The organism is Streptomyces sp. TOM-9, from assembly GCF_056858595.1.
Genome location: NZ_JBXEQB010000001.1, coordinates 3,169,346 through 3,225,480, shown reverse-complemented (window position 1 = coordinate 3,225,480; position 56,135 = coordinate 3,169,346). Strand labels below are relative to the sequence as shown.

Here is a 56,135-nt window from a genome sequence, read left to right as displayed (position 1 = left end):
GCTGAGTGTCCAACTGCGCTACAACGACCCCGCACAGGTGCACACAACCACGGACGCCCGCGAACAGTTCGCGCAGGTCACGGTTGGTCCGACCGCAGGTCACGCAGTCGCTCCCATTGCTTCGGGGCGATGATGCGCGTTCGAGTGGCTACGGCTATCTGCGCCGCCACCAGCGTCGACGCGAGCGAGCTATGGAAGCTCGAAGTAGCCGGATTGCCACATCGTGCCCATAGTGCTCAGCCAGTGCGAGTGGCGTGTCTCCGCCGGGGTCTTCCAACTCTGGGTCTGCTCCGAAGGCGAGGAGGATGGCCGTCGTGTGCACCCTCAGCGGCTTCCCGCTCTGCAGCGCGGAATCTCCCTCTACGTCGATTGCGTGGGTGAGGAGCGTCGTGTTGCCAACTACCTCGTTGGGATCGGCCCCCGCACCGAGGAGACGGGCCAGTGTCTCCGCGTCCTCCATCTCGACCGCCTGATGAGCCGGCGTGCTGGTGTTCTCAATCACGATCAGAGTGAATCGATGCCTGTCTGCCGCTGCAAGTCGGTACACCAGTCGCCGTGCCCGTTCCGTGCCCGAGAGGGCGGTAAACCACGGTCAACGGCGGGTCCTGGGGCGAGCTCATTGGTTCGAACCACACCGCCGTTGGCGCCGGTCAGAGCATGACCTGGACCGCAGGGAGCGGTGATTCCCAAGCTCAGAGCAGGCACTCAGGCGTCGGACAGCTTCTTCTCCACCGCGTCGAGGGGCACGTCGATGCGCGTGTCGTCTCCGAAGACCTGCACAACCAGCTGCACGCGAATGCGTTCCCGGTCAATGGCCAGGACCGGACCCGTCGACTGGGCGAAGGGGCCATCAGTCACCAGTACGGTGTCCCCTGCCTGTAGCTCCGGGATGCTCGGCACGGTCACTCCCTGGTGGCGGCGGCGGACCGGTATCGGCTCCCCCTCTTTCGCACGGATGTGGGAGCCGTCCACACACGCCCTGGACCAGTCGAGCTCACTCGCTGCATTCAGCTCGGCGAGCAGAATGCGGTGCAGCCGGTCGAAGACCCCGGCCTGCTGCCACCGCTGCAGACGCCGCCAACAGGTTTGTCCGGAGCCGAATCCCAGCTCCAGGAGCGGCAGTTCCCAGGCTATGTCGGGCTAATAGGATGAGCCATGGCACAAATACTCTGGTCGGGAGTCCGAGAACGTGTAATCGCGGTGGTGGAGAGTGAACGTCGAGCACAAGGCTGGGACTCTTCTCAGCACCCGGTCTTCGATCCTGTCCTGACGGCCGCCGAGATCGTTGAGGTCGAGGCGCAATATGGCGTCGAACTCCCCGACGAGTACCGCACGTTCTTGACGGAGGTCGGCGCCGGCGGACCCGGACCCGCACTCGAACTGGCGTCGTTGCGCCGGGTCGACGGGACATGGGGGTGGGTCTGGGCGGGGTGCGCTCCCATGGTGCTGGACCCGAGCGGGCCGTTCGTCGAGACCGAAGACTGGGCCGACCGCCAGATGGCCACTCTGCGTGCCGCCGGGTACGAGCCCGGCATCCGTGACGATGACGACGACTACCTGGACGATTACCGCAAGGCCTTCGGCGACGCCGGAGAATCGAACTGGTTTGAGGAACGTGTGCGGGGCGCGATCCTGATCAGCGACAACGGATGCGGGATGAGCGGCTGGCTCATCGTCGTCGGCCCGCACCGCGGGGAGCTCCGAGACCGGGACTGCGCGGGCAACCCGCCCTTCGAGCCGTACGTCGACGCGTGTGGAAACCGCCACACCTTCCGCACCTGGTATCTCGAATGGCTTGAGCAACGGGAGAGAGAAGCCCGATGATCTCGGGATGGTCATCCTGACCTATCCTCAGCTCCATCGACCACGACGTGGGTTGCCCACAGACATCGCCGGTGCGGCCGTGACGGATCGCTTGGCCGGGTAACAGCAACGAGCCCCGGCAGTCAGTCACCGGACAAGCCATCCGCCGTGCCCCTGGTGCGCCCGACCAGACGGGGAACCGGGGGCAAGCGGTGCCATCGCGCACGAAGAAGGAGCGCCCCGTGTCTCGGGGCACCCCTTCTGTCCAGCGCCTTCGCCGGCCTGTGCGCAGAGTGTGGGATGTGAACCCCCGGGGACGTCGCTGCCACGACGGTTTTCAAGATCCTGTATTAGCTCTGGACCGGAGCCCGACGTTCGTATCCGAGGATGCCGCGGACCCAACGATCGAAGCACTCGGCTTCGGCCCGTTGGTCACCATCGACGGTCAGCCACTCATGGGCCGCCATGGCCATGTGTGCCTCAGCTCGATCCGTTTCCGTGGGCCGGAGCTCGACCCAATCTGTCAGCGCGCCCCAGATGAGATGCAGCGAAATACGCGCTTCGTCTCCGTCAGGCCCAGGCCACTTTGCAGTCCCTCGAACACGAGCAAGGTGCCGTCCGGCTCGAACCGCAGCACGCGGGGCCCGGCAGCTTCCTGGGCTGAGTCCGGTTCAGGATGAAGCTCGCCATAGCGCTGATGGTAGAGATCGATCGCTTCACGGAGCGAGCATCCTCGTGACTCACGAATCGTCTTCACGGCGAGTATGGTGCGCCCCTCCAGAATGTCGCGGTCTACGCTCGCCGGCAGTCCGGTCATGGGTCCTCCCCAGAAGTCGCTGTACAGCGACGGAGTACAGCAACCGGGGAGACCTCAGTCAACCGAGTAAGACCCCTGTCGCGAGATTTGCGACGTGTGCCCGTATGGCTCGAGCGGAACCTCGCCCCGCTTGACCGAGTGCTCCTCGTTCACGGCGCCTCCTCATCTGCGGGTGAGCCGAGATGGTAACGGGCCGGCAGAGCAAGGCAGGAGGAGCCCGAGACAGCGTGTCGGAGAACGCGACTGTGCAGGCCAGCCGCCTACTGCGGGCGAACGAGCGGGGCTCCTTCTAAGCGCTTGGCAGCGATTTTGATCACGAACGATCAAGACCCAGCGCGTCTGGAAGCCCCCGGATCCATGTGGCTCGGTCCGGCTCGTCCCGGGCCGCGCGCTCCAGCGCCTCAAGGAACCGCCGGCGCTCACCGGAGCCCATCCCGCCCAGCTCCGAGGCGATCCCCTCCAGGGCACTCAACGCCATGTGCGAGTCGTGCCCTACCTGAGCAAGATCATCCAAGGTGGCCATCGCCGTCAAAAGAGCCTTGACCACTTCGTCTCCCTGAACCACGACTCACCCATCTTCGACACGGTTGATCAGGGAGGATGTTGTCACCCAAGGAGGTGGCCAGGGACCCGGCGATGCGATCCGGCCCGGCGTCGTCTCGCCGCCTGCTCGGTACAGTACGAGCGGCCGGCACCTGGGAGGGACTGTGAACGCCGAACAAAGTGACCGCATTTGGCGCATGGCCATCGACGCGGCGCGGCGTGGACACCTCGACAGCCTGCGCACGAGTGTTGAGACCAAGCTCTTCGATCGCAATCGCCCCGATCATCGGGGTATGACGCTCTTGCACCACGCCGTTGCAGCCGAGATTGAACGGGCCTGGTCCGAGCGCAGGGGCCGGGCGTACGTCGACTGCGTCGCTTACCTGCTCATCGCCGACGTGGATTTCACCGTTCGTGATGAGGAGGGCCGCACAGCCGAGGACATTGCTTCGATGAACGGCCACTGGCTGGCAGAGGGGCTGCTACGCGCGTGGGCGCGACTCCACGGCGCCGGACTGCCGTCCGAGACCTCGTAGAGGTGACCCGGGCCGTCACCGGCCCATCCGCAGGGACCCATCCGGGAAGCTCACTGCCGTCGATCCGTACGGGGGTCGCGCGGCCGGGCCGCGCACGGCACGGTGCGGCCATCGCGCTGTGTACGTCGGGGCAGCCGGGTGAGGAGGACACTGATCCCATGGCCCTACCCAAAACGCATCATTGCTCTTCCTGCTCGGACGGTGGCGCGCAGGAAGAGGTCATCCACGAAGACCTCGTCGTCGGAGCGCCGCTGTCCATGGAGGATCTCACCGAGGCGCAGCGCTTGGACCGGTTCGCCCGCAAGTACGCGCACGATGGTTGCCAGGTCAGAGAGGTCCGACGAGTCCCGCACGACTGCTTGAGCGGCTACGCGTGGTCCGTCCGCTTCGTCGAGAGTTCCTGACCACAGCCCGTTGGCGGGGCCCGCCGGGCTGCCGGCGGTCACTGATGACACAGGCGTGCCGCAAGCGCCGCAGCCGGGCAGGGGGCGAGACGCCTCACCCCCTGCCCGGCTTCCGTGCGGTCGTGCCTCAGCTCGCCCGGCCCTGGCCCGTGGTCATGACCAGCCGGCCGGTCAGGAGATCAAGAACTTCTCCCAATCTCCGACGGAGGTGGAGCGTGCCCGGAGCATGCCGTAGCCGGAGCCCGTGTAGGCCAGCTCGGAGGTCACGTACTTGCCGTTGGCGAGGGACTTGAGGGTGCAGTAGTCGGTGCAGCGGACGTCGAACTTCTCCCACGCTCCGACGCTGCCCGAACGCGCCCGGAGCATGCCGGCGTCGGCGCCCGTGTAGTTCTGCTCGGCGCTCACCCAGCCCTTGGCGCTGTAGGAATAGAGGGTGTAGAACCCGTTTCCCGGGCAGATGGAGAACTTCTCCCAGTCGCCGGCGGAGGTCGACCGAGCGCGGAGCATTCCGGAGACGTATCCGGTGTAGTCGACCTCGGCGGAGACGAAGCGATTGCTGGCCTTGGACTTGAGCTTGATGTCCGCACAGTGGTCGTCGCCGAGATCCCAGTCGGGGAGGGCCGCGGCCTTGGCGACCGCCTGAGCGGGGGTGGGGGTGTGGATCGTGTCGGCGATCGCGGACGGCGTCGCGGTCAGCACGACCGCCCCCACCGCCACGGCCATGCCGATCTTGCCGAAGATGCTCTTGAGGTTCACGTTCCTGCTTCCTGCGATCTTTCTCTGATCTTTGTGTGATGACCTGCCGCGGCCTGCCGAGAACCGGTGGCCGCGGACGGCCGAGCGCCGGACGCCTGGACTTCGGTGCGCACCGTACGGTCCGGCGTCCGGCGTATGGCTGGGACGTTGCTGATGTCGGCATAAGCCAACCTTGTGGGCATTGACGCCTCATCGACAGGCCGTTGAAGAACGATTGACGCGTCCGGGCGATCGGCGTCAGACCGGCGGTCCCGGCTTCGCGTCACCGGTCATGCCGATGCCGCCACGGGCGGAGCTCGGAACGCCCGAGCCAGGCGACCGGCTCAGGAGCGCGACTCTCCAGGCCGGGCATCGCCTTCCCGGATTTCTCTGACTACTATCAGAGAATGGAACGGGAGCAGGTCGATGCGGTGCGCAGGTTCAACCGCGCGGTCACGCAGCGCGTCGGTGCCCTGGATGACGAGTACCTGTCGCGGGACCGCTCACTCGGCCTGTCGCGGCTGCTCTGGGAGGTCGAGCCCGAGGGATCCGAGGTGCGCGTCCTGCGTTCACGGCTGGGTCTGGACTCCGGGTACCTGAGCCGGCAGCTGCGGCGGCTGGAGTCGGACGGCCTGGTGACCACGGACCCGGACCCGGATGACGGACGGGTGCGGAAGGTGCGTCTGACCGGGACCGGCGTTGCGGAGCGGGCGGTGCTGGACCGCGCGTCGGACGAACTCGCGGAGTCGATCCTCGATCCGCTGACCGACGGTCAGCGGGGGCGCTTGGTGGCGGCGATGACGGAGGTCGGGCGGCTGTTGCTGGCCTCCCAGGTGCGGATCGGGATCACGGACCCGCGCGAGCCCGACGCCCGTTACTGCCTGCGCTCCTACTTCGAGGAGTTGGGACGGCGGTTCGACACCGGCTTCGACCCCGCCCAGAGCCTCTCCGCGAGCGACGAGGAGATGACGCTGCCGGACGGATTGCTCCTGGTGGCGAGCGCGCAGGGCTCCCCGGTGGGGTGCGGGGCGCTCAAGCTGCACCCCGAGACGCGGATCGCGGAGGTGAAGCGGATGTGGGCGTCCCCGGACGTTCGCGGCCTCGGCCTGGGCCGTCGCATCCTCGAGCGACTCGCGGACGAGGCGGTCCTCCGCGGGATGCGGACGCTGCGACTGGAGACGAACCGCACGCTCGCGGAGGCCAGACGCCTCTATGAGACCGCCGGATTCGTGGAAGTCGAGGCGTTCAGCACCGAGCCGTACGCGCACCACTGGTTCGAGCGGAACCTCGAAGGCTGACACGACTGCTCCGCCCGGGCGTGACCACGGCCGTACCCGCCGCCGTTGAAGTCGGCGCGCACGCTGCCGGGGGCGGTGACCTACTCGACCGCCGAGCCCCCGTTTCCGTGCCGCGCGAAGTGGTCCGTCAGCGCGTCGAGGACGGCCCGGACCGCCGGGGAGGTCCAGCGGCCGCGCCGGCGGACGAGCTGGACGGGCACGTCGGGGAGGCCGGGCCCGGGGACGGCGGTCAGGGTGCCCTGGCGCAGGGCGGTGCGGACGGTGGCGCGGGGGAGGACGCCGAGCCCGAGGCCAGCGGCCACGCAGGTGCGGGCGGCCTCGCTGCTGCCGAACCGGGTCAGCCGTGGCCGGGCGTCGCGGACGCCGAGGAGTTCGCGCGCGACGCGGTCGCTGTAGGAGCAGCCCTCCTCGTGGAGGAAGAAGGTCTCCCGGGCGAGTTCCGCCCAGGTGACGGGCCGGTCGAGCGCGGCCAGCGGGTGACCGGGGGCGGCGATGAGGACCAGCGGTTCGGCGGCGAGCGGGTGGGCGGTCATGTCGGGCAGGGCGACCTGGTCCTCCAGCAGCAGGGCGACGTCGAGCCGCCCGGCCCGCAGTCCCTCCACGGCCGCGTCGCTGCCCGCCGGGTGGAGGTGGACGTCGATGCCGGGGTGGGTGCGGCGCAGGGCGGCGACGATCCGGGGCACGTGCGTCGAGCAGAGCGTGTCCCCGGCGCCGAGGACGACGGTCCCGCCGGACCGGGCGTCCCCGGCCGCCGTGCCGCGCAGGCGCGTCTCCGCTTCGAGGACGCCCTCGGCCTCCGTCATCAGGCGCCGTCCGGCCCCGGTGAGCTGTGCGCCGCGCGGCATGCGGTCGAAGAGCCGTACGCCCAGCTCCTTCTCCAGGGACTTGATCTGCGCCGTCACGGTGGACTGCGACAGGTGCAGTTCGGCGGCCGCGCCGGTGAAGTTCCCCGTCCTCGCCAGGGTGAGGAAGGTGGTGAGCAGTCGGGTGTCCACGGCTCGACCGTAACCGCTGCGATCGGCTCCATCAATCGCGGTGATGGACAACCATCGTTTCTGCCAATGGCACCTGGTGTGACAGCGTGGACGGCATGACATCTGGGACCCGCACCGACGTGCTGCGCTACACCGCCTTCAGTTCCGACCCCGCGGGCGGCAATCCGGCCGGCGTCGTCCTCGACGCGTCGGACCTCGACGAGGAGCGCATGCTCGCCCTCGCCGCCGAGGTCGGCTACTCCGAGACGGCGTTCGTCACGGCCGCGGACCGCGCCCGCCGGCGGTTCACCCTGCGCTACTTCAGCCCCCTCGCCGAGGTCGACTTCTGCGGCCACGCGACCGTCGCGACCGCCGTCGCGCTGGCGGAGCGCATCGGCCCCGGTGAGCTGGTCTTCGACACCCCGGCGGGGGAGATCCCCGTGCTGACGGCCGGCGACGGCGAGGGGGCGCTGCACGCCACGCTCACCAGCGTGCCGACCCGCTCGCGTCCGGCCGAGGACGCCGAGCTGGACGCCGCGCTCGCCGCGCTGGGCTGGGAGCGGGGCGAGCTGGACCCCGCGCTGCCGCCGCACGTGGCCTTCGGAGGGGTCCACCACCTGGTGCTGGCCGCCGCGGAGCGGGCCCGTCTGGCGGACCTGGCGTACGACTTCGACGCCCTGGCCGGTGTGATGCGCCGCCACGGGTGGACCACGGTGCACCTGGTGTGGCGGGAGGCCGCGGACCGCTTCCACGCCCGCGACCCCTTCCCGGTGGGCGGGGTCGTCGAGGACCCGGCGACCGGCGCGGCCGCGGCGGCGTTCGGCGGTTACCTGCGCGAGCTCGGCCTGGTGCCGGAGGCGGCCCGGGTGGTCGTGCGGCAGGGCGAGGACATGGGCCGCCCGAGCGAGCTGCTCGTGGGCGTCGACCCGCGGGACCCGCGCGTCCGGGTGACCGGCCGGGCGGTGCGCCTGGGCACGCCGACGGTCACGGGGGCTGTCTGATCCAGCCGATGGAGCGCTCGACGGCGCGCTGCCAGTTCTCGTACTCGGCGTCGCGGTGCCCCGGGTCCATGTCGGGCAGCCACTGCCCGGCACGGTGCCAGTTGTTCCGCAGCACCTTCAGGTCCGGCCAGTAGCCGGAGGCGAGACCGGCGGCGTAGGCGGCGCCCAGGGACACGGTCTCGGCGACCATGGGGCGGACCACGGGGACGTCGAGGACGTCGGCGATGAACTGCATGAGCAGGTTGTCCGCGGTCATGCCGCCGTCGACCTTGAGTTCCTTCAGCCCGAGCGAGGAGTCGGCGTTCATGGCGTCGACGACCTCGCGGGTCTGCCAGCCGGTGGCCTCCAGGACGGCCCGGGCGAGATGCCCCTTGGTGATGTACGAGGTGAGGCCGACGATGACGCCCCGGGCGTCGCTGCGCCAGTGCGGGGCGAAGAGACCGGAGAAGGCGGGCACGATGTAGCAGCCGCCGTTGTCCGCGACGGTGAGGGCGAGGGTCTCGATCTCCGGGGCGCTGCTGATCAGCCCGAGGCGGTCGCGGAACCACTGCACCAGCGATCCGGTGACGGCGATCGAGCCCTCCAGGGCGTAGACCGTCGGCTGGTCGTCGATCTTGTACGCGACCGTGGAGAGCAGCCCGTGCCGCGACCTGACCATCGTGGTCCCGGTGTTGAGCAGCAGGAAACTGCCGGTCCCGTAGGTGCACTTCGCCTCGCCGGGGGAGAAGCAGGTCTGGCCGAAGAGCGCCGCCTGCTGGTCGCCGAGGGCGGCGGTGATGCGGACCCCGGGCAGGACCGTCCGGGCCGCGCCGTAGTTCTCGGCGGAGGCGTGGATCTCCGGGAGCATCGCGCGGGGGACGCCGAAGAAGTCCAGCAGGTCCTGGTCCCAGGTCAGCGAGCGGATGTTCATCAGCATGGTGCGGCTGGCGTTGGTGGCGTCGGTGATGTGCAGGCCGCCGTCGACCCCGCCCGTCAGGTTCCAGATCAGCCAGGTCTCCATCGTCCCGAAGAGCACCTCGCCGTCGCGGGCGCGCTGTTCCAGCCCGCGCACCTCGTCGAAGAGCCAGCGGATCCGCGGCGCGGAGAAGTAGGTGGAGGGCGGCAGGCAGCAGCGCTCCAGGAAGAAGTCGTCGCCGGGGTCCTTGCGCAGCCGCTCGACGAGCGGCGCGGTACGGGTGTCCTGCCAGACGATCGCCCGGCCCAGCGGTACGCCCGTGCTCCGGTCCCACAGCACGGTCGTCTCCCGCTGGTTGGCGATGCCGATCGCGGCGACCTCCTCCGCCGCGATCTCGGCGGAGGACAGCGCCTGCGGCACGATGCGTTCGAGGTTGCGCCAGATCTCCAGGGCGTCGTGCTCGACCCAGCCGGGCCTGGGGAAGTGCTGCTGGTGCTCGCGCTGGGCCACCGACACCAGGCGCCCCCGGTGGTCGAACAGGATGCATCGGGTGGAGGTGGTGCCCTGGTCGATGGACATCACATACCGTTCAACCATGATCGGGGCCTGCTTTCCGATGCTTTCCGACGCGTTCGCTGTGCTCGGGGTGTCCGGTGCCCGGGCGGGCCTCACCAGCGGGCGGCGCCCAGGTCTCTGGAGATCGCCCGCGCGGCCTCGCGGAGCAGCGTGACCAGGGACGCCAGCGGGCGGCCCTTGCTGTCGCAGATCCGCTCGACCGGGCCGGACAGGCCGATCGCGCCCACGACGAGGCCGCCCGACCCGCGGATCGGCGCCGAGACCCCGGCCTCGCCCATCGACATCTCCTGCACCTCCGGCGCCCAGCCCTGCTCGCGGACCTCGGCGAGGGCCCGGGTCAGGTCCTCCGGGACCACCAGGGTGTGCCGGGTGTACGCCTCCAGTTCCTCCTTCAGCAGCGGCTCCAGCGGTGCCGCACCGTACGCCAGCAGGATCTTGCCGAGCGAGGAGGCGTGCAGCGGCAGCAGGGCTCCGACGTCGAGCGTCTGCAGGCTGTCGTCGGGCCGGAAGACGTGGTGGACGACGAGCACCTGGCCCTCCAGCGGGGTGCCGAGGCGTACCGCCTCGCCGCTGCGGGCGGCCAGCGCGTCGGCCCAGTTGATCGACCGGGACCGCAGTTCGTTGACGTCCAGGTAGCTGGTGCCCAGGTGCAGCAGGGCCGCCCCGAGCTGGTACTTCCCGGTCGCCGGGTCCTGCTCCACGAAGTCCACGTGCTGGAGGGTGCGCAGGATGCCGTGGGCGGTGCCCTTCGCCAGCCCGAGCGAGCCGGCCACTTCGCCCAGCCCGAGCCGGCGGGGACCGCCGGCCAGGAGCCTGAGGATCGCCGCCGCCCGTTCGATGGACTGGAGCGGGCCGGCCATACGTCGATGCTATCCCCGGCGACCACGATGGGCATCAGCGCGTTTGCGCAGGTCGTTCGGCCTCTGAGGGCGGCGTTCGATAATGACGACCCCGATTCATTGACCCGGGATGTCCTGTCTCGGAAGCTTTCGTGCAGGTCCGGGAGTCCACCCGGCAGGACTCCCCGGGAGGAGGACACCATGGCGGCACAGCCCGAGACGATGCCGCAGCGCGAGGACGTGCACGTCTGCGCGCTGTCGCACATCCCAGGCGCCCTGTCCGTCGTGCGCCGGAGGGTACGGGGCGTGCTGGCGGAGTGGGAGCTGCGCGCGGAGGTGGCCGAGGACGCGCTGCTGGTGATATCGGAGCTGACCACGAACGCGATCGTGCACGCCGACGGCCCCGCGTCCCTGCGCATCTGCTGGACCGAGGTCGAGGGGCGCAGCGCCCTGCACATCGAGGTGACCGACTCGGGCCCGTCGGCCCGACCATGCATGCCGGGGGGATCCACCGACCCCGACGAGCACGGCCGGGGCCTCGGCATCGTGGGCGCCCTCTCCACACGGCACGGCATACGTGCCGACTGCGCCGGTATCACCCGCTGGGCGGACCTGGTCACCGCCTGAGCCGCCGCCGGCGGGACCGGACCGCCGCCCGGGCCCGGGGCGGGCGGCGGGTCGTTCCGCGCGGCGCGCCGGGGGCGGGCTTACGGTGCCGCTCATGGCACTGAGCATTCGCAACCAGATCGACGGCAAGGTCGCCTCGGTGGTCCCGGGCGAGGTGATGGCCGTGGTCACGGTGCGCCTCGACGGCGGGGGACCGGACTTCACGGCGGCCGTGACCGCCGAGGCCGTGCGGGAGCTCGGCATCATCCCGGGCGGCGGGGTGACCGTGCTGATCAAGGCGACGGAGGTCTCCCTCGCCACGGCCCCGGTGCAGGGCATCAGCATCCGCAACCGGGTCCCCGGGACCGTCACCGCCGTGACGCCGGGCGAGGCCATGGCGACCGTCCGGATCGGCTTCGCGGGCGGCCGCGAGCTGACCGCCGTGATCACCCGGGAGGCCCTCGACGAGCTGGGCGTCGCCGAGGGCGCCGCGGTCGTCGCGCTGGTCAAGGCGACCGACGTGTCACTGGCGACCTGAGCGGACGGGGCCCCGCGGCGAGCCCTAGCCGAGGTACGCGGGGGCCAGCGCCGCCGTCATCATGCGGCGGGCCGTTCCGGTGCCGTCGGCGGGCACCGTCCACAGGTCCGCGCCGAAGTCCCCGGCCAGGGCGTAGACGACCGTGTGGTCGTCGCGCCAGACGACCTGGTCGTCGACGCTGCGCCGCTCCGCGAGCTGGGTCTCGCGCAGGGTGGCCAGGTCCAGGACGTACAGCCGCCAGGGCGCGTCGGGGGACAGGCCCGCGACGCGCTTCTTGAACACCAGCCGGGTGCCGTCGGGCGAGAGCGAGGGGCACTCGACGTTGCCGCGCAGCGTGCGGACGGAGCGGGCCGCGACGTCGCCGCGGACGAGGTAGGTGCGGCCGCCGGTGCCCAGGGTGGCGTAGAAGTGGGTGTCGTCGGAGAAGGTCACGCCCCAGAAGTTGACGTCGGCGGCGTGGTACGGCCGGCCCTCCTTGGTGATCCGGAAGTCCTCGAGGTTCTTGACGAGGGTCCAGGTACGGGTGTCCAGGACGGAGGTGCGGGTGGAGAAGTTCGTGCCCGCGTAGGAGTCGCCCCCGACGAACACCGTCCAGGCGACCATGCGCCCGCTGGGCGAGACCCGGGCCCGGGTCGGGATGCCCGCGAGGGGGAAGCGGCGCAGCTCGTGCAGCCGGGCGTCGAGCACGACGGCGCGGTAGCTGTCCTGGACGGCGCCCTTGACGGACTGCAGGCAGATGCCGGTGCCCGCGGCCGCGTAGAAGCGCAGGCACTTCACGTCCGAGGCGGTGCGCGCGGCCCCGGGCCGGCCGGCCGGGACCGTGGCGAGCTCGTCCCGGTGCGGGCCCCACGCCATGTTGCGGAACACCATGCGGGGCGCGTCCGGCGCCAGCGTCACCGCCCCCGCCGTGACCGCGGGACCGCCCGCCTGCGGGCGGTCCTTCTCCGCCGCCCGGTCGGCGGCGCGCAGCACGGACACGGCGGCGACGGCGGCCAGCGCCGCCACGGCGGCGAGCAGCACGAACAGACGGCTGCGGGTGTTCATGGGGGGCCTTTCCTCGAAGGTCACGTGCTCGGCGCCGGACGCAGGTACACGGCGCAGACCGCGCACGCCGTCAGCGCCAGCGCGGCGGCGGTGAGCGCCGCGCGGTCGCCCCAGGCGGTCCAGGCCGCGCCGAAGGCCAGGGAGGCGACGAAGCGGGCCATGGCCTGCCCGGTCTGGACGAGGGCGAGCCCGGCACCGCGCAACTCGTCGGGGACGGCGGTGGAGGCGGCGGCCATCAGCACACCGTCCGTGGCGGCGTAGAAGGCGCCGTGCAGCAGCAGGACGGCGTACGCGGGGCCGTGCGCGAGCATCAGCCCGTACGCGGCGAGCAGCGCGAGGTGTCCCGCCAGGAACATCCGCCAGCGCCCCACACGGTCGGCCAGCCGCCCCAGCGGCATCGCGAGCAGCAGGAATGCCGCCGCGGTGCCCAGGGGGAGCAGCGCGAACCAGCGGTCGGGGACCCCGAGCCGGTGCTGGAGCAGCAGGTAGACGAAGGAGTCGCTCACCGTCGACAGGCCCAGCAGCGTCGCGCAGACCGTCAGCCGCCGCACGTCCCGGCGGCGCAGCAGCGCCACGGACGCCCGCAGCGAAGGCGAGGGCGCGTCGGCGGGGGCGGGGGCGGCCGTGGTGACCGGGGCCCCGCCGCGGAGGCGGCCCGGCACGAAGAGCAGCAGCACCAGCACCCCCACGGCGGCCACGCAGAAGCTCACCGTGAAGACGGCGTCGTACCCCTCGGCGGCCTGCCGCAGGATGAGGAACGCCACCAGCGGTCCCAGCAGCGCCCCGGCGGTGTCCATGGCGCGGTGCACGCCGAAGGCCCGCCCGCGCGTCTCGGGCGTGGAGGTCAGCGAGATCAGCGCGTCCCGCGGTGCGGTGCGCAGTCCCTTGCCGGTGCGGTCGACCGCGAGGACGGCACCGATCAGGGGCAGGCTGTGGACGAGAAGCAGCGCGGGCTTGCACAGCGCCGACAGGCCGTAGCCGACGGCCGCGACGGCCTTGTGCCGGCCGCCGCCCCGGTCGGCGAGGTGCCCGCCGGCCAGCCGCACGAGGGCGCTGAAGCCGTTGTAGACGCCGTCGAGCAGGCCGAAGCCGAGCGGGGAGAGCCCGAGTCCGGCGACCAGGTAGAGGGGGAGCACGGCGGTGACCATCTCCGACGAGACGTCGGTGATGAGGCTGACGGTGCCCAGGACGAGGACGGTGGGGGCGACCCCGGTGCCGGCTCCGCCGCGGCTGTCCGCGACGTACACCGGCCTCAGCTCGCCCAGATGCCGGTGATGTCCGAGGCGGAGGCGGCGTTGCCCGCGTGCGTGGTGAGACCCGCCAGGTCCTCCAGCGTGCGGAGCACGTTGTAGTGGTTGTACGTCGTGGCGGACGACGAACCGGCCTTGACCGGCTGGCCGTAGAGCACGGTCGGGATGCGGTTGCCGCTCAGCCGGTTGTCCTCGTCGAAGGTGACGACGAGCAGGCTGTTGTGGGTCTTCGCCCAGGTCGCGTAGGCGCCCAGCTTGTTCTTCAGCCAGGTGTCACCGGTGGAGACCGAGCAGTCGTGCATGTCGCTGCACAGGTTCGGCGTGACGAACGAGACCTTCGGCAGGGTGGTGAAGTCCGTCGGGAACTGGGCGAAGGTCTTCGCCGTCGACGTCGGGACGTTGCTGAACGCGAACCACGGGTTGTGCTTGCGGGCGTAGTCGCCGCTGCTGCAGGTGGTGGAACCCTGGCTGGGCAGCGTCTCGTTGTAGCTGGCCCAGCTCTTGCCGGCGGCGATCAGCTCGGAGGCGAGGTTGGGCTTGGAGCTGAAGCCCGGGGTGTAGCAGCCGTCGTCGGTGACGCCCTGGTTGCCGCCCGAGAAGATCTGCAGGTAGTTGGGCTGGCTCGGGTGCGTGACGCCGTACGACTGCGTCAGGCTGGCGCCGCCGGCCTTGAGCGTGTTGTTGAGGTACGGCGCGCTGGAGCTGCCGATGACCTGGCTGTAGGCGTGGTTCTCGAGCATCACCACGACCACGTGGTCGGGGTTCGGCACGCTGCCGGCCGCGTGGGCGGTCTCGGCGCCGCCGAGTCCGGCCCACAGGCCGAGGGAGGCGGCGGCGACGCCGAGGGTGGAAGTGAGGGCGGTGACGGTACGACGGGGACGGGGCAGGGACCAGCCGGACACGGCGGACCTCCGTGAAGGGGGGGGACGGGGAGTGGCGCCGCGCCAGATTAGGAGGGGGCCGCGGACGTCCGAAGCGCCGCGGAAGTGAAGGTCCGGGGAACGGTGCGTACGTTCTGGATCTTGAGGTCAAGCCCAGGTAAAAGGGCCCGGGGAACGCAACTCGCGTTCCCCGGGCCCTTGCTGTCAGGACGTCACTTGACGTACGTGATGCCGTCCGTGGTGATCGCGGGGCGGCCGGAGGTGCCGACGACGACGATCTTCAGCGTGTGCTTGCCGCTGGTCGTCCAGGACTTGGACCAGATCGTCTGCCGGTAGGCGGTGGTGGAGGACTTCAGGTCCACCGTGGCCGCCTTGACCCCGTCGACGTAGACGTACGCCTGACCGGAGGTCGAGGCGCGGGAGACCACCCAGCCGACCGAGCGGCCGGTGAACGTCCAGGTCAGGCTGGCGTTCTTCGAGGAGGAGGTGAGCGACTTGCCGCCGAGGTAGCTGGTGCTGCTCTTCGCCGACCACTTCCCGGCCTTCGTCGCCGAGGTCTCCTGCAGGATCGCCGCCGTGCGGCTCACCGAGGCGGTGGTGTAGTTCCCGGCCGCGTCGGTGGCCTTCAGGCCGTAGGTGACCGCGGTGTTCGCCTTGCCCGTGGTGCTCCACGACGTGGTGGTCGGGCCGAAGGTGGCCGTGGTCGGGGCGGTCGCCGCGATGCCCTTGAGCGCGCCGTTGTCGGAGGCCTTCCAGGTCACGGAGACCGGCACGGAGGTGCTGGAGACGGCGGCGTTGCGGATCTTCACCTCGGGCGCGGTGGTGAACGCCGGCTTGGTCGTGTCGCCGACCACGGTGTACGAACTCGCGGACGTCGCCGTCTTGTTGTTGTTGTGCACGGCTCGCACGGTCACGGTGTGCTTGCCCGCGGCGACCGTGATCGGCGCCGAGAGCGCGGTGGGCTTGGCGGTGGCCGCGACCTTGCCGTCCACGAGCACCTCGAACCGCTTGATGACGGCGGTCGGGGTGGACTCCTTCCAGGCCACCGTCGCCGTGCCCTTGGTGTAGTACGAGGACCCGGAGAGCGTGGCGCCGCTGACGCCGTTCAGCGTCGGCGCGGCGACGCCGGCCGCGTAGGAGCGGATGGTGGCGAGTTTGTCGTACAGGTTCTGGCCGGGGCAGGCGGTGGCGAAGCCGTCGCGGTGCCCGGAGATCGGGTTGAACGTGTACGACTTCTTGAAGACCCACGGCGGGCTGTCCTCCGCGCCCTCGACCAGGGTCTGCGTCTTGCTGCCGGGGTTGGGGTTGATCCCGTACTGGCCGAGCTTCCACGCGGACAGCGCCGCGATCGAGCCGAGCATCTTGGAGGAGATCGGTGTGGCCGGGACGCCCTTGATGACCTGGAAGGTGCCGATCGCGGCGATGCCCCAGCTACGCGTGTTGAAGCCGTAGGTCTGCGCGCCGATGACCGGCAGGTCCAGGCCGCCGAAGCGGCCCTCGAAGATGGTGCCGCACTTGTCGACCAGGGCGTTGTAGCCGATGTCGCGCCAGTCCTGCGACAGGTGGTAGGCGTAGATCCACCGCACGATCGAGGCCGAGTCGGCGCAGTCGTAGTCGGCGGCGGTGTCGGTGTGGTGGACGAAGACCACGTTCACCTTGTCCGCGTAGGGCGGGTCCCCGGCCTCGCGCTTGGACTCGTCGGCACCCCAGTCCTTGCGGAGCTTGACGGCCGGCATCGCCACGGTGGACGTGGGGGCGGTCGGCCGGGTCGAACTCGGCGACGGCGAGGTGGGGGCGGAGGTGCTCGCGGACGCGCTCGGGGAGGCGCTCGTGGACGCCGAGGAGTCCGGTGCCGGGGCCGAGGTCGACGGAGCCGCCGTGTCGCTCGGTGAGGAGTCCGTCGGGTCGGGCGTCGCGGTGTCGGACGGCGAGTCCGTCGCCGAGGGATCGGCCGGCGGGGTCGTGGTCTCCTCGGCGTCCGCCGCGAAGGCGGCAGGCGCCATGGCGACGTCGGTGCCGCTCTTCTTGGCGTCGCCGACCAGCTCGAGCTGGAGGCCCTTCGGGAGGGTGCCCGACGCGGCGTTCGCCGATACGACCTTGAGCTCGACGCCGTTGGACAGGCCCACGTACAGCGGGGCCGAACCGCCCCGGGTAGCGCCCTCGGTCTTCGGGTCGGGAGCGTCGTCGTAGTGCGGGTCGACCGCGTGCCAGTCGGACCACTGGCCGCTCTTCACGGAACGGGTGCGCACCTGCACCGTGCCGTCCAGCTCCGTGCGCGGGTCGTCCCACGTCACACCGAGCAGGCCGAAGGTGTCGGTGTCGCGCCGGGGCAGGGTGCGCTCCCCGCCCTTGCCCTTGAGGTCGACGGACTGGACCGCACTGGGCACCGGCCCCTTCGCGTCGGCCGACGGGGCGGTCCCCTCCGGTCCGCTGGCCACGGACGAGGCGGTGATGACACCGGCCCCTCCGAGTACGACCGCCCCCACCGCGAGCCACGCACGCCCGCGCAGACGTATTCGCCGCATGTTCTCTTCCCCGCCCCGTCCCACTCATGGGTAGCCGTGGGTACCGTTGGTTGATTTCTTAAACCTCTGAAACAGCAAGCGCTTTATACCAGAAGGGCCAGACCGCGCTCACACCGCCGGACGATCACCCCGAAACCGGCCATAACGCCAGGTAACAGAGCCGGGGCAGGGCGGATACTCTCTCTAGGGCGGATCAGCCCAGCCGGGAGCACCGGGAAAGGCAGGCGGCGTGCTGGAAGGGCGACGGGACACCAGGTTCGGGCGGCTGCTGAGGCACGGCTTCAGTGACGCCGTGGCCGCCGAGGCACTGCTGGGCGGCGAGCAGCTCGCCCCGGTGCGCAGCGACCCGGTCCTGCTCGACGCGCTGGGCGCCACGGCCGACCCCGACCAGGCGCTCGCCTCCCTCGTACGGCTCCTCGAGGCCCTCGATCCCGGGGAGCGGCGCACCCTCCTCGACACGCTCACCACGGCCAAGCCGCTGCGCGACCGGCTGCTCGGGGTGCTGGGCGCCTCCGTGGCCCTGGCCGACCACCTCACCCGGCATCCGCGTGACTGGCACGCCCTGGTCACCTACGAGCACGCCGACCTGCACCCGGGGACCACGGAGTTCGAACGGGGGCTGGCCGGGGCCGACGACCCCGAGTCGCTGCGCGTCGCCTACCGGCGCTGCATGCTGGGCATCGCCGCCCGCGACGTGTGCGGCACCAGCGACCTGGTGCAGACCGCCGCGGAGCTCGCCGACCTCGCCACCGCGACGCTGCGCGCGGCCCTGGCCATGGCCGAGGAGGAGGCGCCGGGCGACGCCGCGCTGTGCCGGCTGGCGGTGATCGGCATGGGCAAGTGCGGCGGCCACGAGCTCAACTACATCTCCGACGTCGACGTCATCTTCGTGGCCGAGGCCCGCCCCGACGCCGAGGAGGCCAAGGCGCTGCAGGCCGCCACGCGACTGGCCTCGCGCATGATGCGGATCTGCTCCGACACCACCGTCGAGGGCAGCATCTGGCAGGTCGACGCCAACCTGCGGCCCGAGGGCCGGCGCGGCCCGCTGGTGCGCACCCTCTCCAGCCACCTGGCCTACTACAAGCGCTGGGCCAAGACGTGGGAGTTCCAGGCGCTGCTCAAGGCCCGCCCGGTGGCCGGCGACCCGGCGCTCGGGCAGGAGTACGTCGAGGCGCTGTCGCCCATGGTGTGGCAGGCCGCCGAACGCGAGCACTTCGTCCAGGACGTGCAGGAGATGCGGCGCCGGGTCGTGGAGAACATCCCCGTCGCGCACCTGGACCGGGAGCTGAAGCTGGGCCCCGGCGGCCTGCGGGACGTGGAGTTCGCGGTGCAGCTGCTCCAGCTCGTGCACGGCCGCACCGACCCGTCGCTGCGCAGCGGCACCACCCTGACCGCGCTGTCCCAGCTCGCCGCCGGCGGCTACGTGGGGCGGGCGGACGCGGCGGCGCTCGACACCTCGTACCGCTTCCTGCGGACGATGGAGCACCGCATCCAGCTCCACAAGCTGCGCCGCACCCACCTGGTGCCCGAGGACGTGGCCGACCTGCGGCGGCTCGGCCGCTCCCTGGGCTTCCGGGCGGACCCGGTGGCGGAGCTGCAGCGGGAGTGGCGGCGGCACGCGCGGGAGGTGCGCCGCCTCCACGAGAAGCTCTTCTACCGGCCGCTGCTCGACGCGGTCGCCCAGCTCGCCCCCGGCGAGGTGGGCCTGACCCCGGACGCGGCCAAGCAGCGTCTGGAGGCGCTCGGCTACGCCGACCCCACCGCGGCCCTGCGCCATCTGGAGGCGCTGGCCTCGGGGGTCAGCCGCAAGGCCGCCATCCAGCGGACCCTGCTGCCGGTGCTGCTCGGCTGGTTCGCCGACTCCGCGGACCCCGACGCGGGTCTGCTCAATTTCCGCAAGGTCAGCGACGCCCTGGGCCGCACCCCCTGGTACCTGCGGCTGCTGCGGGACGAGGGCGCCGCAGCCGTCAACCTCGCGCGCGTGCTGTCCTCCGGGCGGCTCGCCCCCGACCTGCTCATGCGGGCCCCCGAGGCGGTCGCCCTGCTCGCCGACGACGAGGGGCTCCAGCCCCGCACGCGCGGTGCGCTGGACCAGGAGGTGCTGGCCGCGGTCCACCGCGCGGACTCCGCCGAGCAGGCCGTCGCCGCGGTACGCGGGGTCCGCCGCCGCGAGCTGTTCCGCACCGCGGCCGCGGACCTCGTCGGGGTCCACCGCGACGACCCCGACGCCATCGGCACCGCCCTCACCGACCTCAACGCCGCCGCCGTCACCGGGGCCCTGCAGGCCGCGGTCAACGCCGTCGAGGCGGCCGAGGGAGAGCCCCTGCCGACCCGGTTCGCCGTCATCGGGATGGGCCGCTTCGGCGGCCACGAACTGGGCTACGGCTCCGACGCCGACGTCCTGTTCGTCCACGAGCCGTACGAGGGCACCGACGAGCACCGGGCCGCCAAGGCCGCGCTCAAGGTCGCCAACGAGCTGCGCAGGCTGCTGCAGATCCCCACCACCGACCCACCGCTGCTCATCGACGCCGACCTGCGCCCCGAGGGCAAGAGCGGACCGCTGGTGCGCACGCTCGGCTCGTACGCCGCCTACTACCGGCGCTGGTCGCTGGTCTGGGAGAGCCACGCCCTGCTGCGCGCCGAACCGGTCGCGGGCGACGAGGACCTGGGCGCCCGCTTCATCGGCCTCGTCGACCCGCTGCGCTACCCGGCCGACGGGCTGCCAGAGGAGGCGGTCCGCGAGATCCGCCGGCTCAAGGCCCGTATGGAGTCCGAGCGGCTGCCGCGCGGCGCCGACCCGACGACCCACGCCAAGCTGGGGCGGGGCGGGCTCAGCGACGTCGAGTGGACCGTGCAGCTGCTGCAGCTCCAGCACGGCGCGCGGTTCCCCGGCCTGCGGACCACCCGTACCCGGCCGGCGCTGGCCGCGGCCGCGGCGGCGGGACTGGTCCTCGCCGAGGACGCGGAAGTCCTGGACGCCGCCTGGATCCTGGCGAGCCGGATGCGCAACGCCGTCATGCTCGTCCGGGCCCGCGCCGGGGACACCTTCCCCGGCGACGGCAAGGAACTCGCCGCGGTGGGGCGGTACCTCGGCTACGAGCCGGGCCACGTGGGCGACATGGTCGAGGAGTACCGCCGGGCCACGCGCCGGGCCCGCGCGGTGGTCGAGCGCCTCTTCTACGCCACGTAGTCCGCGTCCGCCGCCCGGCTACGCCGTGGCGACCCGCACCTGGCGCGGCAACCGGTAGGCGAGGCCGCCGTAGACCGCCCAGGAGGCGGCGAAGCCGACGCCGAGGCAGAGGGTGCCGCCGGCGGCGTCGAGCCAGAAGTGGTTGGCGGTGGAGACGATGACGAGCAGCGTGACGACCGGGTAGAGCACGCCCAGCACCCGCACCCAGGTCCGCCGCGCGAGCATGGCGACGGTGATGCCGCACCACAGCGACCAGCCGATGTGCATCGACGGCATGGCCGCGTACTGGTTGGAGACGTGCGCCAGGTCGCCCGACGCCATCGACCCCCAGGTGTGGTGGATCTTCACGGTGTCGATGAAGCCGCCGCCCTCCATCAGCCGGGGCGGCGCCAGGGGGAAGAAGTAGTAGCCGAGCAGCGCGATGCCGGTCGTCACGAAGAGGACCAGCCGGGTCGGCGCGTAGCGCCCGGGGTGCCGGCGGAACAGCCAGACGAGCACCGCGAGGGTGACGATGAAGTGGAGCGTCGCGTAGTAATAGTTCATCGCGACGATGAGCCACGTTACCGAGTTCACGGCATGATTGACCGCGTGCTCGAAGGCGAGCCCGAGGGACCGTTCCAGGCCCCAGACGTGGCCCGCGTTCCGCATGGCGTCGTCCTGCTGCTCGGGCACGGCGTTGCGCACCAGCGAGTAGATCCAGTAGCTGACGGCGATCAGCAGGATCTCGAACCACAGCCGGGGCCGGCGTGGCGCCAGCAGTCTGTTGCCCGTCGTCGCTCCATCGGCGTCACGGGAATCGATGGAGCGCGGTGGTACGGCGTCACTGCGGTGGGCCATGGTCTTCGCGGTCGATTCCCCCATGGGGCGATAGTCTGCCATGCGGTCCGGTGCCGTCCGATCAACCCCCGGTGGGATTGCGTGCATCCCGCGTACGCCTCCCGGTCGACTGCTGTACGGGTACGGCTGCCCCGGCCTTGGGACCTGATGCCGTCGAACCGCGGACGACCAGTTCGGGCAGGAAGACGAACTCGCTGTGCGGTGCCGGGGTACCGCCGACCTCCTCCAGCAGCGCGCGCACCGCGGCCTGGCCCATGGCCGTGACCGGCTGCCGGATGGTGGTGAGCGGCGGATCGGTGAAGGCGATGAGCGGGGAGTCGTCGAAGCCGACGACGGAGACGTCCCCGGGGACGGACAGCCCCTGCTGCCGGGCGGCGCGGACGGCGCCGAGCGCCATCATGTCGGAGGCGCACACCACGGCCGTGCAGCCGGCCTCGATCAGGCCGGAGGCGGCAGCTTGACCACCCTCGAGGGTGAACAGCGAGTGCTGGATGCGCCCGGCCGCCTCGTCGGCGGCTATGCCGAGCACCTCCTCCATGCTGCGCAGGAAGCCCTCTATCTTGCGCTGTACGGGGACGAACCGCTTGGGACCGACCGCGAGGCCGATCCGCTCGTGGCCGAGCGCCGCCAGATGGGTGACGGCCAGACGCATGGCACCGCGATCGTCGGGCGAGACGAACGGCGCCTTGATCTTGCCGGAGAAGCCGTTGATCAGGACGAACGGCACGCCCTGGCCGTGCAGCCGGTCGTAGCGCTCCACGTCGGCGGTGGAGTCGGCGTGCAGTCCGGAGACGAAGATGATCCCGGCGACACCGCGCTCGACGAGCATCTCGACGAGTTCGTCCTCGGTCGAGCCGCCCGGGGTCTGGGTGGCCAGCACCGGGGTGTACCCCTGCCGGGTCAGGGCCTGCCCGATGACCTGCGCGAAGGCCGGGAAGATCGGGTTCTCCAGCTCCGGGGTGATGAGCCCGACGAGGCCCGCGCTGCGCTGCCGCAGCCGCACCGGCCGTTCGTACCCCAGCAGGTCGAGGGCGGCCAGCACGGATTGACGGGTGGCGGCGGAGACCCCGGGCTTGCCGTTGAGGACACGGCTGACGGTCGCTTCGCTCACCCCCGCCTGGGCTGCGATGTCGGCAAGCCTTGCGGTCACAGGATTGGACTGTACCGGTCGCATCTCAGATCGCCCACCAGATGCACGAATCAGCCGGAAGACGGACGGATCCGCCGGTGAACGCCACGGGCTCGGAGGAGAGCACCGGCCGCCCCGGCACGGGGAGTTGGACCGGGGCCGGATTGGCGTTGACGGTGCACACCAGGCCGGGACGGGAGAAGGCCAGCACCCCCTCGGGAGCGTCCAGCCAGCGCATCGGCCCGTCGCCGAGGCCGGGCAGTTCACGGCGCAGCCGCAGGGCCGAGCGGTACAGCTCCAGGGTGGAGTCGGGGTCGCCGGTCTGCGCCTGGACGCTCAGTCCACCCCAGCCCGCGGGCTGCGGCAGCCAGCTGCCGGCCGGGCCGAAGCCGTGGCTGGGGCCGTCGGCGGTCCACGGGATGGGCACCCGGCAGCCGTCGCGCAGCCCGTCCTGGCCGTTGTCCCGGAAGAAGGAGGGGTCCTGGCGGACCTCGTCCGGCAGGTCGGTGACCTCGGGCAGACCCAGTTCCTCGCCCTGGTAGACGTAGACGGAACCGGGCAGCGCGAGCATCAGCAGGGCCGCGGCGCGGGCCCGGCGCAGCCCGGCCGCACCGCCCCCGTAGCGGGTGACGTGCCGGACCACGTCGTGGTTGGAGAGCACCCAGGTGGTGGGGGCGCCCACGGAGACGGTGGCGGCGAGGGACTCCTCGATCACCGCCCGCATCGCCCCGGCCTCCCAGGGGCACTGCAGGAAGTGGAAGTTGAAGGCCTGGTGCAGCTCGTCGGGGCGGACGTACAGCGCCATGCGCCCGGCGTCGGGCGCCCAGGCCTCGGCGACGCCGATGCGCTCGGACGGCAGTTCCCGCGGCCCGGGGCCGGGGGAGTAGGAGTCGAGCAGCCGGCGCCAGGCGCGGTGGATCTCGTGCACCCCGTCCTGGTCGAAGAAGGGGAGCACCTGGGAGCCGATCATCTTGACCTGCTCCTTGTGACCGATGTCGGGCAGGCCGGGCGCCTTGACCATGCCGTGGGCGACGTCGATGCGGAAGCCGTCCACGCCCAGGTCCAGCCAGAAGCGGAGGATGGCGTCGAACTCCTCGCGGACCTCGGGGTGCTCCCAGTTGAGGTCGGGCTGCTCGGGCGCGAAGAGGTGGAGGTACCAGTCGCCGTCCGCGACCCGGGTCCACGCGGGGCCGCCGAAGACCGACTCCCAGTCGTTGGGCGGCAGTTCGCCGTGCTCGCCCTTGCCGGGGCGGAAGTGGTAGCGCTCACGGGCCGGCCCCCCGCGCCGGTCCGTGAGCGCCGCCCGGAACCACGCGTGCCGGTCGGAGGTGTGGTTCGGGACGATGTCGACGATCACCCGAAGGCCCAGCTCGTGGGCGGTGCGGATGAGCGCGTCGGCGTCCGCGAGGGAGCCGAAGAGGGGGTCGACGCTGCGGTAGTCGGCGACGTCGTAGCCGCCGTCCGCCTGGGGCGAGGCGTAGAAGGGGGTCAGCCAGACCGCGTCGGCGCCCAGTTCCGCCAGGTACGGCAGCCGGGCCCGGATGCCGGGCAGGTCGCCCACGCCGTCACCGTCGCCGTCGGCGAAGGAGCGTACGTACACCTGGTAGATGACGGCGCTGCGCCACCAGCCGGGTGTGCCCCCCTCGGGGGCGGCCGGGGTCTCGTCGGTCGCGTCGTGGATGACGGGGGCGAGCTCTTGGGTCATGTCGGTCCCTCGGGAGTCGGCGCCGTTCCCTGCCGATGATTCCGATCCGCCGCGTGATCGGCAATGCCTTTCAAGAATTTGCGGAAGATCGCGTAACGGCTTCCAGGAGCGCGAGCGTCCCACGTCACGTCTCCCGTCTGCAACTGTGAGGACACGCAGATGTAACGATCGGAAGATCTTGCAAGTCTTTGCAGCAAGGTCTTTCGTCAGGCTTTCATCCCTGTTACGTTCCTCGACAGCCCGGCGGCCGCAAAGGCGCAGTCGGCAGGGGGGACGCGGCGACGCGCCCCGCACCATCACGGGCTTTCATCCTGGAGGAGATCACATGCGGCGTGGCATAGCGGCCACCGCGCTGGTTGCGGCGCTCGGGCTTGCGGCGACGGCTTGCGGCGGCGACGACGGCGGCAGTGACAAGGCCGGCGGTCCCGTCACCATCACCTGGTGGGACACCTCGAACGCGACGAACGAGGCGCCGACCTACAAGGCCCTGATCGCGGACTTCGAGAAGGCGAACCCGAAGATCAAGGTCACGTACGTCAACGTGCCGTTCGACCAGGCCCAGAACAAGTTCCAGACGGCCGCCGGCAGCAAGGGCGCCCCGGACGTCGTCCGCGCCGAGGTCGGCTGGACCGCCTCCTGGGCGAAGTCCCAGTTCCTCGCGCCGCTGGACGGCACCCCGGCGCTGGCCGACCAGGGTGACATCAACCCGTCCCTGCTCAAGCAGGCGCAGTACGAGGGCAAGACCTACGGTGCCCCGATCGTCACCGACACCCTCGCGCTCATGTGGAACAAGGAGCTGCTGAAGAAGGCCGGCTTCGACAAGGCCCCCGCCACCTGGGACGAGCTGAAGGCGGTCGCCAAGGCCGTCAAGGCCAAGGACAAGGTCGACGGCTTCTGGCTCCGCGCCGACTCCTACTACGAGCTGCCCTTCCTCTTCGGCGAGGGCACCGACATGGTCGACGCCGCGGCGAAGAAGATCACGATCAACTCGCCCGAGGCCGTCAAGGCCGTCGACACGAGCAAGTCCGTGCTCGCCGCCCCGGGTGTCCACAAGCTCGACGTGACCGCCGACAGCTACGCCCACATGCAGGACGCGTTCGTCAACGGCAAGGTCGCCATGATCGTCCAGGGTCCCTGGGAGCTGACCAACATCTACAAGGGTGCGGCCTTCACCGACAAGGCCAACCTGGGCATCTCCTCCGTCCCGGCCGGCTCCACCGGCAAGGCCGGCGCCCCCACCGGCGGCCACAACCTGGCCGTCTACGCCGGCTCGGACAAGGCCCACCAGGAAGCCGCCCAGAAGTTCGTCGGCTGGATGACCTCGGGTGAGACCCAGGCCAAGATCGCGCTGAAGAACGGCACCCTGCCGACCCGCACCTCCGCCTACACCGCCGAGGTCAAGGCCGCTCCCGGCGTCGCCGAGTTCCAGGACATCCTGGCCAACGTCGCCCGCCCGCGTCCGGAGCTGCCGGAGTACAGCTCCCTGTTCGCCGACTTCAACACCGGTCTGACGAACGTCCTGCAGGGCAAGGCCGGCACCCAGCAGGGGCTGGACGCGACCGCCGACGCCTACAAGAAGCTCGTCAAGGACTTCCAGTAAGGCAGCCATGAGCCGTCCGGTCCGCCTCCCCCGAGCGGGGGGCGGGCCGGGCGGCCCGCCCGCGTCCGCACGCATGCCCCCCGGCCGTGCGGGGCGGCCGTACCACCCTTAGCGAACCTCTCGAAAAGGTGCCGAAGATGACCGTCGCCGTCCAGGGCGGGACCCGGAAGACCAAGCGTGGCGAGGCGCCGCGCCCCGGTCCGCTCAGCCGCATCCGGCAGTCCTACAACCGCAACTGGTATGCCTGGGCCATGGTGGCGCCGGTGGTCGCCGTCATCGGCCTGCTGGTGCTCTACCCCCTGGTCCGCGGCATCTACCTGTCGCTGACCGACGCCAACAGCCAGAACGTCGGCCGGACGATCGGCGTCAACCACATCCCGGACTCCTTCTCCTGGGTGGGCCTGAAGAACTACACGGAGATCCTCTCCGGGGCGGACCACCAGTTCTGGCCGCACTTCACCTGGACCATCGTGTGGACGGCCGTCTGCGTCACCCTGCACTACGGCCTCGGCCTCGGCCTCGCCATGCTGCTGAACCGCAAGATCCGCGGCCGCACCTTCTACCGGCTGGTCCTGATCCTGCCCTGGGCCGTGCCCACCTTCGTCACCGTCTTCTCGTGGCGGCTGATCCTCGCCGACGACGGCGGCATCCTGAACACGGTCCTGCACTCGCTGCACCTGCCGACGCCCGCCTGGCTGAGCGACCCCTTCTGGCAGAAGACCGCGGCGATCATGGTCAACACCTGGGTCGGCGTCCCCTTCATGATGGTCTCGCTCCTCGGCGGTCTGCAGTCGATCCCCTCCGAGCTGTACGAAGCCGCCGAGATGGACGGCGCCACCCCCTGGCAGCGGTTCCGCTTCGTGACGCTCCCGGGCCTGCGCTCGGTGAGCAGCACGGTGATCCTGCTCGGCATCATCTGGACCTTCAACCAGTTCGTCGTCATCTTCCTGCTGTTCGGCGCGAGCGCGGGACAGGACGCCCAGATCCTGGTGACCTGGGCCTACCGGCTCGGCTTCGGACAGGACCCGCGTGACTACGCCGGTTCCGCCGCCTACGGCGTGATCATCCTGTCCATGCTCATCGTCTTCGCCTCCGTGTACCGGCGCTGGCTCGCCCGCTCCGAGAACGCGGCCGCCTGACGGCCGCCCCCGGCCAGGACATCGTCATGACGCAAGAGAGGGCAGCCACCCCCATGAGCACCACCGCAGACCTCCCCGCCACGGGGGCCGACCAGGGCGCGACCGCCGCCCCCGCCCGCGCGGCCGTGCGCCGGCGCACCGGCCGCGGCGAGCGCAGCCGGGGCGCGTCCGTGCTGATCCACGGCGTGCTGATCACCGCGAGCCTCATCGCGGCCTTCCCCGTGCTGTGGATCGCCTGGGTCTCCTTCGGCCCCGACAAGACCGACTTCCTGCACCCGGCCGACATCGCCGGCAAGTTCAGCTTCGAGAACTACACCAAGGTCCTCGGCGACACGAACTTCCTGCAGTGGTTCCTGAACTCCATGATCGTCGCCCTCGGCACCTGCGTGCTGGGCGTGTTCATCGCCGCCAGCTCCGGCTACGCGGTCTCCCGGATGCGCTTCCCCGGCCACCGGCAGCTGATGTGGATCTTCCTGGTGACCCAGATGTTCCCGGTCGCCATCCTCATGGTGCCGCTGTACAACATCCTGGCCGACCTGGGTCTGCTGGACACGTACTGGGCGCTGATCCTGGTCTACTGCACCACCGCCGTGCCGTACTGCGCGTGGCTGCTCAAGGGCTACTTCGACACCATCCCGCAGGAGATCGACGAAGCCGGACGGGTCGACGGCCTCACCCCGTTCGGCACCTTCTACCGGCTGGTCCTGCCGCTGGCCCGTCCGGGCCTGGCGGTGGCGGCCTTCTACACCTTCCTCACGGCGTGGGGAGAGGTCGCCTACGCCTCGGTCTTCATGCTCGGCGACGACAAGTACACCCTCGCCGTCGGACTGACCACCTTCATCAGCGAGCACGACAACCAGTGGGACCTGATGGCCGCCACGTCCGTGCTCATCGCCGTCCCCGCGTCGGCCTTCTTCTACGTCGTCCAGCGGCACCTGGTCACCGGCCTCACCGCCGGCGCGGCCAAGTCCTGACCGTCGTCCGACCCGGGGCACCCGGCCCACCGGCCGGGTGCCCCGGCCTCGCCCCCTCGCCGCACGAGCAACCACTTTTCCAAGGGATCACCATGACCCAGTACCTGGCGGACTCCACCCGTCACCCCCACTCCTGCGACCAGCCCGTGGCCACCACGGACTGGTGGAGAGACGCGGTCATCTACCAGGTCTACCCCCGCAGCTTCGCCGACGGGAACGGCGACGGCATGGGCGACATCCCCGGCGTCCGCGAGCGGCTCCCGTACCTGCGCGACCTCGGCGTCGACGCCGTCTGGCTGAGCCCCTTCTACGCCTCGCCGCAGGCCGACGCCGGTTACGACGTCGCCGACTACCGGGCCATCGACCCGATGTTCGGCACCCTCCACGACGCCGACGGCCTGATCCGCGACGCCCACCGGCTGGGTCTGCGGATCATCGTCGACCTGGTACCGAACCACTCCTCCGACCAGCACGAGTGGTTCAAGCAGGCACTGCGCGAGGGCCCCGGCTCCCCGCTGCGGGCGCGCTACCACTTCCGCCCCGGCAAGGGCGAGAACGGCGAACTGCCCCCCAACGACTGGGAGTCCATCTTCGGCGGGCCGGCCTGGACCCGTGCCGCCGACGGCGAGTGGTTCCTGCACCTGTTCGCGCCCGAGCAGCCCGACTTCAACTGGGAGCACCCGGCCGTCCAGGACGAGTTCCGCTCGATCCTGCGCTTCTGGCTCGACATGGGCGTCGACGGCTTCCGCATCGACGTCGCGCACGGCCTGGTCAAGGCCGACGGCCTGCCCGACATCGGCGCCCACGAGCAGCTCAAGCTCCTTGGCAACGATGTCCTGCCCTTCTTCGACCAGGACGGCGTCCACGAGGTCTACCGCTCGTGGCGGCGCATCCTCGACGAGTACGACGGCGAGCGCATCGCCGTCGCCGAGGCCTGGACCCCCACCGTCGAGCGCACCGCCAACTACGTCCGCGCCGACGAACTGCACCAGGCCTTCAACTTCCAGTACCTCGGCACGAAGTGGGACGCCGTCGAGCTGCGCGAGGTCATCGACCGCTCGCTCGACGCCATGCGCCCGGTCGCCGCGCCCACCACCTGGGTCCTGTCCAACCACGACGTGGTCCGCCACGCCACCCGGCTGTCCCCCGACGGGAAGGACTACGACCTGCGCCGCGCCCGCGCCGCCTCCCTGCTGATGCTGGCCCTGCCCGGCTCCGCGTACGTCTACCAGGGCGAGGAACTGGGCCTGCCCGAGGTCACCGACCTGCCCGACGAGGCCCGTCAGGACCCGGCGTTCTTCCGCGCCGCCGGCCAGGACGGCTTCCGCGACGGCTGCCGCGTGCCGATCCCGTGGACCGCGGAGGGCAGCTCGTACGGCTTCGGCAGCGGCGGCAGCTGGCTGCCGCAGCCCGGGGAGTGGGCGGGCCTCAGCGTCGCCGCGCAGACCGGCGACCCGGACTCCACCCTGGAGCTGTACCGCTCCGCCCTGCGGCTGCGCCGCGAGCGGGACGGCCTCGGCGCGGGCGAGTCGGTCCAGTGGCAGGACGCCCCGCAGGGCGTGCTGTCCTTCCGCCGGCCCGGCTTCGCGTGCACCGTCAACACCACCGGCGCTGCGGTGACGCTGCCCGCGCCGGGCGAGGTGCTGCTGGCCAGTTCCCCCGTGGAGGTCACGGCGGACGGGGTCGTCCTCCCGGCCGACACGACCGTCTGGTGGGCCGTTTGACGTGCGGCGCGGTCGCATAGGGTCGGGGACTGTGAACACCACCGCTCGACTTGCCGACATCGCGGCCCAGGCGGGGGTCAGCGAGGCCACCGCCAGCCGCGTGCTGAACGGGAAGGCGGGGGTCGCCCCCGCCACCCGGCAGAAGGTGCTGGCCGCACTGGACGTGCTCGGCTACGAGCGTCCGGTGCGGCTGCGCCAGCGCAGCGCCGGCCAGATCGGGCTGATCACCCCCGAGCTCAACAACCCGATCTTCCCCGCCTTCGCCCAGGTCATCGAGCAGAACCTGACCGGCTACGGCTACACCGCGGTGCTGTGCACCCAGCACCCCGGCGGCTCCACCGAGGACGAACTGGTGGAGGCGCTCGTGGAGCGCGGGGTGCGCGGCATCGTCTTCCTGTCCGGGCTGCACGCGGACGTCACCGCCGACCCCGAGCGCTACGCCCGCCTGCTCGGCCAGGGCGTGCCCTACGTGCTGGTCAACGGCTTCAACCCGGCGATCGCCGGGCCGTACATCTCGCCGGACGAGCGCGCCTCGGCGCGCATCGCCGTCCAGCACCTGGTGGAGCTCGGCCACCAGCGGATCGGCCTGGCCGTCGGGCCCAACCGCTTCGTGCCGGTGCACCGCAAGGTCGAGGGCTTCGTGGAGTCGCTGGGCAGCCTGCTCGGGCTCGGCGAGGAGGCGGCCGCGGAGTACGTCCAGCACACCCTCTTCTCCGTGGAGGGCGGCCACGCGGCCGCCGGGGCGCTGCTGGACAAGGGCTGCACGGGCATCGTCTGCGGCAGCGACCTGATGGCGCTCGGTGCGGTGCGCGCGGTGCGGGAGCGGGGGCTGACCGTCCCCGGGGACGTGTCGGTCGTCGGCTACGACGACTCGCCGCTGATCGCCTTCACCGACCCGCCGCTGACCACGGTCCGCCAGCCGGTCGAGGCGATGGGCGCGGCCGCGGTGAACGCGCTGCTGGAGGAGATCGGCGGCAACCCGGTGCAGCGTGCGGAGTTCGTCTTCCAGACGGAGCTGGTCGTCCGCGGCTCCACGGGCCAGGTGCCCGGCGGCGGCAGGCGTTCCTGATCGTCCCTCGTGGTCTCTGATCGTCCCCGGCCGTTCCTGATGCGCGGCGGGTGTTGAGGCGGGCCCTGGACCTGCCCCGGGCGGGGCGCAGCGGGGTGGCTTCGTCGGTCCTGGGCCCGCCTCCGTCTCGGTGGCGACCGGTCCAGCCGGCCGGGCGCGTGGGACCCGCCGTCAGGGGCGGACCCCCGGCCGGCCGAACCGGGCTGAAGAGGAACGTAACAGCCGCTCCGGGCAGGACGGAAGGCCCCTGCAGAAACTTTCTGCAAGATTCTGCAGGGACCTTTCGGAAGGGCGGGACCGCAGGTGGGAGGGGGTCAGGGTGCGATGCCCACGCCGTCCAGACGGCTCCACATGCGCTCCTGGGCGGCGGACAGCGCCGGCCAGTGCCGCGCCCCCGGGCGGGGGTACACGCGGGAGGCGTAGGGGCGCGGGACGTACCCCGGTTCGAAGAAGCACCCCGTGCCGTAGGTGGCGTCGAACGCCGGGCAGGAGGCCGCCACCGAGGCCGGCGTGGGCTTGCGGCCGGTCCGTGCCCAGGTCGCCAGTGACCGCATCGCGGCGGCGTACTCCGCGTCGCTCAGCTCGCTGTGCTCGCTCTCCCGCGTGAAGTTCTGCACCAGCAGCTGCCCGCGGTGGGCGCCCTCCAGGGAGGCCCGGTAGGCCGCCTCGTGCTCGACGAAGGCGGTCGGGTCGTCGATGGCGTGGACAGTGAGCACGGGGATCGACACGGCGCCGGTGACGTCGCTGTCGTAGGACAGGTCCCGGCGGGCCGTGGGGTCGGCGGTGAAGCGCTCCACGCCCGCGTTGAGCGCCGCGTCGTCGTGCGAGCCGGTGTAGCGGACGGTGCTGTTGCCGAACGGGTTCCGGCCGCCGAGCCGGTCGTGCACGATGTCGCGGAAGGTGAAGGTCGCGAACCGCAGGTGCGATTCCAGCGTCCGCTCCGGGATCCCGGTCACCGCCAGGATGTCGTCGAGGTTGCGCTGCTGCAGGGCGGTGCGCTCCTGCGGGGGCGAGGCGTAGCCGGTGCACTCCTGCAGGCGGGAGCGCAGTCCGGTGGTGGTCATCGTCGAGTCGGCGCGCAGCCCCATCCACAGCGGGTACGGGGGCTCGGTGGGCCTGGGGTGGTTGCGGCAGTAGTACTGGTAGACCACCCGCAGGTCCACCCGGTAGTCGTAGCCGCGTGAACCGCCGCCCAGGACGCCGCTGGTCAGCAGGGCGCCGTCGTAGGGCGCATGCCGGCCGGTGCCGTAGACCTCGGCGACCTTGGCCGCCACGTCGCCGCCCCAGGACTGGCCGTGGACGAAGGTCCGGCGCGGCGTGCCGAAGCGGTCCACGAACAGCCGCCGCACGTTCTCGGTGTCCTCCGCCGCCATCCGCGTGCCGTAGCCGCCGCGGCGGTAGGAGGAACCCGCCCAGGCGTAGCCCTCCTTCACCATGACCGACCAGCGCGCCAGGTCCCCGGTGCTGCGTTCGGGGTCGGAGGTGTCGCCGAGGTCGGGGCCGCCGTGGGCGTGGACGACCAGCGAGCCGTTCCAGTCGTGCGGGACCGCCATGGCGTAGAAGGCGCCGTTCGCGTCCTGCCCCCGGTAGCAGGTGGCCTCCGCCGCCAGCTCCGCCGGGCAGTCGGCGGGGGCGGGCCCGTCGGCCGCGGACGCCGGTACGGGCCCGGCCAGGGCGGTGGCGAGGAGGGCGGCGACGCCCGCGATCGTCACGGAGATGCGGTGTCGTGCGGATCCGGACCGGGGGCGGTGGGGGGAGTGCCCGGTGACCATCGTCTCGTCCTTCCGTCGTCGTCCGGCGCTTCGTTGCGCGGGCCCCGATGCTTGGGGACGGAGGCGGTGGGGGTCCAGAGCCGTGGCCTTTGCGTTCATAGTGTTCGGCGACCGGCCGCGGCGGACCGGGATGTGACGAGGCGTCATCTGCACTCCGTCGTCGCGGAGGGTGCCACGTTGGAAATCCTTGCGACATCTTGCTGTAAGCCGCGCGTAAGAGGTACGGTCCCGCTCACGGTCCGGCACTGCCGCCGGGCCACGGCTCATGGCGCGTGGGCTCCCAGAGGTACAACCGTCCGCACACGGATTCCGCAAGGAGAACACCCCGTGGCCCAGCACACCGGGCTGCCCGCGTCCGCGCGTTCACGCGCGCGCAGACACGGAGCCGCAGCCGTCGCGGTGGCGGCCCTCGCCGCCGCATTCGCCGTCCCCGCCTCGGCCCCCGCCGCCTCGGCGGCGGCCCCGCCCCCGCCGCCCTCCGACGCGGCGCTCGCCGCGCAGCCCGCGCGTCACGACCTCACGCGGGAGCAGTTCTACTTCGTCCTGCCGGACCGTTTCGCCAACGGCGACGCGTCCAACGACAGGGGCGGTCTGACCGGCACCCGGCTCAGCACCGGCTACGACCCCACCGACAAGGGCTTCTACCAGGGCGGCGACCTCAAGGGCCTCACCCAGCGGCTCGACTACATCAAGGGCCTCGGCACCACCGCGATATGGATGGCGCCGATCTTCAAGAACCGGCCCGTGCAGGGGACGGGGGATCAGGCCTCGGCCGGCTACCACGGTTACTGGATCACCGACTTCACCCAGGTCGACCCGCACTTCGGCAGCAACGCCGACCTCAAGGCGCTGATATCCAAGGCCCACGCCAAGGGCATGAAGGTCTTCTTCGACGTCATCACCAACCACACCGCCGACGTCGTCGACTACGACGAGAAGTCCTACGGCTACCTCTCCAAGGGCGCGTTCCCGTACCTGACGAAGGACGGTGTGCCCTTCGACGACGCCGACTACGCGAAGGGCGGCAAGGGCTTCCCCGCCGTCGACCGCGACTCCTTCCCCCGCACCCCCGTCGTCACCGCGAACAGCAAGGTCCCGGCCTGGCTGAACGACCCGACGATGTACCACAACCGGGGCGACTCCACCTTCGCCGGCGAGAGCTCCGACCAGGGCGACTTCTCCGGTCTGGACGACCTGTGGACCGAGCGGCCCGAGGTCGTGGAGGGCATGGAGGAGATCTACGGGAAGTGGGTCCGCGACTTCGCCGTCGACGGCTTCCGCATCGACACCGTCAAGCACGTCGACCTGCCGTTCTGGACCCAGTGGGCCACGGCGCTGGACGCCTACGCGGCCAAGCACGGCCGCAAGGACTTCTTCATGTTCGGCGAGGTCTACTCCGCCGACACCGCCATCACGTCCCCGTACGTCACGCAGGGCCGCCTCGACTCGACGCTCGACTTCCCCTTCCAGGACGCCGCCCGCCAGTACGCCTCCCAGGGCGGCTCCGCGGCGAAGCTGGCCGGGGTCTTCGGTGACGACTACCGGTACACGACCGACAAGGCCAACGCGTACGAGCAGGTCACCTTCCTCGGCAACCACGACATGGGCCGCATCGGCACGTTCCTGAAGCAGGACAACCCGAAGGCCGACGACGCCGAACTCGTGCGGCGGGACCGGCTCGCCAACGAGCTGATGTTCCTCTCGCGCGGCAACCCGGTCGTCTACTACGGCGACGAGCAGGGCTTCACCGGCGCCGGCGGCGACAAGGACGCCCGCCAGACGATGTTCGCGTCCAAGGTCGCCGACTACCTCGACGACGACCAGCTGGGCACCGACCGTACCCACGCGAGCGACGCCTACGACACCGGCTCACCCCTCTACCAGGCGATCGCGAAGCTGGCCGCGCTCCGCAAGGCCCACCCGGCGCTCGCCGACGGTGTCCAGACCGAGCGCCACGTCGCCGACGGCGCCGGGATCTACGCCTTCTCCCGCACCGACGCGAAGACCCGCACCGAGTACCTCGTCGCCGTCAACAACGCGACCGAAGCGCGGACCGCCGACGTCCCCACGGGCTCCGCGAACACCGCCTTCACCGCCCTCTACGGCACCCAGGGCTCCGTCACCAGCGGCGCCGACCGGAAGATCGGCGTGACCGTCCCGGCGCTGTCCACCGTGGTCTACAAGGCGGGCAAGCCGCTCGGCGCCCCCGCCGCCCGGCCGTCCCTCACGCTGAAGGCCCCCGCCGCGGGTGCCACCGGCACCGTCGAGCTCTCCGCCGACGTCGACGGCGGGCAGCTCAACCGCGTGGTCTTCGCCGCGCAGACCGGCAACGGCCCGTGGAAGGTCCTCGGCTCCGCGGACCACGCGCCGTACAAGGTCACCCAGACGGTCGGTGACGACGTGACGCCCGGCACCGCGCTGCGGTACAAGGCCGTCGTGATCGATTCCGCAGGCCGCACCGCGAGCGCCACCGCCGGGACCACCAGCGGCACCCCGGTTCCGCCGCAGACCCCGGTGGCGAGCAGTCGCGACTACGCGATCGTCCACTACAAGCGGGCCGACAACAATTACACCGACTGGCGCCTGTACGCCTGGGGCGACATCGCCGACGGCGAGGGCACCACCTGGCCCGCCGGGCACGACTTCGTCGGCCGCGACGCCTATGGCGCCTTCGCCTATGTGAAGCTCAAGCCGGGCGCCTCCAGCGTCGGTTACCTCGTCATCGACAAGGACGGCACCAAGGACGTCGGCGCCGACCGGTTCATCGACGTCACCAAGAACGGCGAGATCTGGGTCGAGCAGGGCAAGGAGGCCGTCGCCACCCAGGCCCCCTCCGGCACCGAGCCGGGTCAGGACAGGACGAAAGCCGTCCTGCACTACCACCGGGCCGACAACGACTACACCGGCTGGGGCCTGCACACCTGGACCGGCGCCGCGAACCCGACCGACTGGACCGCCCCGTTGCAGCCGGTGCGGACCGACGCCTACGGCGCCGTCTTCGAGGTGCCGCTCGCCGCGGGCGCCACGTCGCTCAGCTACATCCTGCACAAGGGCGACACCAAGGACCTGCCCGCCGACCAGTCGCTCGACCTCGCCACCTACGGACACGAGGTGTGGCTCCTGAACGGCACCGAGAAGTACCTCCTGCCCTCCACGTCCGGCTCCTCCGCCGACCTCGACCTGTCCTCGGCCAAGGCCCAGTGGATCGACGCCGACACCGTCGCGTGGAAGACCGGCGACACCGCCGCCAGTCACCAGCTCGTCTACGCCCCGGACGGCGGCCTGACGATCAAGGACGGTGCACTCTCCGGCGAGGGTCACTGGCTCCGCCTGGACCGGGTCGGGGGTGGCCTGACCGACGCCCAGAAGGCCCGCTTCCCGCACCTGAAGGACTACGCGGCCTTCACGATCGACCCGCGCGACCGCGACCGGGTCCGCACCGCCCTCACCGGCCAGGTCGTCGCCACGCAGCGGCTGGCCAATGGGGCGTTGCTGTCCGCCACCGGCGTCCAGATCCAGGGCGTACTGGACGACCTGTACGCCGCGAAGGCGACCAAGGCCGTCCTCGGCCCGGTCTTCTCCGGCGGCAGGCCCACGCTCTCCGTATGGGCCCCGACCGCCCAGTCCGTCGCCCTGGACCTGGACGGGCGCACCGTCCCGATGCGGCGCGACGGCTCCACCGGCGTGTGGAGCGTGACCGGTGAACGGAGCTGGACCGGCAGGCCGTACCGCTACGCCGTGAAGGTCTGGGCGCCCAGCGTCCAGAAGGTCGTCACCAACACCGTCACCGACCCCTACTCGGTCGCCCTGACCGCCGATTCGAAGCAGAGCCTTGTCGTCGACCTCGACGACAGGGCGCTCGCCCCGGGCGGCTGGTCGCACCTGGCCAAGCCCAAGGCCGTGGGCCTGAACAACGCGCAGATCCAGGAACTGCACATCCGGGACTTCTCCGTCGCGGACGCCACCGTCCCCGCCCGGGACAAGGGCAAGTACACCGCCTTCACCGACACCGGCTCGGCGGGGATGACGCACCTGAAAGCGCTGGCGAAGTCCGGGGTCTCCTACGTCCACCTGCTGCCGGCCTTCGACTTCGCCACCGTCGCGGAGAAGAGCGCCGACCAGGCCACCGTCGACTGCGACCTGGGCGCCTACCCGGCCGACTCCGACCGGCAGCAGGAGTGCGTGGCCGCGGTCGCCGCGAAGGACGCCTACAACTGGGGCTACGACCCCTTCCACTACACCGTCCCCGAGGGCTCCTACGCCACCGACCCGGACGGCACGCGGCGCACCGTCGAGTTCCGGAGGATGGTGCAGGGGCTCAACCAGGCGGGCCTGCGGGTCGTCATGGACGTGGTCTACAACCACACCGCCGCGAGCGGCCAGGACGACAAGTCCGTCCTCGACCGGATCGTGCCCGGCTACTACCAGCGCCTGCTGGACGACGGCACCGTCGCCAACTCCACCTGCTGCTCCAACACCGCCACCGAGAACGCGATGATGGGCAAGCTGGTCGTCGACTCGATCGTCACCTGGGCCAAGGAGTACAAGGTCGACGGCTTCCGCTTCGACCTGATGGGCCACCACCCCAAGGCGAACATCCTCGCCGTCCGCAAGGCGCTGGACGCGCTGACCCCCGCGAAGGACGGCGTCGACGGCAAGAAGATCATCCTCTACGGCGAGGGCTGGAATTTCGGCGAGGTCGCCGACGACGCCCGCTTCGTGCAGGCCACCCAGAAGAACATGGCCGGCACCGGAGTCGCCACCTTCTCCGACCGGGCCCGCGACGCGGTCCGCGGCGGCGGCCCCTTCGACTCCGACCCCGGCGTCCAGGGCTTCGCCTCGGGCCTGTTCAACGAGCCCAACGGCTCCGCCGCCAACGGCAGCGAGGCCGAGCAGCGAGCCCGCCTGCTGCACTACCAGGACCTCATCAAGGTCGGCCTCACCGGCAACCTGAAGTCCTTCTCCTTCACCGACAGCAGCGGCAAGGAGGTCAGCGGCGCCGAGGTCGACTACAACGGCTCACCCGCCGGATACGCGGACGCCCCCGGCGACGCCCTCGCCTACGCCGACGCCCACGACAACGAGGCCCTGTACGACGCGCTCGCCTTCAAGCTGCCCCAGGGCACCTCGCCCGCCGACCGGGCACGCATGCAGGTCGTCGCCGAGGCCGTCCCGGCCCTCTCCCAGGGGCCGGCGCTCTACCAGGCGGGCTCGGACCTGCTGCGCTCCAAGTCCCTGGACCGCAACTCGTACGACTCCGGCGACTGGTTCAACGCCATCCACTGGGACTGCTCCTCGGGCAACGGCTTCGGCCGCGGCCTGCCCCCCAAGGCCGACAACGAGTCCAAGTGGTCCTTCGCGAAGCCGCTGCTGACCGCGGACACGCTCCGGGTCGGCTGCGCGCAGACCACCGCGGCCTCGGCCGCGTACCAGGACCTGCTGCGGATCCGCTCCACCGAGCCGGCCTTCGGGCTGACCACGGCGGCGCAGGTCCAGGAGCAGCTGTCCTTCCCGCTCTCGGGCGAGCAGGAGACCCCCGGCGTCATCACCCTGCAGCTGGGCCGGCTGGTGGTGGTCTTCAACGCGACCCCGAAGGCCCAGGACCAGCGCGTCGGCGCCCTGTCGGGGAAGGGCTACGCCCTCCATCCGGTGCAGGCCGCGGGCTCCGACGCCGTGGTGAAGCGGGCCTCCTACGACGCCACGTCCGGCACCTTCACCGTGCCGGGCCGCACCGTCGCGGTGTTCGTCCGGAAGTAGCGAGCACGTTCCGTGACCGCCCGGTCGGCGGCCCGCTCTCCGCGGGTCCCGGCCGGGCGGTGCTGCGTACGGGCGAAGTGGGTGGCCATCCGGATGAATCGGCGGCGCGTCGGTCCCGGTGGGTGATCCGCCAGGGGTACGTATCCGCGCGGCTCCGGTGACGCACGGTGATTTCCGTCCCGGGAGGCCTCGTTCCCGTCGTCCCTTGAGGACCCTTGAAGCGGCGCCAGCGAATATCGCTTTCCAGCCTTCCCGCCCTGCTCGTCCTGCTCGTCGGCACCCTCCTGGGTGCGGTCGTCCCCGCGCACGCCGACGACTGGGGGCCGGGCGCACAGCTCGCGGCCCACCACGACCGCCCCGGGGCCGGCCCCGGATCGGGCCCCGGCTCCGGTCCTGGTTCCGGTCCTGGTTCCGGTCCTGGTTCCCGCCCCGGCTCCGGCCCCGGAGCCGGCCCGGTCGTGGGCGCTCCCGGGCGCCTTCCCGGTGGCCCGGAGAACCCGCGCATCTGCATCGGTGCCACCTTCACCGACCGCAAGTTCTTCTGCGGTGACCCCCGGCTCGGTCCGCGGCAGTTGCCCACCAAGGGCCTGCTCGGCGATGGTGGCCGACTACCGGCGCCTCGACGGGCAGAACGCCAACGGCTTCCTGCGCACCTGGTTCGACTTCACGACGAACAGCTACAAGTTCCCGCCCAACGACGGCTTCCTCCCGGGCGGCCCCGTATCGGTCATCAACCTCGCCGTGGGGCAGAAGATCGACCGCTTCGGCGGCGAGGGCGGACGGTTCCTCGCGCCCGCGGGCTCGCCGTACTCCCAGCGCTCCATCGCACCGTCCAACCTCAACACCTTCGACCCGGGCTACCCCTTCAACTACCACCTGTACAAGGTGGTCAGGCCGTTCGCGGTCTCCGCGGGAGTCGTGGCGCCCTTCTACGGGCAGCCGGGCAACGGGCTCCAGTACGTGCTGCCGATGAACGACAGCGTGCTCAACCACATCAACAACGGCGAACTCATCCGGCTGAACTGACGGGCCCCGACCATGGACCGGCGTGAACTGTGCGAGGCCCTCGCCTCCGCGGGGGTGCCCGGCGGGCTGTACGAGGTCCCCGGCTTCCACGAGTTCGACCTGCGGCCCCCGGACTTCAGGTACCTCCGGCAGGAGGGAGGGACCTGGGTGGTCGGGAACTACGAACGCGGGGTGCACGACCCGCACCGGCGCTTCGACACCGAGGACGCGGCCTGCCGCTACCTCTACGACCGGCTCACCGACCTGGGGCCCGGCCCGGGCCCCGGCTCCGACGAGGAGATGGAGGAGGTGCTCCGCGACCGGGAGGAGATCCGGCGCGCGGCCCATGATGCCTATGAACGGGCCCGGCGCCGGGAGACCTGACCCGGCACCCCCGTGAGCCGCACACCGCGGAGCGGCCCGCCCCCGACCTCCGGGCGGGCCGCTCCGCCGCGTTCCGTGCGCCTACAGCTCCTTCTCCAGCAGGGTCACCGCGTACGGGCTGCCCTTGCCGCTCTGCTTGTGGGGCTGCTCTCCCACGACGGTGTAGCCCGCGCCCTCGTAGTACGCCCGCAGCTGCGGGTTGGCCGCCACGCAGTCCAGCCGCGCGTACGGGCGGCCGGACTCGGCGATGCGGCGCTCCGCCCGGTCGAGCATGGCCCGGCCGGTACCGCGCGGGGCGGTCGTCCGGTCCACCATGAGCCGGTGGACGTAGCCCGCGTCCGGCGGACGCACCCCCCAGGCGTGCTCGTCGTCCCACCACAGCTCCCAGGCGCCGACCACCCGGCCCTCGCGTTCGGTGAGCCAGACCTCGCCCGCCGCCATGCGCGTGCGGAAGTGGCCCTCGTCCATCTCGCCGGGCTTCCACTGGTCGATGCCGTGCTCCTGCATCCAGCGGGCCGCGTCGTCCCGGAGGCGGACGAGGAGGGCGGCGTCGTCGGGCAGTGCGAGGCGGAAGGAGAGGTCGTTCATGCCTCCATTGTCAGGGAACCGTTCCCGGGCCATCGCTCGGCCGGTCCCGCGAGGGCGAGGCCCACCAGGCCCATGCCGACGAGCCCGAGCATGCCCAGCACGTACAGCCAGGCGAAGGCCGAGCCCCAGTCCATGGCACCGGGGTGGGTGAGGACCGCCAGGAGCGAGAAGGCGCCGACCGCGGCGTAGCCGGCCGCGCCCGCGCGCATCCGCTCCGGATCGCCCTCGCGCAGCGCCCACAGCGAGCCGAGGCCGAAGGTGAGCGTCCACACGCCCAGCGCCCGCAGGTCGAGGTCGGTCACCGGCCACGGCCACACGCCGCGCAGCGCGCCGGGCACCGCGAGCATGGCCGCCCCGAGGCCGCAGCCCACCAGCGCCACCCAGGCGACGGGCACCCCGGTGAAGAGGTCGGCCGGCCCGGACCGCGGCGGGTCGCCGCCCGGAGCGCGGGACTGTACGGCCAGCAGGACCAGCCCCACGACCGGCATCACGGCGTGGACGGCGAGGAAACCCCACGCGCCGAGGAAGCCGCCGATCTCCCCCTCGGTCAGGTGCAGGCGGTCGTGGTGCAGCACGGCGACGCCCAGCATGAGCAGCAGCTGGGCCAGCGAGGTGTACGCCACGATCCGCACGTCCACCCAGCGCCGCAGCCGCAGCCCCACCGCGAACAGGGCCACCCCGGAGGCGTACGCGGCACCGAGGGTGGCCGCGGTCAGCGGGGAGCGGACGGTCCAGGCGAAGTACGCCGCCGTGCCGCCGGCGAACAGCAGCAGGAGCAGCGCCAGGTAGCCGCACGCGAGCATCAGCGGCACGAAGTACAGCGCGCGCAGCGAGGGCCGGACGGCGCGCCCGGGGATGTCCGCGGGAGTGGTCATGGCACGACAGGGTGCCGCATCGCCGCCCGGAACTGAACCCTTCGGCAGGAAGGAGTTACCAAGGGTACGGCCAGGTCCGGGCGGCTCGCGGCGCCGCGTGGGGGGTGGCGCGGCGGTCCGGTCAGTTCACGAAGACGGCAGGGCCGCCGTCCTGGCCGGAGTCGGTGACCGGGGCGTACTTCGCGGTGAAGAACCCGTTGGCGAAGCAGAGCGAGGAGCCGGAGGCCTTGGTGAACTGCTGGGCGGCGAAGGTGATGCTGTTGTCGGTGTTGTCCGCCGTGCCGGTCAGGCTCGCCGCCCGGTAGACGCAGGTGACGGTGCCCAGCAGGGTGCGCAGCACGACCGTGGTCTGGACCGTCGAGCCGTCGGCCGGGGAGACGGTGACGACGCCGTCGGAGGAGACGGCGGAGGTGTACGGCAGGTTGTTGACCGTGATGCTCGTGACGCCCAGCACGCCCACGACGTTGCTGCGGCAGCTCGCGCTCGGGAAGGTGTGCGCGGTGACCGACTCGGTGGCGGTGCCCGGGGCGGCGGGGTTGTCGGTGACGGTCGCGACGAAGGTCGACTCGGAGCACGTCACGCCGCTGGTGCCGGTGGCGCTGGAGTAGAGCGTGGCGCTGGTGCCGGGGGCCGGCGAGGCGCTCAGCACGTCGCCGGCCGCGACGGGGGCGCCGCCCGGGGCTCCGGTGGTGAGCACCGGTGCGTCCGCGGCGGAGGCGGGCGCGGCGGCCTGCAGTAACGAGAGCGCGGCGGCGGTGGCCGTGGCGGCCAGCGCGAGGGCGGGACGAGTGCGCATGCGGGTGCCTCGTTTCGGTGTGGGGGGAGGGTGGGGGGACGTGGGGGACCGCACCGGGGACCCGTACGGGGTCAGGTGCGGGACCGCGGCCGGGGAGCTGCGGGCGACGGTGGCGGGGGTCCGGAATCGGCCATGCGCACGTGCTCCTCGTCACGGAGTGGGGCCGGGAGGATGTGCTGCGGTGGAGAACGGGTCCGGCGCCACGGACCCGTGGGAAACCTGCGAGAGTTGTAAACCTGACGAGTATTCAGTGTCAAGGACCCGGAAGGAAGTTCGAGATGACCGCGGTTCCCTCGCCACCGCCGCCCCTCGTCCTCCCCGGCACCAGGACCGGCCGCGATCCGGAGCGCTCCATCCGCCGCGGACCCCGCCGCGTGCCGGCCGAGGTGGTCGCGGCCACCCAGCGCGACCGGCTGCTGGACGGCATCGTCCGCACCGTGGCGCAGAGCGGCTACGCCAAGGCCCGGATCAGCGACATCTGCCAGGCCGCGGGCGTGACGAGGCCGGTGTTCTACGAGCAGTTCCGCGGCAAGGAGGACGCCTTCCTGGCCGCCCACCGCCACGGCACCGGACTGGTCGTCGCCTCCATGGAGGCCGCCTCGGAGGCCGCCGGCGACTGGTCCGCCGGGATCCGGGACGCCCTCGGCGCGCTGCTCGGCATCCTCGCCGGGGCGCCCGCCTTCGCGACCATGGCCGTGGTCGAGATCGACGCCGTGGGGGAGGCCGGGCGCGAGGAGCGCGATGTGCTGCTCGCCCGGTTCCGGCGCTTCTTCACCGCCGCGGACGGCGCCGCCGGTGCCGTAGGGGCCCCGCCGGAGGTCGCCGCCACCGAGCTGGTCGACGCCGTCGTCGGCGGGGTGTACGCGAGCATCTACCGGCGGATCGCCGCAGGTGGCGCCGCCGAACTGCCCGCACTGCTGCCCACCTTGAGCTACTTCGTCCTCGCGCCGTTCCTCGGGCCGGAGGCCGCCGCGGCACGGCTCGCCGAGCCGCGGCCACCCGCCCGCGCCTCCTCGTCGCCCTGCCTGGCGCCCGCCACGCCCCTCCGTCACAGAACCGACGCACCGTCACCATGAGCCGTGCACAAGGCCCTTGACCCGGTTCCTACCCGGTTGTAACTTCCACCCCGGCCACTGCGCCGTACCGTGAACGCCCTCGTGCCCCGCCGGGAGGCGCCGGGGACGGACGTGCGCAGCCGCTGTCCGCGCCAGGACACCGCGCCAGTCAGCTCGTTCCTCCGCATTCGCATGTCCTGGGAGCAGCCATGGCCTCGTCCGAAGAGCCCGGAACCACCGGCGCCGCCACACCCGTCACACCGGCCACCCCCGAACGGCCCGGCCGCGTCCGCTGGCGCCGCGCCGCCGCGATGGCCGTACCCGCCGCCGCGATCGGCGCCACGCTCATGGTCCTCACCGCGCAGGGCGCGCTCGGCGTGCAGTTCGCGATCTCCGGGATGCCGTTCACCGTCACCGCCACCGAACTCAAGGGCGAGGGCTTCGCGCAGTTCGGCGGCCTCGACTCGATGGCCGAGGGCAGCCCGAACACCGGCGACACCGGCGGCCAGGTCCTGGTCGTCGTCTCCGCGATCAGGAAGGCGACGCTCACCGACCTCTGCCAGAGCGTCGACCTCGGTGGCACCAACCTCGTCATCACGGCGGGCGGCGGCGCGGAGAAGGTCACCGCCCGCGGGCTGACCACCGACTCCACCGAGCTGTCCGGCGACGCCGCCTTCGACGGCATCGAGATCGGCAACGACGCCAGCACCCTCGACAAGGCCGGCGTCCAGGGCCCGATCGGCGTCTTCAGCCAGCAGTCCGACACCGTGACCATCGACCACCTGCGGCAGACCAACTACGCCACGACGGCCGCGGTGTTCAAACTGCCCGGCCTGAAACTGAAGTTCAGCGGCGAGGGCTGCTGATGGCCGGCTTCCGTCGCTGGCGCGGCCGCCGCCCGTTCTGGGGAGGGGTCCTGCTGACCCTCGGCGGCGCCGAGATCCTGGTGACCGAGAAGGCCGCGCTGCCCGTCGTCCTGCACATCGGCGCGCAGGGACTGGCCGGTTACCTGCTGCCCGGGCTGATGGCGATCTGCGGGCTGCTGATCCTGCTCAACCCGGCCCAGCGGCTCTTCTACTCGATCGTCGGTGTCCTGCTGGCCCTGGGCAGCTGGGTCACCTCGAACCTCGGCGGCTTCTTCGTCGGCCTGCTGCTCGGCGTCGCAGGCAGCTGCCTCGCCTTCGGCTGGCACCCCGACGGGGGAGCACCGCGCCGCGCCCGCTCCGCGCGCGGCGCCCCGGCGGCCGCTCCTGGCGCGGAGCAGGCCACCGGGGCGGGGGAGGGCGGCCTCAGCGCAGCGTCGTGAGCGCCGCGCCCGAGTCGAGCACCGCCGACAGCTCGGCCCGGGCGCCCTGTTCGGCCCGCACCGCCATCGTCGGGCCCTTCGAGGCGCCGGTCACGCCGCCCGTGGCCTTGATCCGCGTCACGTCACGGCTGCCCGCCGCCAGCAGGTACCAGTGGCCGGCGGTGGACTTCCACAGCGCCCCGGCCAGCACCTGCGGCACCGCCCGGCCGCACGCCCCGTTGTCCCGGCCGCTCTGGCCCACCGGTGCGCCCGGGGTGCCCGGCTCGGACACCGGGGGCAGGAACAGTGCCAGCGCCCGGCCGTCCGTGCCGCGCCAGGTGTCGGCGCGGGCGCAGACCCACGACGCCTGCCCGTTGTCCTCAGGCAGCCGCTGCGTCGCGTACCGCCAGACGTTGACCGACCGGGTGCCCAGGCCGCTCATGGAGGAGAGGTTGCAGGCCGTCCTGGCCACGTTCGCCAGCGCCGTGGGGCCGGTCGCCTCCAGCGGCGTGGTGTATACGGCGGGCTGGTACGTCAGGTGCGCCGGCACGAGGTCGCCGAGGTCGGTGAGGAGGAACGGCCGGTCCACGCCGAGCCCGCCGGCGGCCCGGAACTGCAGCGCGGGCCAGGTGTCCCCGCACACCCCGGGACGGCTGTCCGCACCGGGCATCCGCACCGGCTCGGTCACCCCGTCCGCCGTGCGGTCCAGCTTCGCCGGGGCGCGCCCCGGGTCCCGCAGGTCGCGGGAGGCCGCCTCGGTGACCCAGGGGGCGGTCAGGAACCTGGTGTTGCCGTCCGTCCGGCCCAGCACCACGGCCGCCGTGGTCACGCCCGCGCCGTCCACCCGGGCGAAGTCCAGGGCCGCCGAGCCCCCGCCGTCGCGCGGCTCGGCGTAGCGCACCAGCCGCAGGCCGTCGTACATCAGCACCACGGTGGCGCCGTCCACGTCCCCCGCGTACAGCAACTGCGGCTGCTGCGCGGGCAGTCCCTCGGCGGTGCCCTTGGTGGCCGACACGGCGACGTTGCCGGAGGGGTGCGCCCACACCGCCATCGCCCGGCCCAGCAGCGCCCGGTCGCCGGCGCGCCCGCCGCGGGCCGGCCAGGCCGTGAAGTCCACCCGGGAGGCGCGGGTCCACGCGGTGTCCTGCACCCGCACCAGCTTCGCCGGGTCCAGCAGATCCGCGGTCCCGTACGCGCCCCCCGGCGACCCGCCCGCCGCGTACGGGTCCTGCCCGCCGGTCAGCACGGCGACCAGGGTCGCGGTCACGGCGATCGCACCCGCCGCGATGAGGCCCACGCGCACGTGCTGCCGCCTGCGCAGCAGATCCGTCGGCCGGGCCTGCACCGTGCACGGGTCGAACCCGGTGCCGCCCAGCAGCAGTCCCTCCGGCACCGCCTTGGCGGCCTTCAGGGCGCCCCGCGGGTCGGCCACCCCGGCGGCCACCAGCAGCCTGCGCACCTCGCGGCCGTCCGCGTGCCGGGGCCGCTCCAGCTCCAGCAGCGCGTAGGCCGCCCGCCCGGCCGCGCTCAGCCCGGACAGCGCCCGGTCCAGCTCCGCCTCGTCCGTCCCGGTCGCCTTGGTGTGCAGCCGCAGGCCCCAGACGTACGGCGCCGGACCGCCCACCACCGTCCTGCGCAGCCGGCCCCGCCAGCCCCGCTCGCGGCCGAACGCCAGTGCCGTGTCCAGCACTTCCTGCCGCACCAGGGCGTACGCCGGGTCCACGGTCCCCCGCGGCCCGGGGACGTCCACCACGGCGGGGTCCGGCTCGCACGGCGAGCGCGGCAGCACGCCCTGCGTCAGGGTGTGGGCGGTCAGCACCCTCCGGTGCCGGCCGAGCGACGGCGGCAACGTCAGGTAGGCCAGCCGGACCAGGTGCGGGTAGTTCTCGACGAGTGCGGCCTCCGCCTCCTCGACGTCCACGATGACGGCTGCGCCGTGCCGGGGACGGGTGGCGGTCGCGTGCTGGGCGTTCACGTTCCGTAGAACGAGTGAATCCTGGGATGGTCACCCCGCCACCGCGCGCCGCCCCGGTGCCGGAGCGCCCAACCGGCCTGCGAGCAGGCGTTGTCGGTGCCCCGCGCCATGATGGCCGCATGCACGAGACGGACTGGGCACGGCTGTTCCACGCCTACGGCGCCGCCACGGACACCCCGCGGCATCTGGCCGCCCTGCGCACCGGCCGGGAGGCGGACGTCCGGGCCGCCCTGGAGCACCTCAACGGGGCGATCGTGCACCAGGGCACACCCTGGCCGGCCACGCCGCCGGCCGTCCGCCAGGTCGCTGAGCTGCTCGCCGGGGAGCACCCGGCCGCACCCAGGCAGGCTCTGCTGGCCTTCCTGCGGTACGCGGCGGAGGCGGCGCCCGGCCCGGCGGAGGCGCAGGAGTGGCGGGCGCGGGCGTTCCCCGCGGACGGGGCGGCGGCCGACGCCTGGCAGGAGGCCTGGGCGAACGCGGACGAGGAGGAGCAACAGGCCCTCTGGGACGACGAGATGGCCGACCTGGCGGTCGTCCGCGCGGCCGTGGGGGTGTACGACGCCCTGCCCGCCGTCCACGCGGCAGCCGCCGTCCACCTGACCGACCCCGACCCACAGGTGCGGACCGCCGCGGCCGCCTGCGTGGCGCGCACGGCCGCGCACCCGGCGCTCGCCGGCCGCAGGGACGAGGTCGTCCGGGTCCTCACCGCTGCCTCGGCCACGGCCGGGACGGACGAGCGCGCCGCCCTCGCCGTCCACCTGGGGGAACTGGGCGAGGCGCCCCGGGCCCTGCTCGCCGACCCCGAACCGGCCGTGCGGGTCTGCGCCGCGCTCGCCCCCGCCCTCGACGGCGACGAGGACGCGCACACGGTGCTGCTGGACGCCCTGCGCGACCCGGCCGCGCTCGACGCGGCGTTCGGCCGCAGGCCCGCCACCTTCACCGGCCGGCCCCGCTTCACCGTCGCCGCCGCACTGTGCCGGCGCGTCACCGACCCCGAGCGGCTGCTGCCCGCGGCCCTCGCCGTCCTGCCGCTGCTCGCGTGGCGCCACCCCGACCCGGACATCGGCCCCTACCTGCCCCGGTTCTTCCCCGACGGCTGGCCGGCGGCCCACAGCGCCACCCCGGCCCAGCGTGCCTACGCCGGTGCCCTGGCCGCGCACGACACCTTGTGGGATCCGCGCGGCGGCAACCGGGGTGCCCTCCTCGCCCGGCTCGGGCTGCCCGGCGACCGTGCCGCGTGGCGGGCCCTGAGCACGACGTCCGAATCCCGCCGGACCTCCTGAGCGGACCGGGCGACGCTGGGGGCATGGACACCCATCGCATCGCGTACGAGGTCCGGGCCCTCGACCCGGCCGTCGCCGAGGAGTTGCGGGGCGGCGACGACGCCGGTCTCGTCCCCCGCCCCGAGCCGGACCCGGAGGGCGGCGCCCCGCTCCGCTGCTGCCTGCGGCACAGCGCGCCGGGGGAGCGGGTCGCGCTGGCCGCCTACGCGCCGCTGCGCCGCTGGGCCGCCGCGACCGGGGCCGACCCCGGCCCGTACGACGAGACCGGGCCGGTCTTCGTGCACGCCGCCGCGGAGGACTGCCCCGGCCCGCCGGACGCCCCCGGCTACCCCGCGGCCCTGCACGGCGAGCGGCGGGTCTTCCGGTGCTACGACGCCCGGGGCCGCATCCTCGGTGGCCGGCTGGTCCGGCTGACCGCGGACGAGGTCGCCGCGGGCGCCGCCGACGCCGTCCTGGCGGCCCGGTTCGCCGATCCTCGGGTCGCCCTGGTGCACGTACGGGCCGTGGAGTACGGCTGCTTCCTCTTCGAGGCCGTCCGCGTGCCGTGAACGTGCCGTGGACGCGCCGAGGGCGCCCGGCGTGTGGACGGGCGCCCTCGGGGATGGTGCGGAGCGTCAGACGAGGTCGGCCTTCTCCAGCGCGGAGCAGCAGGTGTCGACGATGAGGCGGGTGACGACGTAGGGGTCGACGTTGGCGTTGGGCCGACGGTCCTCGATGTAGCCCTTCTTGTCGACCTCGACCTGCCACGGGATGCGGACCGAGGCGCCGCGGTCGGAGACGCCGTAGCTGTACTCGCTCCAGGGGGCGGTCTCGTGGGCGCCGGTCAGGCGGGCCTCGACGCCGGAGCCGTATTGCTTGATGTGCTCCATCGGCTTGTCGTCGCGGCCGAGGGCCTCGCAGGCCTCGATGATCGCGTCGTAGCCCTCGCGCATGGCCTTGGTGGAGAAGTTGGTGTGCGCGCCCGCGCCGTTCCAGTCGCCCTGGGCCGGCTTGGGGTGGAGGGTGGCCGAGACGCCGAACTCCTCGGCGGTGCGGTAGAGCAGCCAGCGCGCGACCCACAGCTGGTCGGCGACCTCCAGGGGGCTGAGCGGGCCGACCTGGAACTCCCACTGACCGGGCATGACCTCGGCGTTGATGCCGGAGATGCCCAGGCCCGCGGCGAGGCAGTTGTCGAGGTGCTGCTCGACGATCTCGCGGCCGAAGATCTCGTCGGCGCCGACGCCGCAGTAGTAGCCGCCCTGCGGGGCCGGGAAGCCGGCCTCGGGGAAGCCCAGCGGGCGCGAGCCCTGGAAGAAGGTGTACTCCTGCTCGATGCCGAACAGCGACTCCTGGCCCGCGAACCGCTCGGCGACCGGGCGCAGCAGGGCACGGGTGTTGGAGGGGTGCGGGGTGTCGTCGATGTTGAAGACCTCGCACAGCACCAGCAGGTCGTCGCCGCCGCGGATCGGGTCCGGGTACGTGGCGACGGGCTTGAGCACGCGGTCCGAGCTGTGGCCCTCGGCCTGGTTGGTGCTGGAGCCGTCGAAGCCCCACACACCGGGCTCCGCGCCGTCGGCGAGGATCTTGGTCTTCGAGCGCAGCTTCGCGGTCGGCTCGGTACCGTCGATCCAGATGTACTCGGCCTTGTAGCTCACGGGCGTCATCCTTGTTGGCGTGGGCCTTGCGGGTGGGTGGTGTTGCCGCTGCAGCCTCACAACCTGCGATTTCGCATCCATTGCCCGTGTGTTAACCCGATGTGAACGCGCCGCCGTCCCACCTGCCGGACACCCCGGCAGGGCCTGCGGAAGGCCCTCCACCGCCCCGGGGGCGGGCCCTCGCGGACCGCCGTGACCAGGGACGTAGGGTGTGTGCCATGCCTCACATCACCGTGGACTACACCGGCAACCTCGCGGACGCCTTCGACCGGCGCGGCTTCGCGACCGCGTTGCACCCGCTGGTCGCCAAGACCATCGACACCAGGGTGGAGGCGTGCAAGACCCGCTTCCGCCGGTCCGACGAGTACGTCCTCGCCGACGGCGCCCCCGAGCACGCGCTGGTTCTCGTCCAGGCCGCCGTCCTGTCCGGGCGCACGCCCGAGGCCAAGACGCAGCTGAGCGAGGCCGTCCTGGAGCTGGTGCGGGAGCACCTCGCGCCGACGCCGGGTCTGAGCGTGCAGACCGCCGTCGACGTCGTCGACCTCGACCGCACCTGGTACCGCAGCCACACCGAGCCGGCGGGGGAGCGGTGACCATGCGCATCGGACTGCTCGGCACCGGCCCCTGGGCGGAGATCGCCCACGGCCCCGCCCTCGTCGCCCACCCCGAGGTCGAGTTCACCGGGATCTGGGGCCGCCGCCCCGAGGCGGCGGCCGCACTCGCCGCGACCCTCGGCACCCGCGCCTACGCCGACGTGGACGAGCTCATCGGCGACGTGGACGCGGTCGCCATCGCCCTGCCCCCGGACGTGCAGGCCCCGCTGGCCGCGCGTGCCGCCGCGGCCGGCCGACACCTGCTGCTCGACAAGCCGGTCGCGACGACCGTGGCCGACGCCCGCCGTGTCGCCGACGCCACCGAGGCCGCCGGGGTCGCGTCGGTGGTCTTCTTCACCCTCCGCTTCGACGCCACGAGTTCCGCCTGGATCGACGAGCAGGCCGCCGTGGACGGCTGGTTCACCGCTCGTGCGGAGTGGTTCGGCTCGGTGTTCACCTCCGGCGACAGCCCCTTCGCCGCGTCCCCCTGGCGGCGTGAGAAGGGCGCCCTGTGGGACGTCGGGCCACACGCGCTGTCCGTGCTCCTCCCGGTCCTCGGGGACGTCACCGCGCTCACCGCCGTCCAGGGACCCGGCGACACCGTCCACCTGGTGCTGCGGCACGACGGCGGCGCCTCCAGCACGGCGGCGCTCAGCCTCACGGCCCCGCCGGCGGCCGCCGGCATGACCGTCGAGCTGCGCGGCACCTCCGGGGTCGTCTCGCTCCCCGGTCGCGCCGACGGTCCCGTGCCCGCCTTCGGCAACGCCATCGACGCCCTGCTCACGGCCGTGCGCACCGGCGTCCCCCACCCCTGCGACGCCCGCTTCGCGGCGCGCGTGACGGAGTTGCTGGCCTCGGCCGACCCTGCGTGACGCGCCGTCAGGGGCAGGACCCTGGCGGGCGACTTGCGAAGTGCCTATCGTTTTGGGTATGGCAGCGGACTGGTGGTCCATCGAAGTCCTCAACGCCAGCACATCCGCCGCGGCATGGCGTGACGCGTATGCGCCGACGCTCGTGGAGTCGGCGGTCACCAACCGTGCACTGGCGTGGGAATGGCACTCGTACGGGTGGGGCGTCGTCTTCGAGTTGTGCTTCCGTGAAGAGGAGCACTGGCTCGCATGGCGCGCCCTGCCCGGCACTCGCGCGGCGCTCGACGCCGTCCCCGATCCGGTCTCCGGCGTCCTGGTCCACCGCGGTCGCGGCGGCACCAGCGGAGCCTTCGTCCCCCGCTCCCCGCACCGGTCGCCGGGCGCGGCCGCGGTGGGTCTCCCCGATCCGCCGCCGGAACCGTCCGGCGCCGCCGTCCTGTGCGAACGGGCGGCGCGCGCGTAACGCCCCTCAGCACGCGCCCCGCCCCGCCCGCATCTGTCGTGGCCACGCCTGGCCCGTGGTCTCCACGGCCGCGGCCCGCAGCAACTCGAGCACGGCGGCGGCGGGATGGTCGGTGAACACGGGGAACCGCCACCGGTGGTACTCGTTCCAGTAGCTCACCGCGCGGCGCTCGGTGACGGCGAGGAACTCAGGGTGTTCCGCGGCGAACCGCCCGTACACGCGGCGTGCCTCGCTCTCCGGCGCCAGGGCCCCGGTGAGCCGTGCGCGGAGGTCGGCGACGATCTCCAGCACGTACTCGCCGGTGAGCCGCACCACGAACGGCACCGCCCAGGGCTCGGCCACCCCGGCCACGTGCGCCGCGTGCCGTTGCCGTACGTACCCGTCGGGGTGCAGCGCGTACAGGCAGTGCAGGACGAGGCGCTGCCGGGGGGTGAGGGCGGCCGGCACGTCCGGGTCCGGTTCGCCGCGGTAGAGGCGCACCGGCATCCGCACATCGCCGTGAGCCTCCCAGCGGGGGTCGTCGTAGGGCGGGGGCGGTGGCAGCAGGGCTGCGACGGCGCGCACGTCCGGCGCGAGCGTGGCCGGGAACGCCGCCTCCAGGGACGGCGGACCGGCAGGCGCGGCGGGCACGGGCCGACCTTACCCGGACCGGACACCCGTGCGGCGGGAAGAATGCGCCCCGGCGCCGCCTTGTACGGATCATGAAGGCCATCGTGTACACGGAAGGCGGCGGCCCCGAGGTGCTGCGCCTGACCGAGCGGCCGCTGCCGCAGCCGGGTCCGGGCGAGGTACGGGTACGGGTCGAGGTGTCGGGGGTCAACCCGACGGACTGGAAGTCGCGGCGCGGCGGGCCGCCCGCCACGGTCGCGGAGCAGGTGCCGAACCAGGACGGGGCCGGGGTGGTCGACGCGGTCGGGGAGGGCGTCGACCCCGGACGGACCGGTGAGCGGGTGTGGCTGTGGGAGGCCGCCTGGCAGCGGGCGGACGGCACCGCCCAGGAGTACGTGACGCTCCCGGAGGCACACGCCGTGCCGCTGCCCGCGACCGCGTCCTTCGACACCGGCGCGAGCCTCGGGATCCCGGCGATGACCGCGCACCGCGCGCTGACGGTGGCGGAAGGCGGCCCGGCCCGGCTCGCCCCGGGCGTCCTCGGCGGCCGGAACGTCCTGGTCGCGGGCGGGGCGGGCGCGGTCGGCCACGCGGCGATCCAGCTCGCGCGCTGGGCGGGGGCGTTCGTCGTGGCCACGGTCAGCAACCCCTACAAGGCGGAGCTCGCCCGTGCCGCGGGGGCGCACCACGTCGTGGACTACACGGCCCCCGACCCGGCCGCGGAGATCCGCCGCGCCGCGCCGGAGGGTGTGGACATCGTCGTGGAGGTCGCCGTGGCGGTGAACAGCGGGCTCGACCTGGCGGTGCTGGCGCCGAACAGCGTCGTCGCCTACTACGCGGACAACGGCGGCGCCGAGTTCACGCTGCCGGTCAGGGAGACCTTCGCGCGCAATCTTCGCTGGCACGGCGTGCTCGTCTACACCATGCCGGACGCCGCCAAGCGCGAGGCGGTCGCGGCCGTCACCGCGGCCCTGCGGGACGGCGCCCTGCGGTCCGGCGAGGAGTCGGGGCTGCCGCTGCACCGCTTCCCGCTGGAGCGCACCGCCGACGCCCACGCGGCGGTGGAGGAGGGCGTCGTCGGCAAGGTCGTCGTGGACGTGTAGGCCGCGGGGGCGGCGGGCGGCCGTCCGGGCTGTCGCGTTTGTTCAAGACCGGCCGCCGCCCCTGCGCGCAGCATGGCCGCATGACCGAACTGCACGCGTACATGATCGAAGCCGCGGGCGAGGCCGCCCGCGTCGCCCGCGGGGTGGGCGGCGACCCCGCCCGGCTCTCCGCCCCGACGCCCTGCGGGGAGTGGGACACCCGCACGCTGCTGAACCACTGGATCCTCTACACCTCGCACGGCCTGGAGCACCGCGCGCTGCGCAAGCCGCTGCCCGAGGAGCTCACGGCCCGCGACTTCACCGCCGGCCCGGACTGGGCCGGGGCGTACGCGGAGCAGCTGGACCGGGCCGTGGCGGCGTGGGCGGCGCCGGAGGCCTGGGAGGGGGAGGTCGACCTGGGCCATGGGTCGATGCCGGCCGCCGAGGTCGCCTCGATGGTCGTCAAGGAGCTCGCCGTCCACGGCTGGGACGTGGCCCGTGCCACCGGCCAGGAGTACCGCTGCGGCGAGGCCCTCGGCGCGTTCGTGCTGGCGGTCGTCGACCGGTACGCCGAGGTCTACCGCCGGTACGAAGGATTCGCCGCGCCCGTCACGCTGGCCGACCCCGCCGCGGCCACCGCCTTCGAGCGGGCCCTGGCCCTGTCGGGCCGTACGCCTACGCGGCGATGACCTCCGTGCCCAGCAGGCCGAAGAGGAGGACGCCGATCACGAGCCGGTAGATGATGAACGCGTTGAACGAGTGCTTGGCCACGAACTTCAGCAGCCAGGCGATCGACGCGTACGCGACGACGAAGGAGACGGCCGTCCCGACGACGAGCGGCGCCGTGTCCACCCCGGCGCCGAGCGCGTCCTTCAGCTCGTACAGACCGGCACCGGTCAGCGCGGGGATGCCCAGGAAGAAGGAGAGCCGCGTCGCGGCGACCCGGTCCAGGTCGAGGATGAGCGCGGTGGACATCGTCGCGCCGGAGCGGGAGAAGCCGGGGAAGAGCAGGGCGAGGATCTGCGAGGAGCCGACGAGCATGGCGTCCTTGAACGTGGTGTCGTCCTCGCCGCGCTTGTGGCGGCCCATCTGGTCGGCCGCCCACATCACGCCGCTGCCGACGATCAGCGAGCCCGCGACCACCCACAGTGAGGCCAGCGGCCCCTCGATGAGGGGCTTGGCCGCCAAGCCGACGACGACGATCGGGATCGTCGCGAAGATCACCCACCAGCCGAACTTGTAGTCGTGGTGGTACCGCTCCTCGCGGTTGGCGATGCCGGTGAACCACGCCTTGCAGATCCGGACGATGTCCTTGAAGAAGTAGACCAGCACGGCCGCGATGGCGCCGGACTGGATGACCGCGGAGAAGGCGACGACGGCCTTGTCGTCCACCGGGATGCCCATCAGGCCCTCGGTGATCTTCAGGTGGCCGGTGGACGAGATCGGGAGGAACTCGGTGACCCCCTCCACGACGCCGAGCACAGCTGCCTGACCGATACTGATGGCGCTCATGGGACCCATCTCTGCGGAGGACGTGGCATGCCCGGGCCTGCACCGGCCGGAGCCCTACGGAGTGTAAGAGAAGTCCCGCGCCCCCCGCGAACCAGGTCCGCCCCGACCGCACCCCCCGACCGCACCCCCCGACCGCACCCCCCGACCGGACGCCCTGGCAGGCGGTGACCTCGCGAACAGGGCGGTCGCGCGGGAGCACGGTCCGGCCGCCTGTCGCGCATGTCACATCACCGGCATCTCATGGGAAAAGGTGATGACGGTGATGTCTACCGTGAAAAGACGTGGAAGCACACAATGGCCTCTACTGTGCCATCTGCCCCTGGACGGTCCACTTCTCGGGCGCCCGTCCCGAACTGGCGCTCAACAACCCGGTCATCGGCATCGCCTCGCCCTGCTCGGGCTCTGCCTCGCCATGGCGCCGGCCAGGATGTACGGCCTCAGCCGGGCCATTCGCGGCCCTCGGCATCTGGATGATCATCTCGCCCTGGGGGGTGTCCACCACCGGCCCCGGCGCGGGGGCGATCGCCGACAAATGGCGGTCGGCGCGACACCCCCGCCATGTATAAGGAGGCGGCGGCGGTCGCACCGCCGCACCCCGCCGGGTCCCTCCCGCCGTGTGCCCTCACCGGCCGGAGGGGCCCGACGCGTGCGCGGGGGGCGGCGCGGGCCGGGAAACGGGGCGGGAAGCGGAGCGCCCCAAGGCCCCCACGGTGCAAGGACGGTGTGACGGAGGGCTCGAACAGGCCCGGTCGTGGGCAATACTGGCGGCCGCATGCCTGCGTAGGAGCCTTTCATGTCGATGATCAGCAATCTCCGCAAAGCCGTCCGCCTCACCCACGTACGCCAACGGCGTGTGGACCTCAGCCACCCGGCGCGTTCCCCGCTGGGCAGTTCGGTGGTGAACTGCGTGGTCTACATGGACGGACTGCGCCAGGACGACTGCGCCGCGTACGAGGCGATCGCCCGGGTCCGCAAGTCCGGCCGGGGCTTCGTGTGGATCGGGCTCCACGAGCCGTCGGAAGCGGAGTTCGCCGGTGTCGCGGAGCTGTTCGGGCTCCACCCGCTCGCCGTCGAGGACGCCGTACACGCCCAGCAGCGGCCCAAGCTGGAGCAGTACGGGGACACCCTGTTCACCGTCCTCAAGACCGCCCGCTACGTCGAGCACGACCGGCTCACCGCCACCAGCGAGGTCGTGGAGACCGGCGACGTCATGGTCTTCACCGGGCCCGACTTCGTCATCACGGTGCGCCACGGCGGCCACGGCTCGCTCGGCCCGCTCCGGGAGGGCCTGGAGACGGTCCCCGACCAGCTCGCCAAGGGGCCGGCCGCCGTCCTGCACGCGATAACCGACCACGTCGTCGACCAGTACCTCGCCGTCACCTCCGCGGTCCACGCGGACATCGAGCAGGTCGAGACCGACGTCTTCTCCGACCACCGCGGCCGCGGCACCGACGCCGGCCGGATCTACCAGCTCAAGCGCGAACTGCTGGAGCTCAAGCGGGCCGTGGCCCCGCTCGGCCGCCCCCTCCAGCGGCTCGCCGAGGAGCCCCTGCCCGGCATCGAGGCCGACCTGCGGACCTACTTCCGCGACGCCGCCGACCACCTCGCCCGCGCCACCGAGCAGGTCACCTCCTTCGACGACCTGCTCAACTCGATCCTCCAGGCCAACATCGCGCAGGTGTCCATGGCCCAGAACGAGGACATGCGCAAGATCAGCGCCTGGGTCGCCATCCTCGCCGTCCCCACCATGATCTGCGGCCTGTACGGCATGAACTTCGAGCACATGCCGGAACTGCGCTGGACCTACGGCTATCCGCTCGCCGTGGGCGTGATGGTCGTCGCCTGCTTCGTCATCCACCGCGGATTCCGGCGCAACGGCTGGTTGTGAGTAGTGCTGTGTGACATATTACCGGCGTGAGCAAGCCGACGAGCTGCGATGTCGTGGTCGTCGGCGCCGGGATGGTGG

Annotated in this window: 51 protein-coding genes and 1 pseudogene (1 of these 52 cut by a window edge); 29 read left to right on the top strand and 23 right to left on the bottom strand. The window is 72.2% G+C overall.

Features of this window, described 5'->3' with window-relative positions; translation table 11 throughout:
- Positions 1-705: 705 nt before the first annotated feature.
- Positions 706-900, bottom strand: a complete 195-nt coding sequence (locus tag AC1VWI_RS15105; protein ID WP_499511524.1) for a KOW motif-containing protein — start codon at positions 898-900, stop codon at positions 706-708.
- A gap of 6 nt (positions 901-906) precedes the next feature.
- Positions 907-1,110: pseudogene (locus AC1VWI_RS15100) on the bottom strand (IS5/IS1182 family transposase); the annotation flags it as partial.
- 93 nt (positions 1,111-1,203) lie between these two features.
- On the opposite strand from AC1VWI_RS15100, the gene AC1VWI_RS15095 reads away from it, so the two are divergent.
- A complete protein-coding gene (locus AC1VWI_RS15095; RefSeq protein WP_499511523.1) occupies positions 1,204-1,824 on the top strand; it encodes an SMI1/KNR4 family protein in 621 nt (206 codons plus the stop codon).
- Between the two features lie 502 nt (positions 1,825-2,326).
- Here AC1VWI_RS15095 and AC1VWI_RS15090 read toward each other — a convergent pair.
- Positions 2,327-2,620, bottom strand: coding sequence for a hypothetical protein (locus AC1VWI_RS15090; protein ID WP_499511522.1), 294 nt, complete (start codon positions 2,618-2,620; stop codon positions 2,327-2,329).
- Positions 2,621-2,933: 313 nt separating this feature from the next.
- Positions 2,934-3,185 (bottom strand): hypothetical protein, encoded by a 252-nt coding sequence (locus AC1VWI_RS15085; RefSeq protein ID WP_499511521.1) that lies wholly within the window; start codon positions 3,183-3,185, stop codon positions 2,934-2,936.
- Positions 3,186-3,327: 142 nt separating this feature from the next.
- Between AC1VWI_RS15085 and AC1VWI_RS15080 the strand changes: the two genes are divergently transcribed.
- Both AC1VWI_RS15080 and AC1VWI_RS15075 read left to right on the top strand, forming a co-directional pair.
- Positions 3,328-3,699 carry an ankyrin repeat domain-containing protein gene (locus tag AC1VWI_RS15080; protein WP_499511520.1) on the top strand — a complete coding sequence of 124 codons (372 nt, stop codon included), beginning with the start codon at positions 3,328-3,330 and terminating at the stop codon, positions 3,697-3,699.
- 158 nt (positions 3,700-3,857) lie between these two features.
- Positions 3,858-4,103 carry a hypothetical protein gene (locus AC1VWI_RS15075; protein WP_499511519.1) on the top strand — a complete coding sequence of 82 codons (246 nt, stop codon included), beginning with the start codon at positions 3,858-3,860 and terminating at the stop codon, positions 4,101-4,103.
- A 171-nt stretch (positions 4,104-4,274) separates the two neighbouring features.
- Here the strand turns inward: AC1VWI_RS15075 and AC1VWI_RS15070 are convergent, their stop codons facing one another.
- A complete protein-coding gene (locus AC1VWI_RS15070; protein ID WP_499511518.1) occupies positions 4,275-4,859 on the bottom strand; it encodes a fascin domain-containing protein in 585 nt (194 codons plus the stop codon).
- 386 nt (positions 4,860-5,245) lie between these two features.
- Between AC1VWI_RS15070 and AC1VWI_RS15065 the strand changes: the two genes are divergently transcribed.
- On the top strand, positions 5,246-6,136 hold the full coding sequence (locus AC1VWI_RS15065) for a bifunctional helix-turn-helix transcriptional regulator/GNAT family N-acetyltransferase (protein WP_499511517.1): 891 nt from the start codon (positions 5,246-5,248) through the stop codon (positions 6,134-6,136).
- An 80-nt stretch (positions 6,137-6,216) separates the two neighbouring features.
- Here the strand turns inward: AC1VWI_RS15065 and AC1VWI_RS15060 are convergent, their stop codons facing one another.
- Positions 6,217-7,131, bottom strand: coding sequence for a LysR family transcriptional regulator (locus tag AC1VWI_RS15060; protein ID WP_499511516.1), 915 nt, complete (start codon positions 7,129-7,131; stop codon positions 6,217-6,219).
- Between the two features lie 95 nt (positions 7,132-7,226).
- Between AC1VWI_RS15060 and AC1VWI_RS15055 the strand changes: the two genes are divergently transcribed.
- Positions 7,227-8,111 carry a PhzF family phenazine biosynthesis isomerase gene (locus tag AC1VWI_RS15055; protein WP_499511515.1) on the top strand — a complete coding sequence of 295 codons (885 nt, stop codon included), beginning with the start codon at positions 7,227-7,229 and terminating at the stop codon, positions 8,109-8,111.
- Here the strand turns inward: AC1VWI_RS15055 and glpK are convergent.
- Entirely contained in the window at positions 8,095-9,603 is a 1,509-nt protein-coding gene (gene glpK / locus AC1VWI_RS15050) for a glycerol kinase GlpK (RefSeq protein ID WP_499511514.1), read from the bottom strand. The two genes, AC1VWI_RS15055 and glpK, sit on opposite strands and share 17 nt — an antisense overlap.
- Positions 9,604-9,674: 71 nt before the next feature.
- Positions 9,675-10,442 (bottom strand): IclR family transcriptional regulator, encoded by a 768-nt coding sequence (locus AC1VWI_RS15045; RefSeq protein WP_499511513.1) that lies wholly within the window; start codon positions 10,440-10,442, stop codon positions 9,675-9,677.
- 180 nt (positions 10,443-10,622) lie between these two features.
- On the opposite strand from AC1VWI_RS15045, the gene AC1VWI_RS15040 reads away from it, so the two are divergent.
- Positions 10,623-11,048 (top strand): ATP-binding protein, encoded by a 426-nt coding sequence (locus AC1VWI_RS15040; protein ID WP_499511512.1) that lies wholly within the window; start codon positions 10,623-10,625, stop codon positions 11,046-11,048.
- A 94-nt stretch (positions 11,049-11,142) separates the two neighbouring features.
- Complete coding sequence (locus AC1VWI_RS15035) at positions 11,143-11,565, top strand: TOBE domain-containing protein (RefSeq protein WP_499511511.1); 423 nt, start codon at positions 11,143-11,145, stop codon at positions 11,563-11,565.
- A 24-nt stretch (positions 11,566-11,589) separates the two neighbouring features.
- Here AC1VWI_RS15035 and AC1VWI_RS15030 read toward each other — a convergent pair whose 3' ends face one another.
- The 4 genes from AC1VWI_RS15030 to AC1VWI_RS15015 form a co-directional block, all read right to left on the bottom strand.
- Positions 11,590-12,609: a TolB family protein gene (locus AC1VWI_RS15030; RefSeq protein WP_499511510.1), complete on the bottom strand. Its 1,020-nt coding sequence runs from the start codon at positions 12,607-12,609 to the stop codon at positions 11,590-11,592.
- 20 nt (positions 12,610-12,629) lie between these two features.
- On the bottom strand, positions 12,630-13,856 hold the full coding sequence (locus tag AC1VWI_RS15025) for an MFS transporter (protein WP_499511509.1): 1,227 nt from the start codon (positions 13,854-13,856) through the stop codon (positions 12,630-12,632).
- Positions 13,857-13,861: 5 nt separating this feature from the next.
- On the bottom strand, positions 13,862-14,761 hold the full coding sequence (locus AC1VWI_RS15020; RefSeq protein ID WP_499511508.1) for an alkaline phosphatase family protein: 900 nt from the start codon (positions 14,759-14,761) through the stop codon (positions 13,862-13,864).
- A 191-nt stretch (positions 14,762-14,952) separates the two neighbouring features.
- Complete coding sequence (locus AC1VWI_RS15015) at positions 14,953-17,265, bottom strand: peptidoglycan recognition protein family protein (RefSeq protein WP_499511507.1); 2,313 nt, start codon at positions 17,263-17,265, stop codon at positions 14,953-14,955.
- 229 nt (positions 17,266-17,494) lie between these two features.
- On the opposite strand from AC1VWI_RS15015, the gene AC1VWI_RS15010 reads away from it, so the two are divergent.
- The gene (locus tag AC1VWI_RS15010) at positions 17,495-20,455 is read left to right on the top strand and encodes a bifunctional [glutamine synthetase] adenylyltransferase/[glutamine synthetase]-adenylyl-L-tyrosine phosphorylase (protein WP_499511506.1); all 2,961 of its coding nucleotides are present in this window, start codon (positions 17,495-17,497) and stop codon (positions 20,453-20,455) included.
- A gap of 18 nt (positions 20,456-20,473) precedes the next feature.
- Here the strand turns inward: AC1VWI_RS15010 and AC1VWI_RS15005 are convergent, their stop codons facing one another.
- The 3 genes from AC1VWI_RS15005 to AC1VWI_RS14995 are packed head-to-tail and all read right to left on the bottom strand — an operon-like array spanning position 20,474 to position 24,126.
- Positions 20,474-21,316 (bottom strand): phosphatase PAP2 family protein, encoded by an 843-nt coding sequence (locus AC1VWI_RS15005; protein ID WP_499511505.1) that lies wholly within the window; start codon positions 21,314-21,316, stop codon positions 20,474-20,476.
- A 37-nt stretch (positions 21,317-21,353) separates the two neighbouring features.
- Complete coding sequence (locus AC1VWI_RS15000; protein WP_499511504.1) at positions 21,354-22,442, bottom strand: LacI family DNA-binding transcriptional regulator; 1,089 nt, start codon at positions 22,440-22,442, stop codon at positions 21,354-21,356.
- 25 nt (positions 22,443-22,467) lie between these two features.
- Entirely contained in the window at positions 22,468-24,126 is a 1,659-nt protein-coding gene (locus AC1VWI_RS14995; RefSeq protein ID WP_499511503.1) for a glycoside hydrolase family 13 protein, read from the bottom strand.
- A gap of 325 nt (positions 24,127-24,451) precedes the next feature.
- Here AC1VWI_RS14995 and AC1VWI_RS14990 point away from each other — a divergent pair, with 325 nt between their 5' ends.
- The 5 genes from AC1VWI_RS14990 to AC1VWI_RS14970 all read left to right on the top strand — a co-directional run bounded on the left by AC1VWI_RS14990 (position 24,452) and on the right by AC1VWI_RS14970 (position 30,632).
- The gene (locus tag AC1VWI_RS14990; RefSeq protein ID WP_499511502.1) at positions 24,452-25,726 is read left to right on the top strand and encodes an extracellular solute-binding protein; all 1,275 of its coding nucleotides are present in this window, start codon (positions 24,452-24,454) and stop codon (positions 25,724-25,726) included.
- Between the two features lie 137 nt (positions 25,727-25,863).
- Complete coding sequence (locus AC1VWI_RS14985) at positions 25,864-26,865, top strand: carbohydrate ABC transporter permease (protein WP_499511501.1); 1,002 nt, start codon at positions 25,864-25,866, stop codon at positions 26,863-26,865.
- Positions 26,866-26,918: 53 nt separating this feature from the next.
- A complete protein-coding gene (locus AC1VWI_RS14980) occupies positions 26,919-27,839 on the top strand; it encodes a sugar ABC transporter permease (protein WP_499511500.1) in 921 nt (306 codons plus the stop codon).
- Between the two features lie 92 nt (positions 27,840-27,931).
- Positions 27,932-29,563, top strand: a complete 1,632-nt coding sequence (locus tag AC1VWI_RS14975; RefSeq protein ID WP_499511499.1) for a glycoside hydrolase family 13 protein — start codon at positions 27,932-27,934, stop codon at positions 29,561-29,563.
- A gap of 31 nt (positions 29,564-29,594) precedes the next feature.
- A complete protein-coding gene (locus AC1VWI_RS14970) occupies positions 29,595-30,632 on the top strand; it encodes a LacI family DNA-binding transcriptional regulator (RefSeq protein ID WP_499511498.1) in 1,038 nt (345 codons plus the stop codon).
- Between the two features lie 314 nt (positions 30,633-30,946).
- On the opposite strand, the gene AC1VWI_RS14965 is transcribed toward AC1VWI_RS14970, so the two are convergent.
- Positions 30,947-32,404: a hypothetical protein gene (locus AC1VWI_RS14965; protein ID WP_499511497.1), complete on the bottom strand. Its 1,458-nt coding sequence runs from the start codon at positions 32,402-32,404 to the stop codon at positions 30,947-30,949.
- Between the two features lie 327 nt (positions 32,405-32,731).
- Between AC1VWI_RS14965 and pulA the strand changes: the two genes are divergently transcribed.
- From pulA to AC1VWI_RS14950, 3 genes are all read left to right on the top strand, one after another.
- A complete protein-coding gene (pulA, locus tag AC1VWI_RS14960; RefSeq protein WP_499511496.1) occupies positions 32,732-38,161 on the top strand; it encodes a pullulanase-type alpha-1,6-glucosidase in 5,430 nt (1,809 codons plus the stop codon).
- 546 nt (positions 38,162-38,707) lie between these two features.
- Entirely contained in the window at positions 38,708-39,187 is a 480-nt protein-coding gene (locus AC1VWI_RS14955) for a TNT domain-containing protein (RefSeq protein WP_499511495.1), read from the top strand.
- 12 nt (positions 39,188-39,199) lie between these two features.
- Positions 39,200-39,550 carry a hypothetical protein gene (locus tag AC1VWI_RS14950; RefSeq protein WP_499511494.1) on the top strand — a complete coding sequence of 117 codons (351 nt, stop codon included), beginning with the start codon at positions 39,200-39,202 and terminating at the stop codon, positions 39,548-39,550.
- A gap of 81 nt (positions 39,551-39,631) precedes the next feature.
- Here AC1VWI_RS14950 and AC1VWI_RS14945 read toward each other — a convergent pair whose 3' ends face one another.
- The 3 genes from AC1VWI_RS14945 to AC1VWI_RS14935 form a co-directional block, all read right to left on the bottom strand.
- Positions 39,632-40,138, bottom strand: a complete 507-nt coding sequence (locus AC1VWI_RS14945) for a GNAT family N-acetyltransferase (protein ID WP_499511493.1) — start codon at positions 40,136-40,138, stop codon at positions 39,632-39,634.
- Positions 40,135-41,013, bottom strand: a complete 879-nt coding sequence (locus AC1VWI_RS14940; protein WP_499511492.1) for a hypothetical protein — start codon at positions 41,011-41,013, stop codon at positions 40,135-40,137. Before AC1VWI_RS14940 ends, AC1VWI_RS14945 begins: the two co-directional genes overlap by 4 nt.
- Positions 41,014-41,134: 121 nt before the next feature.
- Positions 41,135-41,809, bottom strand: a complete 675-nt coding sequence (locus AC1VWI_RS14935) for a Tat pathway signal sequence domain protein (RefSeq protein WP_499511491.1) — start codon at positions 41,807-41,809, stop codon at positions 41,135-41,137.
- A gap of 278 nt (positions 41,810-42,087) precedes the next feature.
- On the opposite strand from AC1VWI_RS14935, the gene AC1VWI_RS14930 reads away from it, so the two are divergent.
- From AC1VWI_RS14930 to AC1VWI_RS14920, 3 genes are all read left to right on the top strand, one after another.
- The gene (locus AC1VWI_RS14930; RefSeq protein ID WP_499511490.1) at positions 42,088-42,885 is read left to right on the top strand and encodes a TetR/AcrR family transcriptional regulator; all 798 of its coding nucleotides are present in this window, start codon (positions 42,088-42,090) and stop codon (positions 42,883-42,885) included.
- 188 nt (positions 42,886-43,073) lie between these two features.
- Positions 43,074-43,730, top strand: coding sequence for a DUF6230 family protein (locus AC1VWI_RS14925; protein WP_499511489.1), 657 nt, complete (start codon positions 43,074-43,076; stop codon positions 43,728-43,730).
- On the top strand, positions 43,730-44,170 hold the full coding sequence (locus tag AC1VWI_RS14920) for a DUF6114 domain-containing protein (RefSeq protein ID WP_499511488.1): 441 nt from the start codon (positions 43,730-43,732) through the stop codon (positions 44,168-44,170). Before AC1VWI_RS14925 ends, AC1VWI_RS14920 begins: the two co-directional genes overlap by 1 nt.
- On the opposite strand, the gene AC1VWI_RS14915 is transcribed toward AC1VWI_RS14920, so the two are convergent.
- Positions 44,154-46,124, bottom strand: a complete 1,971-nt coding sequence (locus AC1VWI_RS14915) for a hypothetical protein (protein WP_499511487.1) — start codon at positions 46,122-46,124, stop codon at positions 44,154-44,156. The genes AC1VWI_RS14920 and AC1VWI_RS14915 overlap by 17 nt on opposite strands.
- 119 nt (positions 46,125-46,243) lie before the next feature.
- Here AC1VWI_RS14915 and AC1VWI_RS14910 point away from each other — a divergent pair, with 119 nt between their 5' ends.
- The gene (locus AC1VWI_RS14910) at positions 46,244-47,407 is read left to right on the top strand and encodes a hypothetical protein (RefSeq protein WP_499511486.1); all 1,164 of its coding nucleotides are present in this window, start codon (positions 46,244-46,246) and stop codon (positions 47,405-47,407) included.
- Positions 47,408-47,430: 23 nt separating this feature from the next.
- Positions 47,431-47,955, top strand: a complete 525-nt coding sequence (locus AC1VWI_RS14905; protein WP_499511485.1) for a DUF1203 domain-containing protein — start codon at positions 47,431-47,433, stop codon at positions 47,953-47,955.
- 66 nt (positions 47,956-48,021) lie between these two features.
- Here AC1VWI_RS14905 and glnII read toward each other — a convergent pair whose 3' ends face one another.
- On the bottom strand, positions 48,022-49,041 hold the full coding sequence (glnII, locus tag AC1VWI_RS14900; RefSeq protein ID WP_499511484.1) for a glutamine synthetase: 1,020 nt from the start codon (positions 49,039-49,041) through the stop codon (positions 48,022-48,024).
- A 218-nt stretch (positions 49,042-49,259) separates the two neighbouring features.
- Between glnII and AC1VWI_RS14895 the strand changes: the two genes are divergently transcribed.
- The 3 genes from AC1VWI_RS14895 to AC1VWI_RS14885 are packed head-to-tail and all read left to right on the top strand — an operon-like array spanning position 49,260 to position 50,966.
- Positions 49,260-49,634, top strand: coding sequence for a 5-carboxymethyl-2-hydroxymuconate Delta-isomerase (locus AC1VWI_RS14895; RefSeq protein ID WP_499511483.1), 375 nt, complete (start codon positions 49,260-49,262; stop codon positions 49,632-49,634).
- A 2-nt stretch (positions 49,635-49,636) separates the two neighbouring features.
- The gene (locus AC1VWI_RS14890; RefSeq protein ID WP_499511482.1) at positions 49,637-50,506 is read left to right on the top strand and encodes a Gfo/Idh/MocA family protein; all 870 of its coding nucleotides are present in this window, start codon (positions 49,637-49,639) and stop codon (positions 50,504-50,506) included.
- Between the two features lie 58 nt (positions 50,507-50,564).
- On the top strand, positions 50,565-50,966 hold the full coding sequence (locus AC1VWI_RS14885; RefSeq protein ID WP_499511481.1) for a hypothetical protein: 402 nt from the start codon (positions 50,565-50,567) through the stop codon (positions 50,964-50,966).
- A 6-nt stretch (positions 50,967-50,972) separates the two neighbouring features.
- Here AC1VWI_RS14885 and AC1VWI_RS14880 read toward each other — a convergent pair whose 3' ends face one another.
- The gene (locus AC1VWI_RS14880) at positions 50,973-51,596 is read right to left on the bottom strand and encodes a hypothetical protein (RefSeq protein ID WP_499511480.1); all 624 of its coding nucleotides are present in this window, start codon (positions 51,594-51,596) and stop codon (positions 50,973-50,975) included.
- 71 nt (positions 51,597-51,667) lie between these two features.
- On the opposite strand from AC1VWI_RS14880, the gene AC1VWI_RS14875 reads away from it, so the two are divergent.
- Positions 51,668-52,678: an NADPH:quinone reductase gene (locus AC1VWI_RS14875; RefSeq protein WP_499511479.1), complete on the top strand. Its 1,011-nt coding sequence runs from the start codon at positions 51,668-51,670 to the stop codon at positions 52,676-52,678.
- 80 nt (positions 52,679-52,758) lie between these two features.
- Positions 52,759-53,346: a TIGR03086 family metal-binding protein gene (locus tag AC1VWI_RS14870; RefSeq protein ID WP_499511478.1), complete on the top strand. Its 588-nt coding sequence runs from the start codon at positions 52,759-52,761 to the stop codon at positions 53,344-53,346.
- On the opposite strand, the gene AC1VWI_RS14865 is transcribed toward AC1VWI_RS14870, so the two are convergent.
- Positions 53,333-54,169, bottom strand: a complete 837-nt coding sequence (locus AC1VWI_RS14865; protein WP_499511477.1) for an undecaprenyl-diphosphate phosphatase — start codon at positions 54,167-54,169, stop codon at positions 53,333-53,335. The genes AC1VWI_RS14870 and AC1VWI_RS14865 overlap by 14 nt on opposite strands.
- A 281-nt stretch (positions 54,170-54,450) precedes the next feature.
- Between AC1VWI_RS14865 and AC1VWI_RS14860 the strand changes: the two genes are divergently transcribed.
- The 3 genes from AC1VWI_RS14860 to AC1VWI_RS14850 form a co-directional block, all read left to right on the top strand.
- Positions 54,451-54,735: an SPW repeat domain-containing protein gene (locus tag AC1VWI_RS14860; RefSeq protein WP_499511476.1), complete on the top strand. Its 285-nt coding sequence runs from the start codon at positions 54,451-54,453 to the stop codon at positions 54,733-54,735.
- A gap of 227 nt (positions 54,736-54,962) precedes the next feature.
- Positions 54,963-56,057 (top strand): magnesium and cobalt transport protein CorA, encoded by a 1,095-nt coding sequence (locus tag AC1VWI_RS14855; protein WP_499511475.1) that lies wholly within the window; start codon positions 54,963-54,965, stop codon positions 56,055-56,057.
- Between the two features lie 26 nt (positions 56,058-56,083).
- Positions 56,084-56,135: the 5' portion of an NAD(P)/FAD-dependent oxidoreductase gene (locus AC1VWI_RS14850; protein ID WP_499511474.1), read on the top strand. The gene runs 1,124 nt beyond the window's last position; only the first 52 of its 1,176 coding nucleotides appear in the window; it begins with the start codon at positions 56,084-56,086; the stop codon falls past the right edge of the window.

Excerpts from the sequence above, each read along its gene's own strand:
- AC1VWI_RS14945 (WP_499511493.1), bottom strand. The coding sequence starts at position 40,138 with ATGAACGACCTCTCCTTCCGCCTCGCACTGCCCGACGACGCCGCCCTC.
- AC1VWI_RS14965 (WP_499511497.1), bottom strand. The coding sequence starts at position 32,404 with ATGGTCACCGGGCACTCCCCCCACCGCCCCCGGTCCGGATCCGCACGA.
- AC1VWI_RS15075 (WP_499511519.1), top strand. The coding sequence starts at position 3,858 with ATGGCCCTACCCAAAACGCATCATTGCTCTTCCTGCTCGGACGGTGGC.
- AC1VWI_RS14935 (WP_499511491.1), bottom strand. The coding sequence starts at position 41,809 with ATGCGCACTCGTCCCGCCCTCGCGCTGGCCGCCACGGCCACCGCCGCC.
- AC1VWI_RS14875 (WP_499511479.1), top strand. The coding sequence starts at position 51,668 with ATGAAGGCCATCGTGTACACGGAAGGCGGCGGCCCCGAGGTGCTGCGC.
- AC1VWI_RS15005 (WP_499511505.1), bottom strand. The coding sequence starts at position 21,316 with ATGGGGGAATCGACCGCGAAGACCATGGCCCACCGCAGTGACGCCGTA.
- AC1VWI_RS15015 (WP_499511507.1), bottom strand. The coding sequence starts at position 17,265 with ATGCGGCGAATACGTCTGCGCGGGCGTGCGTGGCTCGCGGTGGGGGCG.
- AC1VWI_RS14925 (WP_499511489.1), top strand. The coding sequence starts at position 43,074 with ATGGCCTCGTCCGAAGAGCCCGGAACCACCGGCGCCGCCACACCCGTC.
- AC1VWI_RS14910 (WP_499511486.1), top strand. The coding sequence starts at position 46,244 with ATGCACGAGACGGACTGGGCACGGCTGTTCCACGCCTACGGCGCCGCC.
- AC1VWI_RS14950 (WP_499511494.1), top strand. The coding sequence starts at position 39,200 with ATGGACCGGCGTGAACTGTGCGAGGCCCTCGCCTCCGCGGGGGTGCCC.
- AC1VWI_RS14980 (WP_499511500.1), top strand. The coding sequence starts at position 26,919 with ATGAGCACCACCGCAGACCTCCCCGCCACGGGGGCCGACCAGGGCGCG.
- AC1VWI_RS14940 (WP_499511492.1), bottom strand. The coding sequence starts at position 41,013 with ATGACCACTCCCGCGGACATCCCCGGGCGCGCCGTCCGGCCCTCGCTG.
- AC1VWI_RS14895 (WP_499511483.1), top strand. The coding sequence starts at position 49,260 with ATGCCTCACATCACCGTGGACTACACCGGCAACCTCGCGGACGCCTTC.
- AC1VWI_RS14855 (WP_499511475.1), top strand. The coding sequence starts at position 54,963 with ATGTCGATGATCAGCAATCTCCGCAAAGCCGTCCGCCTCACCCACGTA.
- AC1VWI_RS15035 (WP_499511511.1), top strand. The coding sequence starts at position 11,143 with ATGGCACTGAGCATTCGCAACCAGATCGACGGCAAGGTCGCCTCGGTG.
- AC1VWI_RS14865 (WP_499511477.1), bottom strand. The coding sequence starts at position 54,169 with ATGAGCGCCATCAGTATCGGTCAGGCAGCTGTGCTCGGCGTCGTGGAG.
- AC1VWI_RS14985 (WP_499511501.1), top strand. The coding sequence starts at position 25,864 with ATGACCGTCGCCGTCCAGGGCGGGACCCGGAAGACCAAGCGTGGCGAG.
- AC1VWI_RS14890 (WP_499511482.1), top strand. The coding sequence starts at position 49,637 with ATGCGCATCGGACTGCTCGGCACCGGCCCCTGGGCGGAGATCGCCCAC.
- AC1VWI_RS14920 (WP_499511488.1), top strand. The coding sequence starts at position 43,730 with ATGGCCGGCTTCCGTCGCTGGCGCGGCCGCCGCCCGTTCTGGGGAGGG.
- AC1VWI_RS15090 (WP_499511522.1), bottom strand. The coding sequence starts at position 2,620 with ATGACCGGACTGCCGGCGAGCGTAGACCGCGACATTCTGGAGGGGCGC.
- AC1VWI_RS15055 (WP_499511515.1), top strand. The coding sequence starts at position 7,227 with ATGACATCTGGGACCCGCACCGACGTGCTGCGCTACACCGCCTTCAGT.
- AC1VWI_RS14885 (WP_499511481.1), top strand. The coding sequence starts at position 50,565 with ATGGCAGCGGACTGGTGGTCCATCGAAGTCCTCAACGCCAGCACATCC.
- glpK (WP_499511514.1), bottom strand. The coding sequence starts at position 9,603 with ATGGTTGAACGGTATGTGATGTCCATCGACCAGGGCACCACCTCCACC.
- AC1VWI_RS14930 (WP_499511490.1), top strand. The coding sequence starts at position 42,088 with ATGACCGCGGTTCCCTCGCCACCGCCGCCCCTCGTCCTCCCCGGCACC.
- AC1VWI_RS15030 (WP_499511510.1), bottom strand. The coding sequence starts at position 12,609 with ATGAACACCCGCAGCCGTCTGTTCGTGCTGCTCGCCGCCGTGGCGGCG.
- AC1VWI_RS14995 (WP_499511503.1), bottom strand. The coding sequence starts at position 24,126 with ATGACCCAAGAGCTCGCCCCCGTCATCCACGACGCGACCGACGAGACC.
- AC1VWI_RS14870 (WP_499511478.1), top strand. The coding sequence starts at position 52,759 with ATGACCGAACTGCACGCGTACATGATCGAAGCCGCGGGCGAGGCCGCC.
- AC1VWI_RS15045 (WP_499511513.1), bottom strand. The coding sequence starts at position 10,442 with ATGGCCGGCCCGCTCCAGTCCATCGAACGGGCGGCGGCGATCCTCAGG.
- AC1VWI_RS14975 (WP_499511499.1), top strand. The coding sequence starts at position 27,932 with ATGACCCAGTACCTGGCGGACTCCACCCGTCACCCCCACTCCTGCGAC.
- AC1VWI_RS15040 (WP_499511512.1), top strand. The coding sequence starts at position 10,623 with ATGGCGGCACAGCCCGAGACGATGCCGCAGCGCGAGGACGTGCACGTC.
- AC1VWI_RS15065 (WP_499511517.1), top strand. The coding sequence starts at position 5,246 with ATGGAACGGGAGCAGGTCGATGCGGTGCGCAGGTTCAACCGCGCGGTC.
- AC1VWI_RS14905 (WP_499511485.1), top strand. The coding sequence starts at position 47,431 with ATGGACACCCATCGCATCGCGTACGAGGTCCGGGCCCTCGACCCGGCC.
- AC1VWI_RS14990 (WP_499511502.1), top strand. The coding sequence starts at position 24,452 with ATGCGGCGTGGCATAGCGGCCACCGCGCTGGTTGCGGCGCTCGGGCTT.